This is a genomic window from Streptomyces sp. NPDC052396 (genome assembly GCF_044593195.1).
In the GTDB taxonomy this organism is placed as follows: Bacteria; Actinomycetota; Actinomycetes; order Streptomycetales; family Streptomycetaceae; genus Streptomyces.
Genome location: NZ_JBIUAW010000021.1, coordinates 1 through 55,715 on the forward strand (window position 1 = coordinate 1; position 55,715 = coordinate 55,715).

The following is a 55,715-nucleotide window of genomic DNA, read 5'->3' on the forward strand; positions in this document are numbered from 1 at the left end:
CCGAGCCCGCACCCGCACCAGCCCCCTGGCAGCACTTCGCCCCGTCGCATAACGACGGGGCGAAGCGTCAGGGCCCGGATTTAACCAACAGCGTCGGAAAGGTTCCTGTCCGGGCCCTCGGCGCTTGCCGGAGCCGCGTTACTGCTGCGCGGTCTCGGATTCCTTCTTGGTCCGGGCAACCTGGCCCCGCACCAGGAACCAGCCGCCCACCAGGGCCGCCGCGATCACCGGCAGGCACAGGATGGTGGTGCGGTCGGGACCCGGGTCGGCCGCCATCAGGCCCAGCACGGAGGCCAGGAAGACCATCGTGATGATCTGGGTGTAGGGGGCGAAGGGGAGCCGGTAGCTGGGGCGGGTGACCAGGCCCTGCTTGGAGCGCCGCCAGAAGAGCAGCGAGCAGAGCATGATCATGCCCCAGGTGCCGATGATGCCGATCGCCGCGAAGTTCAGGACGATCTCAAAGGCATTCGCGGGGACCACGAAGTTGAGGCCGACACCCAGCACACAGAAGGCCGCGGTGAGCAGGATGCCACCGAAGGGGACCTGGCCCTTGTTCATCTTGGCGGTGAACTTGGGCGCGGAGCCGGCCATGGCCATCGACCGCAGGATGCGACCGGTGGAGTAGAGACCGGAGTTGAGGCTGGAGAGCGCCGCGGTGAGGACGATCAGGTTCATCACGCCGCCGGCGTAGGGGACGCCGATCTTCGACAGAACGGTGACAAACGGGCTCTCACCGGCGTGGAAGAGCGTGTACGGCAGCAGCAGCGACAGCAGGATCACCGAGCCGACGTAGAAGATGCCCACTCGCCACATGATCGAGTTGATCGCCTTGGGCATGACCTTCTCGGGGTTCTCCGTCTCACCCGCGGCCACACCGCACAGCTCGACCGCGGCGTAGGCGAAGACCACACCCTGGACGACGAACAGCATCGGCATCACACCGGCCGGGAAGATACCGCCGTGGTCGAGGATGTTGCCCAGCCCCGGGGTGTTGCCGCCCACGCCGTGCTGCGTCATCAGCAGGAAGATGCCGATGACCATGAAGATGACCAGCGCGCTGACCTTGATGATCGCGAACCAGAACTCCATCTCGCCGAAGTACTTCACCGAGATCAGGTTCACGGTGAGGACCACCGCGAGGGCGATCAGCGCGAGCACCCATTGCGGGATGCTGCTGAACATGTGCCAGTAGTGGGTGTAGGTGGCGACCGCCGTGATGTCGGCGATACCGGTGGTGGCCCAGTTGAGGAAGTAGAGCCAGCCGGCGGTGTACGCGCCCTTCTCGCCCATGAACTCACGGGCGTAGGAGACGAACGCGCCCGAGGACGGGCGGTGCAGAACCAGCTCGCCCAGCGCCCGAACGACGAAGAAGGCGAAGAGCCCGCACACCGCGTAGGCGATGAACAGGGACGGTCCCGCGTTGTGGAGACGGCCGCCGGCGCCCAGGAAGAGGCCGGTGCCGATCGCTCCACCGATCGCGATCATGTTGACGTGCCGGGACTTGAGGTCCTTGCTGTAGCCGGCGTCTCCAGCGTCGACGTGGGGGGTCTTGGAGGCTGTGCCGGGCTCAGGCGCGGCCGCAGTAAGGGTGCGGTCACTCATGCAAAATTCGCCTTCGTTGGGGAGGGAGCGGAACTGCGCCGCTTCGAAGGTGGGGCGTTGGCTTGCCGGGGCCGCTGGCTGCGGCGATGCCCGGGCAAAGCCTTGCGGTGAATGGTGTGGTGGCCGCCGGATGACGTCAAGGGTTCATAAGTGTTCATCCACCAGGCATCCAGGATGCGATGACCTGCGCAGGTCAGGGGTGGTAGGCCCGCCTGCCACTTACCGGATGGATAAATTCCGCTTGTTGTCTGCCCTGGCCGTGGATTGCGCACAGTGGCGTTGCGTATGCGAACGGTGCTCAAGTGACCTCGATCACCAATGGCCCGGAATGCGCCCCTTCTGTCGGCGAGGGGTGTCCGGCGGTAACCTCTGGGCGGTTCGCCAGGCGTGGTTCGTCTTCCGCAGGGGGTGGGCACATGGATGCGGCCGATGGGTCCGGCCCTGGCGCCGAGCACGCCCGGACGCGTGCCGCGCTGCGCTCCGCCCTGGCGCGGCTGGGGTGCCTGCTGCGCGAGGCCGCCGACCGGGACGCCCCCTCCGGCCTGCCGCGGTGGACGGTGGGCGAGGTCGGGGCCCATCTGTGCGCCGTCCATCTCGCCTTCGCCGCTGCCTTCACCGGTGAGTTCCAGGACTGGGACCGGGTGCTGCCGCCCGGCGGCGGCCCCTTGCGGCAGCGGATCGCCGAGGTCAATGCCAGGGCCCTCGCCCTCTTCCGGGAAGAGCGGCTGGACTTCGCCGGCTTCATCGCCGAGCGGGGCGAGGCATTCCTTGAAGCCACCGAGGGGCTCGCCCCGGACACCCCGGTGCCAACTCCCTGGTATGGAGAAGGAGTTGCGCTGAGCCTGGCCGCCGCCACCGGGCTGCTGCTCAGCGAAATCCTGGTGCACGGCCTGGACATCGCCCGCGGCGCCCGCCTGCCCTGGACCGTCCCGGCGGATGAAGCCCGGCTGGTGATCGGCCAGTCGATGCCCGAGCTGATGCCGCTCGCCCTGGATCCGGTCCGGGCGCAAAGCGCCCATATCACCTTCGATCTAAATATCCAGGGCGGTCCGCGACTGGCGGTCGCGGTGCGGGACGGACGGGCGACGGTCACCCGGCAGGCGCCGCCCGGCGGCTTCGACTGCCGGATATCGGCGGCGCCCACCGCCTTCCTGCTGGTCTGCTTCCGGCGCCTGCCGCAGTGGCGGGCGGTGGCACGCGGCCGGCTGCGGGCCGGCGGGCGCAGACCCTGGCTGGCCACCCGTCTGAGCCGGTTGATCGTCAGTCCATGACCCCGGCGGCCCGGGCCGCCGCCACCTCCTCCGCGCCGACCCGGACCTGTGCGGGGCACCCCCTCGGGGGCGCGGGGCAGCGGCTGTATGCGGCTCCGCCGCGTGGGCGCCACCAGCCACCAGCCACCAACCATCCGCACACAAACCCTGACCCGACTCAGCTCTCGCTGCGCGCACTCCACTTGCCATAGGGAGTGGCAAAGCCGTCACGGTTGCCGGCCGCATACGTATAGAAGGAGCGCAGGAACTTCTCACGCTCGGCCGCCGGCCTGCCGGAGGTGTCGTCCCCGCCCAGCAGGTCCACGCCGCCGATCAGTTGCTGGCGGTGCAGGATGTCGGCGAAGGACACCTGCCGGGCATTACGCAGCATGTCGTACATCGCCATCAGGGTGGTGGTGCGGCCCTTGCCGCCCCGGCAGTGGAAATACAGCCAGGTGCTGGGGCGTAAGCCGCGGACAAAGGTCACAAAGCGGTCCACCTCCTCATTCTGCGGACGGTGGTGGTCGGGCACGGTGAGCCGCAGATAGTCCAGCCCGGCGGCGGTGGCCGCCTCCCGCTCGGTGCGCACCTGCCGGGGATCGCCCACCGGCCCGCCCGGCCGCACCGATTTGCCCGGCAGATAGTCGAAGGTGACCGGCCCGGCCTGGGCGAGCTTCGCCCGGGCCCGCTGCTCGGCGGCCAGCACCTGGTCATGGCCGAGCCCCAGGTTGGCGTCGTCATGGTCGCCGAACCAGCTCACCCCCATCCCATTGACCAGCAGATGGGTCTCCTGGCGCAGGTCCACATCCACCACCCGGCCGGACAGCCGGTGCGCCACCGCCGCCAGCCCTCGCGCGGAGGGGGCGGCGCTGCCGGCCGCGCGCAGGGTGTCCAGGCCCCTGAGGTCCGTCCCCTGGAACATGCCGGGCAGGTCCGCCGAGGTGCGGAACCGTTTGGGCAGCCCGTCGTCGTCGGCGACATCGATCACCAGCCGCGCCGCCCGGGCCGTCGCCCCGGCGGACGGACTGCCGGATGACCCGTCTCCTCCCGAACTCCCGCATGCCGCAAGCCCCATGGCGAGAATCCCGGCGATGGCGCACCCTGCCGGCGGTCGTGGTCTTCGCATGGGGCGGAGTCTGGCAGCGGAGCGGGAGTGACGGAAGAGGGCCTCGGGCCGGCGGTGGACGTCAGCGGTGGACGTCAGCGATGAACGTCCATGCGCGGGCGCTCCAGGGTGAAGGTGTCCACCGGAGTGAGATCACCATGCGGCCCGTCGAAGGTGTAGTAGGTGACCCGCATCCTGGTCCGGCCGCTGTGCCGGTCGCCGGGGTCCACGTCGAACGCGGCGAAGCCATGGTTGTACTTGCGGTCCTGGACGGCGGCCCAGGGCGCGTCCTCCATGACATACACCGGATTCCGGTGCCCGGAGGAGGACTTGTCGTCGCCCAGGGCGGTGATCACCCGGCCTTTGGGGGTGTCGAAGAGGTCGTCCTGGCTGGTGGCGATGTTGCCGCCGGCCCCGATGACCATATGGACCGTGCCCTTGCCGGTGTCGATCAGATCGGTCCGGGTGGAGACCGGAATGGGCGTACGGGCTTCATTGGGCAGGGTGCCGCGCACCGGGTGCGAACGCTCGTAGTGGTGCTCATGCCCGCTGACCACCAGGTCGACGCCATAGGCGTCGAACAGCGGACCCCAGGCGGTGCGTATCCCCAGGTCGCTGCCGCCGTTCTTATGGCTGGAGATCATCGGCTGGTGCATGCACACCACGATCCAGTCGATGTCCCGGCTGCCCCGGGCCGCCTTCAGCTCCCGCTCCAGCCAACGGCGCTGGGCGCCACCGGAGTAGCCGCTGATATAGGTGTCCCCGCCGTCCTGGATGGCCACCTCGTCATTGGCCAGGCTGATGAAGCGGACCGAGCCCACGGTGAAGGCGTACCACATGCCCCGGGTCTCCTCGTCCGAGGCGGCCGAGGAGTGCGGGAGCTCGAAGTACGTCTGGTAACCGGCCGCGCCGATCGGCCCGTTGCCGCTCTCGTTCTCATGGTTGCCGGCGCATGGCATCCAGGGCCGCAGCCGGGTGGAGCGGCTGTTGTTGATGAACCAGTCCGCCCAGGTGGACACCCGGCTGGTGCCCCAGGCGCCGGCGATCGCCGCGTAGCACAGGTCACCGTTGACCAGGTTGAACAGCGGGCCGACCCGCTCGATGGCGGCCACGATGTCCGCCGCCGCGGGCGAGCCCACCTGGCTGCTGGTGTACAGGGGGTAGCGGTTGACGGGGGAGGGCACCCCATCCGGAAGGTGGATCACCCGCCGCAGGTTCGGGGTGGCCTGGTCGCCGAAGCTGGTGAAGGTGAACGGGGTGCGGCCGCGCGGGGCCGTGGTGAACGAACCGGTCTCCGGCGTCGCGCCGTCATGCACGGCCGAGTAGAGGTAGGTGGTCGATGGACGCAGCCCGGTGATCCGGGCGTGATGGACATACACCTCCTCCTTGGACAGCCCGTCCCGGTAGGTCCTGGTCTCGGCGTCGATCACCCGCCCATGCCCGCCGTCCGGCGAACCCAGCCGCACCTGGGGTCTGCGCACCGACTGCGGGGTGATCCAGGAGACGGTCATCCCGGACGAGGGGTCATCGCCGAACTGCAGGTGCACGCCCAGCACGCCGGGCGCGCCCAGCCGGTGCGGCCTGCTCTGCAACAGCGGTGCCCCGGCCGGCCGGGGCGGGTCGGTGGCGGCCGACGCCTGGCCGGCGGAGGCGCCGACGGCCGAGGCGGCCGCCGCGGCCGATGAGCCCTTGAGGATGGATCTGCGGGAGATGGACATGAACGTCCTTTTTTCAGTGGGGGGTTGATAATCCGCGAACTGTAAATGATCACCGCCGAGGCAGTCCATGGCTCAGTTCACGGCATAACAAGAACCCCAACTTCCGTTTCCCGGGGGCGAGTCGGGCAACCGGGCTCAATTCCGCCCGTACGCCCACCCCGGCCGCTCCAGCACACGGCGGATGGCCGCCGCGAACCGGGACGGGGCCTCCACCGGAATGAAGTGCCCGGCGCCGGCCACCGATTCCACGCTGACATCGGCGAAGAAACCGGACAGCCGGTCGGACCAGGACCGGGGGAAGAGCGGATCGTGCTCCGGCCACAACACGGTGGCCGGCACCGCGATCCGGTCCCCGGCGCCGGGCGGCACCTCGCCCAGCGAGGCCGCCACCGCACCGGCGCCCGCCCGGTACCAGGCGATGGACGCGGAGAACGCACCCGGTGGCCCGTACACCGTGACCAGATGCTCCAGGGCGGCCTCGTCCAGGGTGAAGGACGGCCCCGACCAGTGGTTCCAGAAATGCCGCAGATAAGCGCGCAGCGCCACCGGATCGCCGTCCAGCAACTCCTCGGCCAGCGCCAGCTGGTGGAAGGACTGGTACCAGAACTCCCGCTGCGCCCGCGGCTGGAGGATCCGGTCGCCGATGCCGGGCAGCGGCGGCGCCACCACCAGCGCCCGCACCAGCCCGGGATGGTCCCGGGCCACCGCCTGGGCGATCCGGCTGCCGATGTCATAGCCCGCCAGCACCGGCCGGTCCAGGCCCAGTTCTTCGATCAGCCCGGCCACGCCGCGCGCCTGTGCCCGGGCGTCGTACTGCTGCTCGGGGTCGGCCGGGTGCCGGTCGGACGCGCCGAAGCCGCGCAGATCCGGCACCACCACCTCACAGCCGTCGCTCAGCAGGGGAAGGACCCGGCGGTAATCGGTGTGGTCACCGGGCCAGCCGTGCAGCAGCACCACCGGATCCCCGGAGCCCAGACGGTCATAGGCCAGCCGGAACCCGTCCACCGGTGCGCCGCGCTCCATCCGGACCTCCCGAACATGTCATGGGTGGGCATCAGCCTAGTGGCGCCTCGTTCCGCCCGGCCGCGAGGCGGGAGCTGCCGCGCGGGCGGGAACGCCGGTGGTGTGCCGGACCGAGCATGAAGTATGCGGTTCCGGGCCCGCGTTGGCGACACCCCGGAAGGTCATAACCCGACGTTATGACAACCGGTGGTAAAACCAGCCCACTTGAGGCTGGGCGAACCCCCCGGGCACCCTCTACGCTCACCCGCGTCCTGTGGTGGCGGGAGCACCACGCGACTCGGCACTGCCCCGTCATCTCCAGGAGGCAATCGATGCCCAAACGTCATAGACCGCTGCTGGTCGCCCTGGTGGCCGCGGCTCTCCTCACCCCGGGCACCGGGTTCGCCGCGCCCGGCCCCGGCCCGTCATCCGCCCAGCGCCAGCTGGCCGCCCTCGCCCGGCACGTCCGGCACAACACCACCGGCCACGCCAAGCCCGCCCGGGACACCGGCGACCCGGACGACCCGGTCGCCGGATCGCTCCAGTTCGCCGCCGCCCGTACCGCCCCCGCGGCCACCGTCTCCGGCGCCGCGCTCGCCGAAGGGGCCTCGGCCGGTGACCGGCTGCCGGTGCGCGGCGGCAACTGGACTGAGGTGACCAGCGGTTCGACCAACAGCGAGACCCCCGGCTACGCCGACCCCTCCTTCTCCGACTACGGCTCCGGCTGGGGCCTGGTGACCGGCCGGGCCTCCGCCCTGGCCACCGACGGGGCCTGGGTGTACGCCGGGTTCGCCGACGGCGGCGTCTGGACCTCCCACAACGCCGGCAAGAACTGGACGCCCCGGTTCCAGCACCAGTCGACCGCGTCCATCGGCGCGCTCTGGGTGAACCCCGCCGACCACTCCCTATGGGTGGGCACCGGCGAGGCCAACACCAGCGCCGACAACTACACCGGCCAGGGCGTCTACCGGTCCACCGACCACGGCCGGACCTTCCAACGCATCGGCCGGGACGAGCTGTTGAACGCCCAGGTGGCCACCCTGACCGCCAGCGGCGGCTATCTGTTCGCCGCCACCAGCCATGGGCTGTGGCGGCGTCCCCTGCACAGCCGTCCCCGGCAGCCGTGGGAATCGGTGCTCAGCCCGGACCCCAACCCGGACCACGACCCGATACGCACCTCCATCATCTCCAGCGTCACCGTCCGCCCCGGCAGCCATGGTGACACCGTGCTGGCCGCGCTGGGCTTCCGCAGCGGCACCCCCTACGACGGGCTCTACCTCTCCACCCGGGGCGGGGCGCCCGGCACCTTCCGCAAACTCACGCCCACCGGGCTCGACGCCACCGACATCGGCCGCACCAGCCTCGCCTACGCCCCCGACGGACAGTCGCTCTACGCCGTGGTGCAGTCACCGGCCTATGCCGCCGGCAAGCGCCCCGCGCCGCTGGCCTCCACCACGCTCAAGGGCGTCTACAAGTCGGCCAATGGCGACCCGGACGGTCCATGGACCCTGGTCGCGGACGCGGCGGTGCTCGGCAAGTCCGGCTCCGCGCAGGCCTTTCCCAGCGGCTACGAACCCGGCGTGGGCTCCTGGTACAACCAGTACCTCAAGGCCGACCCCAAGGACGCCCGGCACATCTACCTCGGCCTGGAGGAGATCTACGAGACCCGGGACGGCGGAGCGACCTGGCAGACCGTCGCCCCGTTCTGGAACTACACCCTGCCCTGCTACGGCACCGCCGCCGGCTGCCCGCCCACCGTGCACACCGACCAGCACGCCGCCGCCATCGCCGATGACGGCACCTTCTACGCGGGCAGCGACGGCGGCATCTGGTCCCGCCCGGCCACCGCGGCCGGCACCGCCGGCTGGCACGACCTCAACGCCGGGCTGCGCACGCTCCAGTACTTCTACGCCGGCGCGGGCCGCGACCCCAAGGGCGGCACCGCCCTGTGGGGCGGCCTGCAGGACAACGGCGGCACCCTGGTACCGGGCAACTCCCATCAGGTGATCCAGCCCTTCGCCGGGGACGGCGGCGATGTCATCGTGGACCCGGCCAATGCCGACCGCGCCGCGCTGGAATACACCTACGGCGACATCTCGGTGACCACCGTCGGCGGCCGCTCCGACGGCAAGGCGGCCGCCTTCCGGGAGATCAGCCCCAGCTGTCAGATCACCACCCCGGTGACGGTCTGCGACCCCAATATGCAGTTCATCGCGCCGTTCACCGCGGACCGCGGCGACCCCAACCGCTGGGTGATATCCGGCCGTTATGTCTGGGAGACCGCCAAGGGCTTTGACACGGTCTGCGCCAAGGACGCCGGAAGCTGTGACTGGAAGGCGGTCCATGACCTCGGCGCCACGGCCTCCACCACCGCCGTGGAGGCCAACAAGGGCGTGGACTATGTCGGTTGGTGTGGCCCCTGCGTCCCGTCCCAGGAGAACGGCAAGGGATTCAAGAGCGGTATCGCCACCAACTACGGCGGCAACTGGCATTCCGTCACCGCACCCGATCTCCCCAACCGCTACCTCACCCGACTGGTCAGCGACCCGGCCGACCCGGCGCATGTCTACGCCGTGTACGGGGCGTACTCCCGCAAGTGGATCCCCGGCGCCGGCACCGGGCACCTCTTCGAGTCCAGGGACGGCGGCGGCAGCTGGCGGGACATCAGCGGCAACCTCCCCGACCTGCCCGCCAACGCCCTGGTCATCGCCAAGGGCCGGCTGATCCTGGCCACCGACCACCTGGTCTACACCGCGGATATGCGCAGGCCGACGCACTGGGCCCGGCTGGGCTGTGACCTGCCCAGCTCGGTGGTCACCGACCTCACCCTCTACCCCTCCGGCGACACGGTGGTGGCCGCCACCCATGGGCGCGGACTGTGGAAGCTGAGCCTGGGCCGCTGACCCGCCCAGGCCCGGCGGCCGGGACGGCACTCGCCGCCCCGGCCGCCGCCAACCCTCCGTCGGACAGGCTCAGTTCTGGCTGAACCCGCTGAAGTCCGCCTCCCCACTGGTGCCCTCGCTGTGGGAGCTGGTGAAGACCCCCACGTCCTGGGCGCCGGCCGCCCGGGGAACGGTGGCCGAACCCACCTGGGTCCAGGTGCTCCCGTCCGTCGAGTAGTAGCCGGTGAACCGCGCCCCGTCCCGCACCAGTTTGAGCAGGCTCGGATAGGCGGCGGTGCCGGTGCCCTGGTTGGTCGGGGCGCTGTTGGCGTCCAGATGCCCGCTGCCGGTGCTGTCCCACTGCAGGACATAGCCCTTGCCCGGCGCCACGGCCAGGATCACATAGCCCGGCGAGGCATCCGGCCCGGTGATGTCATTGCGCACCATGATCCCGGCCTTGGCCCACTCACTGGTGGCGGCCTGGGCCATCACCTTGACGATCGTGGTGGAGCCGTCATGCTCCGCGCCCGGCCGGTAGACCGCGCTGTACTGGTCGGTGTGGTACCAGAGGTCGGCGCCCGCGCCGTCAACGGCCAGCCGGTCGCCCTGCGCGCCGAACACGGCGGTGGTGTTGGTAAAGGTCTTCCAGGGAGCCCGGACCGGAACGGCCAACTCCACGGAGTTGGGCGCGGTTTCCTTCACCGAACCACCCGGTCCCCGGAAGGAGACCGCGCCGCTCACCGTCACCCGGGTGATGGGGGCGGGCAGCGCGGCGGGGGCGGTCACCCGGAACCTGGCGGTCGCCTGGCGGCCGGCGGGAAGCCGGGGGAAGCGGGTGCCGGTGAGCGGGGCGACGGTCCAGCCGGCGGGGACGTCCACGCCCAGCCGGACATCCGTCGCGGCCTGCCCGCCGTCATTGGTGACGGTTGAGGTCACCGTGGCGGAGCTGCCGGCCGACCAGCCGGGCGCCGTGCTGTCCAGCACCAGATGCGGGGCGTACCGGCCGGGCGTGGCGGTGGGCGTCACCCGGAACAGCACGGTGCCATGGCCCGGGACCAGGGCCCTGATGGTGCCGGCGGTCTCGGTGGTGCGGTGCGCCCACAGGTCCCGCAGGGCATAGCCCCGGGCGGCGGGCAGCCCGGCGGCGGAGGCGGTGGTGGAGATCATCGTGGGGGTGGCGTTCTCATTGAACAGGGCCACCGCGACACTGCCGTCGGCCAGCGGTTTGGCCAGCACATCCCGGCCGCCGGTCATGCTCACCGATCTGCCCTGCTTGCCGAGCCGGTCCTGGTCGACCGCGATGACCTCCTTGTTGCCGTAGATCGCCAGGGTGGCGGGGCTCGCACGGCGCAGATCGGTGCCGGCGATCAGCGGGGCGGCCATCTCGGCCCAGAGCGAGAACTCGGTGCGGTCCTCGACCGGCGTCATGCCATTGCCGATCTCCAGCATGTCCGGGTCGTTCCAGGCGCCCGGGCCGGCCGCGTCGGCGAGCTTGACGTTCTGGTGGAAGATGCCCAGCATCCGCCCATAGGAGGCGTCGATGTCCCCGGTGGTGCGCCAGAGATTGCCCACCGGCCCGGCCCAGCTGGAGACGTTCTCCTCGCCCCAGTTGCAGAGGCTGTAGACGATCGGGCGGTGGGTGGCGGCCAGGGCGTCGCCCATGGCCTGGTAGCGCTGCCGGGCCGGCAGGCCCTGGTTGTAACAGTTGTCGTACTTGAGGTAGTCGACTCCCCAGGAGGCGAAGGACTGGGCGTCCTGCCGCTCATGGTGGAGGCTGCCGGGGTAGCCGGCACAGGTCATGGTGCCGGCGCTCTCATAGATGCCCAGTTGCAGTCCTCTGGAGTGGACATAGTCGGCCAGGCCCTTGATACCGTGCGGGAACTTCACCGGGTCCGGCACGAGTTCGCCCTTGGCGTTCCGGGACTTGGCCATCCAGCAGTCGTCGATGTTGACATGCCGGTACCCGGCGTCCCGCAGTCCGCTGGAGATCAGCTTGTCGGCGGTCTGCCGGACCAGTTGGTCACTGACCTCACAGCCGAAGGTGTTCCAGTCGTTCCAGCCCATGGGCGGGGTACGGGCCAGGTGGTTGTCGAGGGCGGCGGCGGGGGTGGCGGTGCGGGGGAGCGCGGTGAGGGGTGCCGCTGCCAGTACGGCCGTGATGAGCACGGCCCACGTCTTGCGCATCGGTTCTCCTGAGTCCGTTGTCCGTTGTCCGTGCGAGCGATGGCGAGCGATGGCGAACGGTGGGGCGGATGCGATGCCTTGCGCAGAGCGTGGAGAGCGAACCAAATCCAACAGACTTAGTCAATAGGGAACATGGTAGGTGGGGGCATCCCGACAGATTCGCACATGGTGTGGCCCGTTGGGACGGTCAGGACGGTCCGCGCCCCCGGAAGACGGCCCGGTACGAGTGGGGCGAAGTGCCGGTGTGGCGGGTGAAGTGCGCACGCAGCGCGGCGGACGAGCCAAAGCCCGCACGGTCCGCGATCCGCTCCACCGGCAACTCGGTGCTCTCCAGCAGCTGCTGGGCCCGGTGGATACGGGCACGCAGCAGCCACTGGAGGGGAGTGGTACCGGTCTGGGCACGGAAGTGACGATTGAGGCTGCGCACGCTGAGCCCGGCCTGGTCCGCGATGTCCGCCAGGCGGAGCGGGCGGTGGAGGTTCCGCTCCAGCCACTCCAACACCGCCTGCAGGGCCGCGGGATGGGCCGGCGGCCGGGGATGCTCGATGAACTGCGCCTGGCCCCCGTCCCGTTGCAGGGGCATCACCGTGCGCCGGGCGGTGGCGGCCGCCAGATCCGCGCCCAGGTCCTGGCGCACCAGATGGAGACAGAGATCGAGCCCGGCCGCCACCCCCGCCGAAGTGATCAGACTGCCATGGTCGATGAACAGCACGGCGGGATCGACCTCGATCCGCGGGTGCCGGCGGGCGAGTTCACCGGCGTACTGCCAGTGGGTGGTGGCCAGGCGGCCGTCCAGCAGACCCGTGGCGGCCAGGGTGAACGCACCGACGCACACCGAGGCCAGACGGGCCCCACGCGCCGCCGCCCGCCGCAAGGCCCCGAGCACCGCCCGGGACGGCGGGTCGAGGAAACCGGCGTGCCCCGGGATGACCACCGTGTCGGCCCGCTCCAGCGCGCCCAGACCGTGCGGCGCGCGCATCCGGAACGCCCCGTACTCGGCGGAGGTGGTGACCGAACGGCCCGGAGCGCACACCAGGACCTCGTAACACGGCGACCCTTGCGACCCTTGCGTCCCATTGGCACCGGCGGCCTGATTCGCGGTGCCGAAGACCTGGCCGGGGATGGACAGGTCAAAGGGAACGACGCCGTCCAGCGCCAGTACCGCCACCACAATCATGGCCAGAATCTAGCGCAGCCAGGCATTAGTGCCACTGTCCGGGGGTGGGACGAATGCGGAGGATCGACTCCATGACCGACTCCATGAAGACCGACTCCATGACCGGCAACCCGTCTGCCGATGACTTCGTCCTGCCGGACACGGACCTGGCCCGCCAGGCCCTGAGCTACGCCCGGCAACTGGAACCCGGCTTCATCTTCCGGCACAGCGTGCGCAGTTACCTCTTCGCTCGCTCACTCGCCGAACACCGCGGCCTGAAGCCCGGCACGGACTACGACGACGAACTGGTCTTCCTGGGCTGCGTCCTGCACGACCTGGGCCTGTCCGAACAGGGCAATGGCGACCAGCGGTTCGAGGTGGACGGCGCTGACCTGGCCGCCCGCTTCCTGCGCGACCACGGGGTGGGGGAGGGGAAGGTGGCGGTGGTGTGGGACGCGATCGTCCTGCACACCTCCGAGGGCATCACCGCCCGCAAGGGGCCGGAGATCGCGCTCACCCAGGCGGGCATTTCCGTCGATGTCCTGGGCGTGGACAAGGAGTTGCTGCCCGAGGGGTTCGCCGAGCGCGTCCATACCGCCTTCCCCCGGGAGAACCTCGCCTTCGCGATGACCGATCTGATCGCGCGGCAGGCCCTGGCCAACCCCGCCAAGGCCGGCCCGCTCGGCTTCCCCGGGCAGGTCCTGCGGCGCCATCTGCCGCATGGTGCGCTGCCCGACTGGTACGACCTGATCGCGGGGGCGGGGTGGGGTGACCGGCCTGCCGGTGTCTCCCCGGCCACCGCGGCCACCCCGGCCGCCCATGAACCCGGTCAACTGCCCGTGCTGCTGGAGCGGTTCCGGCGCGCCAGGGACGCGGCCGCCGTCAGCTCTCTCTACGAACCCGGGGCCGTGCTCGTCCCCGCCCCGGGCGGGAACGGGACCCTTGGCTCCTGCCGGATCCTTATCGCCGGCGATATCGCTCTGCTGGCCTCCGCCGACACCACCCAGGTGGCCCGGCGCCAGCCGGACGGCCGTTGGCTCTACACCATCGATCAGGGCCCGACCGCGGTGAACGCCGCATAGGCCGCCTCGTCGAAGAGAACGAAGCGGATCTCCCGCACCGCCGTAGGCGTCGCCCGCACCGTCTCCACGGCGATGCGGGCACCGTCGTCCATCGGCCAGCCGTAGATGCCGGTGGAGATGGCCGGGAAGGCGACGGTCTCGGCGCCCAACTCATCGGCCACCCGCAGTGATTCGCGGTAGCAGGAGGCCAGCAGGGCCGAGTGGTCCTCGTCATGGGTGAATCGGGGCCCGACGGTGTGGATCACCCACTGGGCGGGCAGCCGGCCCGCGGTGGTGGCCACCGCCTGCCCGGTGGGCAGGCCCTTGCCGTAGTGCCCGGCGCGCAACTCGCGGCAGGCGGCGAGGATCTCCGGACCGCCCTTGCGGTGAATGGCTCCGTCAACTCCGCCGCCGCCCAGGAGGGATGAGTTGGCGGCATTGACGATCGCATCCACATGCTGCTGGGTGATGTCGCCCCGGGCGAAGGTGATGGTGGCCATGGGCGCCATTATCGATTCCGGGCGCCGGATGGCGGCGGCAGCGTGACCGGTAGGGATGGCTGGTTTCCGCGCCCCCGCGCTCACTGCCCCACACGGGGCGCGGGGAGCTGCGCGGCCGGCCCAGGGCAGCACGCACCCGAAAGGTGTCAAACCGCCCGCACCGCCCGGTAGTCCGGCTGCCACATCGCGGCCCGGATCCGGTCGTCGATGTCCTCGCCAACGGGGGCCCCGGCCACCCGGTCCCGCACCGCCGCGCGGGCGACGGCCGCGCCCACGGCGGCGGAGGTCTCCCGCAGCCGGTGCATCGGCGGCAGGATCGCCGCACCCGGCTCGGTCGGATCGACCTGACCGGCAACCGCGTCGGCCGCGGCGGTGAGCATGCCATCGGTGATACGGGTGGCCCGGGCGACGATGGTGCCGAGGCCGAGTCCCGGGAACACCAGCGCGTTGTTGGCCTGCCCGATCCGATGGGTGACCTGTCCACGCGTCACCGGCGGGAACGGGCTGCCGGTGGCCACCAGGGCCCGGCCCTCGGTCCAGGCCAGCAGGTCGGCGGGGACGGCCTCGGCGAGCGGGGTGGGGTTGGACATCGGCAGGATGATCGGCCGGTGGACGGCCGCGGCCATCTCCCTGACAACGGACTCGGTGAAGGACCCGCCCTGGCCAGAGGTGCCGATCAGAATGGTCGGCCTGACCTGGTGCACCACCTCCGCCAAGGCGATGCCGCCGAGACCCGGATCGCGTCGCCACTCCGCCACCTCCCCGGCGGGACGGGCGTAGGAGACCTGGAAGTCTCGCAGGCCGGTCATGTCGTCGGTGAGCAGACCGGGCCGGTCCACACACCAGATCCGCCGGGTGGCCTCCGCCGCGGCCAGGCCGTCACGGACCAGCGCGTCACGCAGCTGGTCGGCGACCCCCACACCGGCGGTGCCCGCACCGAACACCACCACCCGGTGCTCCCGCAGCGGGGTGCCGCTCGCCCGTACCCCGGACAGCACCGCCGCCAGGTTCACCGCTCCGGTGCCCTGGATGTCGTCGTTGAAGGTCAGCACCCGGTCGCGGAACCGCGCCAGGACGCGGCGCGCGTTGCTCGGGCCGAAGTCCTCCCAGTGCAGCAGGGCGTCCGGGAAGAGGCGGTTGGCGGTCTCCACATATGCCTCAAGGAACGCGTCATAGCTGTCCCGGTCCACCCGTGGATGGCGGTTGCCCAGGTAGAGCGGATCGTCCTGCAACTCCTTGCGGCCGGTGCCCACATCGAGCATCACGGCGATGGTGCGGGCCGGGTCGATGCCGCCCGCGGCGGTGTACACCGCGAGCTTGCCCACCGAGATATTGATCCCGCCGACGCCCCAGTCGCCGATGCCCAGGATCGCCTCGCCGTCGGTGGCCACCAGCAGGTCCACCTCGTCCGGCCCCAGACCGGTGGCCAGCAGCGAGCGTTCGATGTCCGCCGGGGCGTCCACGCTCAGATAGACGCCGCGCGGGCGGCGGTACTCATAGCTGTAGCGCTCGATCGCGGTACCGACGGTCGGGGTGTAGACGATCGGCAGCATCTCCTCCAGGTGCTCGCTGATCAGCCGGTAGAAGAGCACCTCGTTTCGGTCGTGCAGGGCGGTGAGATGGACATGCTTGGCCAGGTCACTGGGCTGGACCCGGTACTGGGCGTAGACCCGCGCGGTCTGCTGCTCCAAGGTGAGCACCCGGGGCGGCAGCAGACCGATGAGACCGAGGGCCTGCCGCTCCTCGGTGGTGAAGGCGGTGCCCTTGTTGATCCGGGGATCGGTGAGCACGGCCCGGCCCCGGGCCGTGGTCTCCCAGTGCTGGTCCTGCGGGTTCCATCTGGTCGGTCCGGGGTTCATGGGGGTCTCCTCGGGCAGCGGCAGTGGCCTTGGGCAGAGCAGCACCATGACATTGATCGGTGCGGCGGGCGGGCGTGCCGCGCGGCGACGCCACCGGCCTTCCGCTCAGGCGGCGGGGTCGAGGGCGATGCCCGGCTGAGCATCGTCGAGCCGCCCGCGCTCCCGTACGGCCGTCTGGAACGGCGATGCCCCGGGCTGTGCGCCGCGGTGCGGTCACATACTGTTCCGACGGTACGCGAGCCCTCGCCAACTGGCTTGTCGGTCACATCCGTTGGCCGTCTCAGGTCTGGGCATCGCCGGCGGTCCCCGGTACGCCATGGGGAAGCGGAGTGGCGCCGAGTCACACATACCGTTCGCCCGGATGGCAGCGACGGCGGCGGGCGAGCTCGTCCGGCCGCAGCCACTCCACGCCGGTCCGTACCGAGTCCTCGGTGGTGCCGCCGAGCGCCACGGGCTCGTTGACGACGGTGGCCGCCGGGATGGTTGTCCTGGATGAACTCCCGCGGAACCAGCAGGCGTTCGGCCCGCACGCGCACACCGGTCTCCTTGAAGACCTCGCGCTCCGCTCCTGGCCGCCGCCTGGCGCACCTGGTTGGTCGCCATGGCCAGGGCCCGTGGGTCCTCGCGCCGGGCCACCCGGGGCCGGTGAAGAGCGCTCTGCGCGGAACCGCAGCGCCGCAGGACACGCACCCTAGGCGCCCGGAGCGGCCCGGCGCACCGGGTCTGCGGACTGCGCGGCGCGGGTGACCGCGAGCAGGGCCAGGTCGTCCGTGATGCCGCCACCCGTGTGCCGGACCACATCGCTCAGCAGGGCCTCCAGCAGCGCGTCCGGCTCGGCGAACTCCCACCCGGCCAGCCTGGCGACCGGGTCGTAGAAGGCCCCGGAACCGTCCCGCGCCTCGGTGAGGCCATCGGTGTACAGCAGCAGCGTCGCCCCCGCCGGGAACGGCACCCGGTCCACCCGGTCCATATCCGGACCCAGGTCCGCCAGCGCCAGGGGAAGCGCCGGCCCGGAGGGTTCCACGGCACGTACCTCACCCCGGCACAGCAGCAGCGGCGCCGGATGGCCGCGGTTGACCAGCCGCAGTTCGGCGACCGAGTGCGGGATCTCGGCGAGTACGGCGGTGACGAACCCCTCGACCCGCTCCACTCCGGTCCGCCGCTGCGACTCCCGACTCAGTGCCCGCTCCAGCCGGGCGGCGATCCGTACCAGGTCGGGTTCCTCCTCGGCCGCCTCCCGGAACACCCCCAGCGCCACATCGACCGTCTTCACCGCCTCCATCCCCTTGCCCCGGACGTCACCGATCAGGCAGCGCACACCGTGGGGGGTGTCCTGCACGGCGTACAGATCACCGCCGATCTGCGCGTCCGCCACGGCCGACTGGTAGCGCACCGCGATCCGCAGCGGCCCGATCACCGCGGGCGGCTGTGGCAGCACCGCACGCTGCACGGTGAGGGCGACCCGGCGCACGGACTGCAGCTGTACATCGCGGTAATGGATGAGGCGGTTGACCACCACCGCGAACGCCGACACCGTGGCCACCGCGGCCAGTTCGCTCAGCCCGCCGGAATCCGCGATGAACCCGAAGTGGGCGAGCAACGCCAGGTCGGCGGCGCAGGCACCGATACCGGCCAGCACGGTCGCCCGCAGTGACAGCAGCGCGGCGGCCGTCATCGGTGCCGCGGTGTAGAAGGCCTCGGCGCTGAAGTGCGGCGGAGTGTTGTAGTCGAGCAGGGCGCCGGCCACGAGCAACAACACCGGCAGCAGCTGGAGATGGCGCAGGAACCAGCCCGCAACGCCGGTGCGCCGCGCGCTCGGTCTCCTCACGTACCCGCTCCCGCTCTCCATGCCGCTTGGGCGGTGCTCCGGTGCTCACACCACGAGGCATGGGTAGCCGACATCCTCACCCGGGGACGCCGGGGCACGCGGACGGCTCGCCGTACCGCTCGCCTGTCCGGGCGCACGGCGGCTCGACCGAGCTCTCATGGGACGGGCCACTCCTCTCGCGGGCGCCACGCGTGAATTCGCCGCCGGCTGAGCCGGGTCCGCCGTCAGAGATTGGTGAGCTTCTCCTCCTTGAGGTCCTGGAGGATGTGGTCCGCACATACCGCGACGATCAGCAACAGGATTTCGTCCGGCTGGTGCAGGACATCCACGGTGTAGGTGTCACGGATGCTGAACCAGCGCCGGGAGATGTGCGCCAGGGTGGTCCCCTGGTGCTGGATGTCGAATTCGCGGTCCCAGAGATTGCCGATGATGGCGAGCCGCCGTCCGTCACTCAGCCGGACCGTGAACCGGTCCCGGAAGAGGGTGAAGGCCCGCTTGCTGACCCGCGCGACCACGGCGCCGTTCTGCTTGATGAGCAGGGTGTGATGGAAGGTCAGTGCCTTTTTGACGATCCCGGCGATGGGGCGGCCCTCGACGTCCACCACGGCGAAAGTGTTGCGCAGCCGGAACAGTTTCCGGTCCACGCGGTAGACCTTCTGCCGGTGCTCGGTCTCGATCCATGCCTCCTCATGAAAGGCGAGCATGCGGTCGCGCACCAGATAGCGCATAGGAGTTCCCCCGTTCTGCCAGGCCGTCGGCGCGGCCTCATGGCAGAGCGTAACGGCGCCGCCGTTGTGAGCCGAATAAGGGTCCGCCGTCGACTCCGGGGGGCGGCCCCGTCGCCAGGGGCGCGGGGCGCCGCACTTGGCGACCCGTCAGCGCCGCGCGCCGCCGGCCCGGCCCGCCGGGGCCGGGTCCGCTATCCTCCCGCCGTTTCCCCCACCACCCCCCGTCCACCCGCCCCAGTCAGGGAAGGAACAGACCTTGAACGACCGTTGTGCATCCGGCGCAGGACTCTCACGCCGGGCGATACTGCTCGGCGGAGCGGCGGCCGCGCTGCTCGGCGTACCCGCTTACGCCTCCGAAGCCGCAGCGGCGAACGAAGCCAAGCGCGACCGCTACATTCCGGTGCAACTGCTGAGCATCACGGACCTGCACGGCAATCTGCGCCCGCCGGGCAACGCCGATGGCCTGCTGCCGGACGACAAGGGAAGGCGTACGGTCCGCGTCGGAGGCGCCGCCTATATCGCCGCCCATGCCAGGCGACTGCGGTCCCGGACCAACTCCGTCTTCTTCTCGATCGGCGACAACATCAGCGGTGGCGAGCCGATGGACAACAAGATGCTCTCCGATGAGGGGCCGGCCGAGGTGATGAACAACCTCGGCCTGAGATTCTCCACGCTGGGGAACCATGAACTCGACTATGGCGCCGACTACTTCCTCAACCATATGGTCAGGGGAAAGCCGGTGGGAACCATCGGGCGTGACTCCACCTTCACCGACTCGACCGGGCGTCCGTACGCCGGTCTCACCATGCCCTACTACTCGGCCAATATCGTGCGCAGGGACACCGGCCGGACCATTCTCCCGCCCTACAACATCGAGCATGTGAAGGGCCCCGACGGCCGGTCCTACCCCATTGGCTTTATCCACCTCACCCTGCCCCACACACCGACCGGATCCAGCTCCTACAATCCCGAACTCCAGGGACTGGACGCGGTGGAGACGGCCAACCGCTATGCCAAGGACCTCAAGGCCCGGGGTGTCAGAGCCCTGGTGCTCTGTGTTCATGACGGCGCCACCCAGCACAACGGCGAGACGGCCCCCATCAATGGCTCGAAGGGGCTGGGCGGGCCCGCGCTCGACCTGGCGAAGGGGGCCGACCCGGATATCTGCGCCATCATCACCGGCCACTGGCACGCCTGGTTCAACGCCATGCTGCCGGATGCCCAGGGAGTTCCCCGGCCGTTTGTGGAAGCGGGCCATGCCGGACAGATCATCAACGAGATCAACCTGAAGATCGACCCCGCCACCGGAAAGGTGGTGCGTGAGCTGACCACCTCCACCAACCACCCGGTGACCCACGACATTTCGCCGGATCCGCATATCGAGCGCATTGTGGACTACTGGACCAAGCAGGGAAAGAAGCGGTCGGCGACGGTCGCCGGCCACCTCACCGGTGACTTCACCCGGGACCGCAATGCCCATGGCGAATCGACGCTGGGAGACCTGGGCGCCGACTTCCTGCTGTGGTCGGCGAACCGTCACCGCGGCGGGGCGGCGGACTTCGGCCTGTGCACCGCCTGGCCGCGCACCGGCTCCAATGCCTTTGACGGTGCCCTGCGTTACCGGAAGGGCAGTGGCCAAGGCGATGCCGACGGTGTGATCCTCTATGGCGAGGCATACGCCAACGTCGGATACGAAAACCCCGTTCTGACCGTCTCCCTCACCGGGGAACAGATTCGCCAGGCACTTGAACAGCAGTGGCAGGAGAACGCGGACGACATGGCCCCGCTGTCCTTCTCGGCGAATGTCAAGGCCACCTTTGACACGACCAGGCCCCTGGGCCAACGCGTCAGCCCCGAAAGCTTCCTGGTCAACGGCAGGCCGCTGGAGGCGAGTCGGACCTACCGGGTGGCGGGACTCGCCTACACCCTGATCGGAGTGGACGGATACAGCGCGCTGGCCGGCTTCACCGAACCGTTCCGCAATGGCCGGGACCACGAGGAGTTCATCGCCTATCTGCGCGCCAAGTCCCCGATCCGCCCGGCAAGTCGGAACCGGGTCACGCTGATAGCCCGCCCCGCCCACTCCTGACCGTTATGCGGCGCGCCCCTGCACTGCGGCACCCTTGGGGCGCGCCGCATGCCGGTGCCGGGCCCGGACCGCATGGGCTAGGTTGATCAACGAAACCGGCGTCCGGTCATGGGGGGCATTCATGGACGAGCAGATACCCGGGCCTGACGCCCAGACGATGGCAGTCGCGGAGCGGGAGCGGCTGGGCAGCTGGCGGCTGACGGCGGCGAATAGGAAGGGCCGCTTCCGGAAGACCTGGGGGGATGCCCGGCTCCATCTGTACGAGGAGGGGCTGATCGTCACCGACCCCGAGAGCGGTGAATGGGTGTACCGCTGGGAGTCGGTCAGCGTCCTGCAGAACCTGAGCACGCTCAACGGCGCGGTCAGGGACGCCGCGTACACCCTGATCGGCCCGGGCGGCGCCGCGCTGACGGTCGGGCGCGGCATCCATGGGGTGTTCGACAGCAAGCTCAAGGCCGCGGGCGTGACCTCGCATACGCGCGGCCCCTGGATCCTGCTGGAGAGTTCCTGGGGCCCGGAGATCCAGAAGGGTGTGCTGCGCACCCAGGGGGCGCCGGCGCTCGAACGGCTGGAAAGGGGCGAGACGCTGGCGTTCGGCCGGGTCTCCGTCGACCGGAACAGTGTGTCCTTCAAGGGCAAGACCGCACGGTGGGCGGAGATCGGTGAAGTCAGCGTCTCCAACGCCCTGGTGCGGTTCCGCGACACCCGGGGGCGCAGCCTCCTGGGTGGTGTCGACGTCCCCGAAGTTCCCAATCTCTACCTGCTGTTGGCCCTGGCGGACCGGCTGCGGGGCTGACGCCCTGGACCGGGCAAGCGGATGCATTCTCATGCGAAGCGTCCTATTTTTCCGAACCGCCGGTCATGCGCATAGAATGGTGATACCTCGCCTTATTGAGGGGGTCGTCCCATGTCCACAGGGACACTTCTAGCGATCATCATCCCCATAGTGGCGGTGGTGGCCCTGGCCCTGGTGGCGGCCGCGCTGGTGACCCGGCGCCGTCGTCTGCGTGAGCGCTTCGGCCCGGAGTACGAGCGGACCGTTGACGAGGCCGGTGGCCGGCGGGCCGGCGAGCGTGAGCTCAGGGCTCGCGAGAAGCGCCATGACTCGCTGGACATCAAACCGCTGCCCAGCAGCTCCCGGGACCGGTACGCCCGGGAGTGGACCGGTGTGCAGGAAGAGTTCGTGGACCAGCCGGAGGTAGCCGTCCACGATGCGGATCGTCTGGTGACCTCGCTGATGCATGAGCGCGGATATCCCACCGAGGGGTTCGAGCAGCAGCTCAAGGATCTGTCCGTCGAGCACGGCCGCACCCTTGAGCACTATCGCGCCGCTCATGAGGTGGAAACGCTCAGTACCGGACGCAAGGCCACCACCGAGCAGCTGCGGGGCGCCATGGTCCACTACCGCGCCCTCTTCGACGAGCTGCTGTCCAATGGCGGGCGGGCCAAGCACGCCCACGCCTGAATCATCCGCTGAACCCCGGCCGGAGCCCGTGGGGCGGCCGGGGCGGAGGAAGCCATGCGAAGCGACAACGACCTACCGGACCGCCAGGAGAGCGGCCTTTCCACCGATGACCTCGCCCAGGCTGCCGAGGAGCGGTCGGCAGGGGCCGGGGAAGAGGCGGAGGCGCAGCCCCCGGCCTACCCCGGCGAGGCCACCGAAGGGTTCGAAGGATTCGAGGAGCGGGGCGAGACCCGGGAACGCGAAACCGGCACTACGGAAGAGGAGGAGATGCCGAGCCTGCTGTCCCCGGAGGATGAGGAGGGATTCCACAAGCGCTGGCAGGAGATCCAGAGCACCTTTGTGGACGACCCGCGTAACGCCGTGCACGCCGCCGACTCACTGGTCGCCGACGTCATACAGACCCTGGCATCGACCTTTGCGCAGCACAAACACGACCTGGAAGGCCAGTGGAGCCAGGGCGAGCAGGTGGACACCGAGGAACTGCGCAAGGCCCTGCGGCGCTATCGGTCGTTCTTCAACCGCCTGCTGAGTACGTGACGGTGGGCCTGGGAGGGCCTGGGTTCATACAGTCGGCGCCTGGTGTCCGCCAGGCGCCGTTTCCCTGCGCGCCGGGCGCGGCAAGAGTGAGGTGGTGTCGCGTCAACTTCCCGTGTCCGCCGGGCCATTGGCGGTGGTGTCCGGGTCCCCGTGCCGGCCGATGAGCGTGGCGAAGGCATCGAGGGCGCGTTGCAGGCCGAAGGCGTAGGCGTGTTGGGGGTGGTAGGCGCTGCCGTGTGCGGCACCCGCCGCCGCGCCGACCCGGACGGCGGTGGGGTAGGTGTTCTCGTCCAGCACCCTGGCGAGAAGCGGGGCGTTCGCCGCCCACCACTGCTCGTCATTGACGGCGCTGTCGTGCTGGGCGGCGCGGGCCTCGGCGGCGGCGCGGGCACAGGTCTGCACAAAGGTGAGCAGATAAGTCAGGCAGTCGTCCATCTCAACATCGCTGAGGCCGAGGCCGTCGAGCGTGGACAGTTCGTGCTCGTACTTCGCCATCTGCCCCGGCCCCAGCGGAGGCCGGGCGGTGGAGACGGCCGCCGCCCAGGGGTGGCGTTCGAAGAGATCCCGGTTCTCCCCGGCGATGGCGGTGACGCGTTGCCGCCAGGGCTGCCCGGCGGTGTCCGTGCGGGGCATCCGGGCGTAGGCGGCGTCGAGCATGAGGTCCAGCAGCTCGGCCTTGCCGGGGACATAGGTGTACAGCGTCATCGGCACCACGCCGAGTTCCTGCGCGACCCGGCGCATGGTCACCGCGTCCAGGCCCTCGGAGTCGGCGATGGCGGTGGCCGCCTCGACGACCGCGTCGATGCTCAGCCCGCGTCGCGGTCCCCGGCGGCGGTCGGGAGTGGAGTCACGCCACAGCAGTTGCAGGGTGCGGGCCGGGTCGCCCGCGCTGGTTCGTTCGGTTGGCACGGGATCATCCTCTCGCATTTAATCTCCGTACTGTGTACAATGTACGGCGTACAGAGAAAATGATGGTCTGCTCCAACGTGCTCCCGGAGGAACTCCCATGAAGGTCACCTCTAGTGCTGTCTCGCTCAATGTCGACGATGTCCCCGCCTCCAGCGCCTTCCTCAGGGAGCACTTCGGGTTCCGCGAGGAGATGGCGGCCGATGGCTTTGCGTCCCTGACCCGCGATGACATCGGCCTCAATGTCGTCTTCCTGCGAAGGGGGCTGACGGTTCTGCCGGCCGACCAGCGGGAGGTGCACGCGGCCGGCCTGATCCTGGCCTTTGTCGTCGACGACCTCGAAGGCGAGCTGGCCCGGCTGCGCGCCGAGGGCGTCACGATCACCATGCCGCTGACGGCCGATGAGTGGGGCGAGCGCTCCTTCCAGGTCCGTGACCCCAACGGGGTCATCGTCCAGCTGGTCGACTGGAACGGACCGGCCGGCCACTGAGCGGGCCCGGGTCGGACCCGGGTTCAACCACCTCTCGTTGACCGCCAGTTGATCAACTATGTTCGCCAGGCTGTTGTCCGCGACTGCTCCTGGAGGCCGAACGATCGTGACGGATCAGCGGGTTGTCATTGTCACCGGTGGCGGCACCGGCATCGGCGCCGCCACCGCCCGGCTGTTGCGGTAGGCCGGCCACCATGTGGTCGTCTCCGGACGGCGGCCCGAGCCGCTGCACCGAATCGCCGAGGAGGCCGGGGCTCTCGCACACCCCGCCGACACCGGTGACCCCGGCGAGGTCGAGGCCCTGGCCGAGGCGGCACTGCTCCAGCTATGCCGCTCCCTCGCCGTTGACTACGGCGCGCAGGAGCTGCGCGCCAACACCGTCTGCCCCAGCTGGGTGCGCGATGGACGCCTACCGCGAGGGTGACGAGTACGTGGTGGCCTTCGACCTGCCGGGCGTCAGTCCGGAGGCGATCGACATCGACGTCGAGCGCCAACTCCCCACCGGCTAAGCGTTGTTGTTCGGCCGCGCCGAACTCACCCAGGCGGCCTGAAGGCGCGCCTCGAAGCCTTGATGCCGGTCGGCTTCCCTCGCCGGCGGCCGGCGTTGCCCGCCTGCCGACCGGCGTTGTGATCAGGCCGTGGTCTTCGGCTGTGACTCGCCGCTCTGGGCGCGCAGATGCTCGTTGATACGCCGGGCTTCTTCGAGCTGGTCTTCGAGGATGACGATGCGGCAGGCGGCCTCGACGGGAGTGCCCTGGTCGACGAGTTCGCGGGCACGGGCGGCGATGCGCAACTGGTAGCGGGAATAGCGGCGGTGCCCGCCTTCGGAGCGCAGCGGGGTGATCAGGCGGTGTTCGCCCAGGGTGCGGAGGAAGGCGGGGGTGGTGCCGAGCATCTCGGCGGCCCGGCCCATCGTGTAGGCGGGGTAGTCGTCGTCATCGAGATTGTCGACGGGACGGGAACTGCCAGGGGGCATAGACCTCTTCTTCCAGGGGGCGCGTCGGGGGGCCCGGGCGCCAGTACTGGCGCCCGGGCCCCGAGCTTTCAACACCATCTACCGGCAACCCGTGCCGGCCTTCTTTGTCCGCAGGTTCCGCCTGGGAGGGCGGGGCTGCGGGGATCGCGATGCGTGACCGGGGACCACCTTCCAATCCGGGGCCTGCGGTACCCGGGCGGACTTCTTCCGCGCCCGGGCGATCCTGATGGCGCTCTGCTCCTTACCTTCGGTTACTCGGTTGTACTGCTGGATACCGCGGGTACTGCCCGCGACCCCTGAGGGCCGCGTCCTGCTTGACCTGTACGCACGGCAGTTCGTGTCTGCCGTACCTCAACGACTTCCGAGATACAGCGAAACAGTAACCCCGTGACGGGTCATTGTCTACTGTCGCCACGATAGATTTTCTTGCAAGTCCACGCGTGGAGTTCTGCCCCCAATACACCCGGAAGAGTGCTGTCCCGGGTTGAACCCCCGCCAGTCGGGCACACGCTGAGCCTGGAGGCACAACCGCAGGGCGAGGTGACAGCACATGACCGACACCGAGACGACACACCCGCACGCCCCCAGGGTCCCTGTGGTCGTGGAAGGCGACAGCCCCGCCGGTATCGCTCACGCCCGTGACGTCGCCCGCGCCTTCGTCGAGGGGCTGGACCCGGCAGCAGCGGCCGGGACAGCAGAAACCCTCGCTCTCGTGGTCTCCGAACTCACCACCAACGCCCTGCGCCACGGCGGCGGCCGATACACCCTCGAGCTCACCTTCACCGCCGAGGCGGTGAACGCCGCCGTCAGCGACCTCAATCCCGCACCCCCGCGGGAACGTGCCCCCGACCTCAACGGTGGCGCCGGCGGGTTCGGCTGGCCCATGGTCCGCCGCCTCACCAGCAAGGTGACCATCGCCCCCGGCCCTGGTCGGGGCAAGACCATCCACGTCCGCCTCCCACGGCGACCCAGGCGCCAGGAAACTCCCGCCCCGCAGAACTCCTCCGGCTATGGGCCCCTCACCTGCGCGGTCACTATTCAAGGATGACGGCAGGCTGACGACGACGGCCTCTGTCGCCGGGTGGGGATCAAAGCGCCGTCACCACACGAGTTGCGGCGCGGCCGGAGGGTGCGCGTGTCGCATTCTCCAACGCGCCTGGCCGACCGAAGCTCACGCCGGGCGTTCAGTGCACGCCGCGGCAGATCGGGTCGGCGCAGCCGCCCAGTTCAAAGGAACCGGCGGCGCGCCCTGCCGCTTCGCCCGGCCGAGCCTGCTTGGCGTCGCCTCCCAAGGAAGGCATCCCCTGCCGGCCAGTCCCCGGCCGGCCAAACGACCACCGCCGCGACCGGGATGTGAGCGGCACAAGCGGACGCACAAGAGCCGTCCAGAGGGCCTACGGCACCCAGCCGCGCTCATCACTCATCGAGCAAGGTCATCCATGGCCCCTTTGGGCTCGCCGGTTTCACATCCCCTGGCTTCAGATGTGCACCGCCCCGCGACTGCTGGCGACGCCCCACCTCGGCTATGTCGCCCGCAGCAACTACGAGACGTACTACGGCCAGGCCATCGAGAACATCCAGGCATTCCTGGCGGGCTCACCCATCCGCCGCCTCGGCTGAAACCGCACCACCCGGCAGGGCGCCGCCGACTCCGTCGGGCCTGGCGGGACCGGCGCCCGGCCGGACCGGTCCGGAGTGGTGTCACTGCCTCGCGGGGGCCGGAGGTCGTGGTTATCGTTGCCGGTGTTGTGCCATCGCTCGGTGGCATGGGCGAAGCCCGCCGCCATGGGCATGGCGACGGGCTTCCTGTGAGGAACAGCCTTGCTGTGTTGTCCCCGCCGGCTATCACCCGGCGGGGGTCACAGCGTGTGCCTCATCTCCAGCCACCACTTGGCGACTGCTCCGGCGACCGCCGCGGCGACGGCGGTGGTCAGCCGGAGGAGCCAGTCGAGGCCGGCCCTGGTGAGGAGGGCACGACTGCTCTTCTCCTGTGCGTGACGGCCCATGATCGTGCCGTTCTTCCGGGTGGGCGGGTGCCCACGTGGCCGGGCTTCCGGTCGGAGAGCCCGGCCACGGGTGCGGCTGGTCCTGGCGTGCCAGGTTTCGCGCCCCAGTCGGGTTCGCCGAGGAGGAGGCCGGCTGCGGTGAGCGCCCCGGATGGATACGTCCATGGGGTCACTAATCGGACTTTACCGACGATTGGGTGTCAGTTGTCGGAGGTGCGCTGGGGATTGAGGGCCTTGTGCCGGAATGCAGCAGTGCCGGGGGCCGCGGTGCGGCTGTTTTATGCGGCTCTGCCGCACGGCCTGGAGCGGCGGCGGAGACCGGCCGAATCGCGCGGGTGCATGCGCCCGGCCGCTGCCATGATCGACGGCATGAAGGTGCTTGGCGTCGGGGCGACGGGAACGATCGGCAGCGCCGTCGCCGGGGCGCTGGAGGCGCGGCACGAGGTGGTGGACGACGAGATATCCGCCGGTCTGCGGGGCAAGTTGCCGGGGCAGGTCGCACTGGCCCGGCGGGCCGTGCACCACCTGCGGGACGGGGGCTCCATCGCCTTGACCGGAGCACCTTCTCCGCACCCATGAGAGGCGGGTCCCCGGGGGCGCTGATCAATGCCGGACTGGAAGGCTTCGTCCGCAATGCGGCCGGTGAACTGCCGCGAGGACTGCGCATCAATGTCATCGGTCCCGGCTGGATCAAGGAGACCCTGGAGGGCATGGGTGCCGACGCGGTGGACGGCACGCCCGTGACCGAGGTGGCCGGGGCGTATATGGCGGCGGTGGAAGGCGCGATGCAGGGCCGGTCGATATGCCCCTGATGTCACCGTGATCCTTCATCGACCTGGTTCCGGTGGCCCCCGCCGCAATGCGGTACGCGGGGGCCCCGGGATTGGATTTGGGCAAGGGCGGGCTGATCGGGTAATCTTTTGCCTGTCGCCGGGAAATCGGCACAAAACACTTGGGGCTATAGCTCAGTTGGTAGAGCGCCTGCATGGCATGCAGGAGGTCAGGAGTTCAATTCTCCTTAGCTCCACTGGACAATGAGGGCCGTTTCTTGGTGAAACGGCCCTCATTTTTCATTCCCCCGATGAATGCGGGGAGTTGGCCGACGACAGAGTTTCTCGCCGTAGCGGCTGGGCTCAGCCCAGCTCGGCGAGTTGGGCGACGGCCGGCGCCATGCCGTCGATCCAGGCGGCCGGGGAGCCGGTGGTCGGGGTGACGATGGCGGTGTGCACACCGAGCTCGGCGTAGCCGGCCATCCGCCGCACAAACTCATCGCGCGTTTCCGGCCCCGGCCGTGGATCGCCGACGGTGATTGTCTTGCGGATCTCGTCGTAGTTCCGGCCGGCATCGTCGCAATGCCGTCGCAGGACATCGAGCTTATGACTGACCTCTTCGGGCGAGGAGGCGAACAGATTGCACGCGTCGCCGTACCGTGCCACCAGCCGCAGCGTCTTGCGCTCCCCGCCGCCGCCGATGAGGATTTTGGGCCGGCTGATTGGCTGTGGTGAGCAGAGCGTCTCGGCCAGTTGATAGTGCTTGCCCTGGAACGGACCGTTGTTGTCCGGGTCCCACATCTGCCCACAGATGCGCAGGGATTCTTCCAGCAGTTCGAACCGTTCGGCGAGCGGCGGGAAGGGCACGCCGAGTCCCTGGTGCTCGCGTTCGTACCACGCGGCGCCGATGCCCAGCACCGCCCGGCCGCCGGACAGTACGTCGAGGGTGGTGACGATCTTGGCGAGCAGGCCCGGGTGCCGGTAGGTCACGCCGGTGACCAGGAGACCGAGGTCGATCCTGGAGGTGTGGGCGGCCAGATAGCCGAGCGTGGTGTAGCCCTCCAGCATGGCGGCCTCCGCCGGAAGGCCGATCGGCTCGATCTGGAAGTAGTGGTCCATAAAGGACAGCCAGCTCGCCCCGGCCTCCTCGGCGGCGGTACCCACCCGGGCCAGCTCACCGGCGATGGCGGTGGTCCCGCCGTCGATATCGAAGATGGGGATGTGAAGACCCAGTTCCATGGCGCGATGTCCTCTCACGATGGGGCGGAGGGGCGGAAACGTCATGCTGACTATGCCCCGTGTGGCGCCGTACCGGTCGTCCGTGTGGTGAGTGGTCCGGCAGGGGCCCACCGCGTTCAGCCGGACGCCGGCCGGCGCGAAGGTGTGGGAGTGGGCCGGTTGACGCCTCGCCGGTCCCGCTGCCGGACTGGGGGCCGGACTGGCCGTCCAGTCAAGTGGCGAGCCGGCGGTGGCGGTCGCCGTCCGGTCCGTCTGCTGCCGCACCCGGCATCATCGGGTGGGAAGTTGGCGTGGCCGCCCGCCGGCTCATCGCTCCGCGGCAGGGAGGCGGCGGCGCACGACGCACCAGCGCCTGCGCGCGTCAACTCGCCTGCCGGCCCGGCCCGCACGAACCAGTGCCGGAACGGACTTGGGCATGCGGCCCGGACCGGTCGCCGTTTGCGGCCCCGGCCGCCTCCTCGCCCGGTCCGAGGCGGCGGACACCCGGCACCGCCGCGGTGCCCGCGCAGGCGAGTGCCACCAGGGCAGCCGTGGCCAGGAGCGGCGCGCCGCTGCCCCAGGCATGGGCAGCCAGCGGCGCCAGCGTGTAGCCGAGCGGGGCGGCCGCCAGTGAGAGCAGCCAGTCGTAGGAGGTGACCCGCGCCAACACCTGGGCGGGAAAGCGCTGTTGCACCACCGTCTGCCACACCGGGCTGAGGAAGCCGAGCCCGGTCATCGCGAGGGCGTACGCGGTGACGGTCACCGGCGCCGGTGCCGCGGTGGCGAGGGCGAGCAGGGGCAGCGCGTAGAGGGCGAGGCCCAGGTTGGCCAGCAGCACCGGGCGGTTGGGCCGCACCCGGCCGGCGATCAGTGAACCGGCCAGCACCCCGGCGGCTCCGGCCTGGGTCATCGCGATCCACACGCCGTCCCCGCCCAGCCGCCGGCTGGCGATCAGCGGGCCGAGGGTGAGCAGGACGGCATGGGCGCCGTTCCAGACCGCATGGCCGATCAGGCTGGTCCAGTACCAGTCCTGGGAGCGCACCTCGCCCCAGCCCTCGGTCAAGTCGGCGAGCAGCGGGCGGCGTTGGGCCGGGGTGTGCCGGACGGTGAGCCGGGTCAGCAGTGCGGCGCTGATCATAAAGGAGGCGCCGTCCAGGATGAATGCCCATCCCGCCCCCGCCGTGTAGACCAGCACCCCGGCCAGGGCGGGGCCGCCCAGCCGGGCCGCGTTGCCGGCGGAGGCCAGCAGTGCGTTCGCCCGCATCCGGTGCGGCCCCTCGACGGTGGCCGCCACCAGTGGGGTGGCGGTCGGCATGGCGAAGGCGGAGGCGATGCCGCCGACCGCCTCGGCCACGGCGATATGCGCCAGCCGTGGCTGCCCGCCGATCAGTTCGACGCCGACAAGGAGCTGTGCGACGGCCCGGACCAGATCGGTGACCAAGGCCACCACCCGGGGGTTGAAGCGGTCCCCGACCACGCCACCGAGCGGCAGCAGGAGCAGCCGGGGCACCATCGCGCAGCCCAGCACCAGGGCGAGTGCCCCGGATGAGCCGGTGGCCCGGGTGATCGCGATGGCGAGCGCGGCGGGAACCACCGCGTCGCCGAGGGTGGAGACGGTACGGCCGACGATGAGCAGCCGGAAGTCCGGGAGCTTCAAAGGGTGTTGGGTCACTCGCAGCACTGTATTTCGGCGCCGAAATTTCGGCAACGAAATATTCGATGCCGACCGACCCGGCTTTAGACTCCTGATATGAAGCACCCCGAACCCCGGCCGGACGAGCCACACGACTCGATCGACGACCACGTCAAGCGCTGGCTGCCGGTCCTGCCCCACCTCGACCCGGACATCGAGGGCGCCGTCACCCGCATGAGCAAGCTCAGCCGCCATCTGGTCCGGGTGCGTGAGCAGGGCGTCGCCGACTACGGCCTGCAGAAGCACGAGTTCGACACCCTGCATGTGCTGGCCGGCCGAGGCGGCCGCGCCACGCCCACCGAATTGCGCGAAGACCTCGGCCTGGCACCCGCCTCGGTCACCGGCCGTCTGGAGGCCCTGGAACAGCGGGAGTTCGTGGTCCGTACCCCCTCCACCGAGGACCGCCGCCGGGTGGACGTCGAGCTTACCGAAGCCGGCCGGGCGGCCTGGCGCTCGGCGCTGGACGTGGTCGGCCGCGAGGAACACCGGCTGCTCGGCGTCCTGACACCCGATGAGCGCCGGCAGCTCTCCGATCTGCTGCGCCGGGTGCTCCTCGCCCAGGAGGCTCAGGCGCGGCCGGCTTCCCCGGGCGAAACGGCCGGCCGGTAACGGGAAGAAGAGGGGTTCAGGCGGCCGGTGAGCGCCAGGAAGGCGACGAACGCGCCCATGGCGATCCAGCCGGGCCAACCCGCCAGCCCCATGTGCAGGGGGTCCAGCGTGGCGTCCGGATCGGCGAACTCCTTGACCATCCGCACACTCACCGAGCTCACAAAGGCATGGCCCAGAACGGCGGGCACAACGGAGCCGGAGCGCAGCCGCAGCCAGGTGAAGACCGGCAGAATCAGCGTGCAGCTCAACAGCATGGCCGGCACCGAGACATACCAGGGGCGCCCGGGATACTGCCCGCCCATCAGCAGCGTGGGCAGGTGCCACAGCGCGAAGGCCGCTCCCGTGAGCAGATACGCCCGTACCGTACCGGTCCGTCCGCCTTCCCGTAGCAGACGTGGGAACAGATAGCCCTGCCAGCCCAGTTCCTCGCCGAAGAACAGCGGCACCGACACCAGCATGTTCAGCAGCGCCCCGGCCGCCCACCCGCCCAGTCCGCTCACCCGCATCCCGTCGTAGGGATACCGGCCGGCCAGGGCGGCGATGACAAGAGCGGCGCCGGTGAGACCGGCGGGCACCGCCACCGCAGGCAGGCATACCCGCAAGGCGCGCCACCAGGGCCTGGGCAACCGCAGGGCGAGGGCGTCCCGCAGCCGGCCGCCCCGTTCGACGTACCGGATGGCGCACATCGCGGCGAGCGCCGGAGCGAACATCGCGGCCGCGATGCACGCCTGCTCCAGCGGGCCGGCTCCCTCCCGGGCGCTGCCGCGTTGATAGCCGCCGGCCAGGAGTGGTGACATGGCCAGCCACATACCGGCATTGGCCAGGGCCAGATAGACCAGCAGGCTACGACGGCGGGATAAGGGTGTCAGGGGTCGCAGGGGGCTCAGAGACCCCGTGGAGAGTGCCATGCGGGGAGAGTACGGACGGGGGCGAGTGGTGGGGAATGCGGCCAACACCCCTTGGCGAACTGGGGATTTCCCTACCAGGTTCAGGAATGCTTCGGGGGGTCGGCCAGGTCTGGGCGGTGGGCTCGGCGGGTGCGTCGCAATGGGAGGGCGGTTCGGGGCGTGGTGCCGGCCCGGCAGGTGTCGGAGGCCCGAGCGGCCGCCGGAGCCGCGGCGGACCGCGCTGCTGACGGAGCCGGTGGTGCGCCGGCTGGAGGCGCAGGCGGTCGACGACGCCTTGGACCTGTTCGCGGTGCTGAGGCGTTGGGGGAGGCCGTGCCGCGTACGTCGGTCTCCTCGGCGGTCGCGACGGTGGAGGCCCTGGAGCCCGACGACGACGGGTCCGCCGAAGCCGCGATGCGGGAGAAGCTCGCCCTGCGCTACAACACCGTGCGCCCGTTCCTGTCACTGCTGGGCGAGTCGGACGCGCTGGATGCCGCCCCGGCCGGGCGGCGCATGGTGAAGGCGGTGCGCCGCCTGCCCGCGCTCTCTCGACGCAGGGTCAAGGACCGGCCGCTGCTGCCCCGCGAGGTCGACGCCGAGCTGGTCACGGTGATGTGGAAGCGCGCGGTTTTCTCCAACACCAACCTGCCGCAGGGCTCGGTCGACCGGGACGCGTACGTGGTGTGCGTCCTGGAGCAGCTGCACCGCGCCCTGAACCGGCGTGATGTGTTCGCCGCCCCGTCCAACCGGTGGGCCGACCCGCGCGCGAGGCTTCTGGACGGGCCGCGGTGGGAAGCGATGCGTGGGGACGTGCTCGCGGGCCTGTCCCTGGCCGAGGACGCCGACGGGGGAACGGGTATCCAGCTGCTTGTTGCCGGGAAGCTCCAGCCGGTGACGGCTTCGACGGCCGCGTTCTGCCTGCGTGCCTGGGCCAGTGCCCACCTCAGAGCCTTGCGCGCGGATTCGGAGCCGTCGGCTCCCACCACGATTCTCGCGGTCGGCCCGTCCTTTTCGGCCATGGTCCGTGTCCTGGACGCCGTGCTCACCCGGGGCTCGGCCGTAGTGCCTGCTGGTGATTCCCGGCTCCTCACGGCCGCTCCGCCAACCGACGGCCCGGCCGGTGGCAGGTGCTGCGGCCAGGAGTGGCTGGGGGCTCCCGATGTCGCGATGATGGGCACAACGGCCGACGCTTGGCCGTGGCGGCAACGCCGTCCCCCACACAACGCGACCACCTGTGGGATCGCGCTGGTGCGAGGAGTCTGTGCGTCCCTCACTGCCGCAGCCGAGGAGGCGCTGTGAAGGAGTACCCCCCGATCGCGGACCACGGTATCGTCGGCGACCTGCAGACGGCGGCGCTGATCGCCGCCGACGGCACCGTGGACTGGTGGTGCACACCCCGGTTCGATGCCCCCAGCGTGTTCGCCTCGCTGCTCGACAGCGACCGCGGAGGCCATTGCCGTCTCGCGGCCGATGTCGGAGACGACGCGACCGTCCGCCAGCTCTACCTACCCGACACCGCGATCCTCATCACCCGTTTCATGGCATCGAGCGGTGTCGGGGAGGTCGTCGACTTCATGCCTCCCGATCCGTCGACGACACCGTCGACACGACACCGGCTGATCCGGGCCGTGCGGGTGGTGCGCGGCAGCATGCCCTTCGAGCTGATCTGCCAGCCACGTTTCGACTACGGCCGCGCATCGCACGACCTCACCCGCCTGGACGACGGATCGATGCTGTTCCGCGGTCCCGGCACGGACCTGCACCTGCAGGTCACCGCGCCGATCACCTTGCATCCGGACGGCACCGACGTCTCCGCCCGTTTCACCCTGCAGGCGGGGGAACGGGCCGCGGTCGTCCTCACCAGCGAAACCGGTACAGCGGAGGCGCTCAGTGGGCGTCCCGGCGGTGTCACACCCTCCGTCGAGGCGGTCCGGGACGCTTTCGAGGAGTGCAGTGCGTTCTGGCTGAACTGGCTGCGGGGCTCCCGCTACCGCGGCCGCTGGCACGAGAGGGTCGCCCGTTCCGCCATCACGCTCAAGCTCCTTACCTACGCCCCCACGGGCGCCCTGATCGCCGCAGCGACCATGGGGCTGCCCGAGCAGATCGGCGGGGAACGAAACTGGGACTACCGCTACACCTGGGTCCGCGACGCCTCCCTGTCGGTCCGGTCCCTGGTCGACCTCGGCTTCACCGCGGAGGCGAACGCCTTCCGCCGTTGGCTGCGCGAGCGCCTCGACGCAGGCGGCACCGCCTCCGGCGAACCGCTGCAGATCATGTACCGCGTCGACGGCGAACCACACCTGACCGAGGAGGTGCTCGACCACCTGGAGGGCTACTGCCGCTCCGCCCCGGTACGGGCCGGAAACGCGGCCGCCGACCAGATCCAGCTCGACATCTATGGTGAGGCCGCCTACGCCTTCGCCCAGGCCGAGGACATCGGCGGCCTGGGCGGCTGGCGCGCCTTCGCACGCGTCATCGACTGGCTCGCAGAGAACTGGGACCGGCCCGACGAGGGCATCTGGGAGACCCGCGGAGGACGCCAGAACTTCACCTACAGCCGCCTGATGACCTGGGTCGCCTTCGACCGCGCCGCCAAACTGGCCACCGCCCACTCCCGCCCCGGCGACCTCACCCGCTGGCTCGGCGCACGCGACGCCGTCCTGCAGCAGATCGTCGAACACGGCTGGAACGAAGAACGCCGGGCGTTCGTCCAGCACTACGACACCGACGTCCTCGACGCCTCCCTGCTCCTGATGCCCAAGGTCGGCTTCCTCACTCCCACCGACCCCGACTGGCTGACCACCCTCGACGCCATGGACGAAGAACTGGTCAGCGACAGCCTCGTCTACCGCTACGACCCCGCTGCCTCCCCCGACGGCCTGCGCGGCTCCGAGGGCACCTTCAACCTGTGCAGCTTCCTGTATGTGGAGGCACTCGCCCGGGCGGGACGCCTCACCCAGGCCCGCTATGCCTTCTCCAAGATGCTCACCTACGCCAACCACGTCGGCCTGTTTGCTGAAGAAATCGGCCCTTCCGGTGAGCAGCTGGGCAACTTCCCTCAAGCCTTCACCCATTTGGCCCTGATCGATGCTGCCCTCGCCCTGGACGAAGGGCTCGACCGCGCCGAGGGCATGGCCGGCTGACGGTGCACACGGCGCGGGTTACTGCCGTGGCGCCGTCCTGGCTTCGGCGGCGGGCGGTCGGCCGGCGCGCGGCAGCAGAGCCGCGGCGGTCAACCCGCCTACGCCGACGACCGCGAGCGCCGCCAGCGCCGTCGCGTACGCGCCCTTGCTGAGTCCTGCCACCAGGATCGTGCCCGCCACGGCCGTGCCGAGCGAGGAGCCGAGATTGGAGATGCTGCGCGACAGGCCGGAGATCTCGCCCTGCTGCGTTTCGGGGAAGCACGACTGGACCACGTTCACCGACGGGGTGAGCATCACCCCCAGGCCCAGGCCGATCAGCAACAGGCCGGGGGCGAACGCCCAGGCGCCGGGCTTCCAGGCGACCAGCGCCAACAACACGGCGATGCCGGCGATCGTCACGACGAAGCCCGCCATGATGAGGGTTCGCTGGGCACGGCGCCGGGCCAGTTTCTCGGCGGCCAGCGAGGAAGCGAGGATGCCCAGGGTCGCGGCGGTGAAGATGACGCCGGTTTCGATCGCGTCGTAGCCGCGGACGACCTGCAGGTAGGCGGCGACGGTGAACGAGACGCCCATCAGCATCAGCCACTGTGTGTTCTGGGTGACCAGGCCGAGATTGGAGGTGCGGTTGCGGAACAGATCCGTCGACAGCAGCGCCTCCCGGCCGGCGCGCTCGCGGCCGCGCACCCAGGCGAAGAAGCCGGCCAGCACCAGCGCACCGGCCAGCAGCAGGCCCAGCGCCAGCCAGCCGTTGTTGTCGACGGCCAGGATGCCGGTCACCAGCAGCACCAGGCCCGCCGCCGACAGCAGCGCCCCGACCGTGTCGAAGGGCCGGGCGGGGTCGGGCGGCAGCGGATCGGTGATTTTGCGGCTGAGCACCACGATCACCACGATCACCAGCGCCTGGAACACGAACGCGGCCCGCCAGCTGATCGCGCTCGTGATCAGCCCGCCGATCAGCGGACCGGCGGCCGCCCCGACCCCGCCCATCGCCATGATCGCGCCGAACGCGCGCGCCCGGGACGCCGTGTCGGTGAACATCAGGGTGGTCAGGATGTAGACCGGCGGGATCAGCAGGGCCGTACCCACACCCTCCAGAATCGAGTTCCCGAGGATCAGCATGCCCAGCCCTGGCGCGGCCGCACTGAGCACCGCCCCGACCCCGTAGACCACGAGCCCCGCCAGCAGGCAGCGCTTGCGTCCCCATTTGTCGGTCAGCTTGCCGCCCGGGATCATCAGCGAGGCCATCACCAGCAGGAAGATCGTGATCGTGATCTGTACACCCTGCACAGTGGTGTCCAGGTCCTCGCTGATGTCGTTGATCATCACGTTCATGTTCGAGCCGGCGAAGCTGCAGATGAACTGTGCCAATGCCAGCGGAGCAAGTACCCGCCGTGCCCCCGCCTCCGCCGCCTCTGCCATGCCGCTACCTGCCCATCCACCACGTCCGGTGTACCGAGAATGCTGTCCACAACAGCCCGGCGCTGACGAAATGCAACCGCAGCGACGACCGTCGCATGGCCAACCTCCCTCGGCCTGAAGGCGCGCAGCAGTACTCGGGGAACCGGCCGACGGGCCGGACCTCCTCGTCGCCGAACCGCTCGTCCGCACCGAAATCAAGATCGGATACGCCCGTGTCTCCACCGGCGGCCAGAAGCTCGAACGGCAGATCGGCACACTCACCGCCGCCGGGTGCCGGAAGATCTTCGCGGACAAGAAATCCGGCAAGAACGCCCTCCGCCCCGAGCTGAAGGCGTGCCACGCCTTCCTCGACACCGGCGACACCCTCGTAGTCCCCTCGCTCGACCGCTACGGCCGCAGCCTCCAGGACCTCATCAACATGGTCGCCGAACTCCGCGACCGCGGCATCGGCTTCACCTCGCTCCACGAGAACCTGGACACCACCACCCCCGGCGGCCGGCTCGTCTTCCACGTCTTCGCCGCCCTCGCGGAGTTCATTCGCGAACTCATCGTCATCGGCACCAACGAGGGCCTGGCCGCCGCCCGCGCCCGCGGCCGCATCGGCGGACGCCCCACCGTCGCCACCGAGGAAGTCATCAAGGCCGCCCGCGACCTGCTGCCCGGCCTCGGCCGCTCCATCACCTCGATCGCCAAGCTGCTCGGCGTCTCCCCCGGCACCCTCTACAACTCCGATGTCTCGTTCTGATCGTTCCGCCGGCGCCCGACTCCGAGCCGTACGGGCATGGTTGGCGCAGGGCAGCGGCCAACCACCCGTACAACAAGGAGACTTGGCCCGGAGCGAGGCGTCCGAAGCCGGCTACCGCTGGGCGGGCTCCTCGGTGCGGAAGTAGTGGCCCTCCTCGACATCGGCGATGAGCCCCTGCTGGGCCGGCTGCCACCCCATCAGTTCACGGGTCCGCGCGCTGGAGGTGGGAACGTCGGCGGAGAGCAGGGTCCCCAGCCAGCCGAAGTGGTCAACCGCGTCCTCGGCGGACACGGAGACCGCCGGCAGGCCGAGTTGCCGTCCGATCGCCTCGGCCAGGGTCCGGACTGGTATGCCCTCCTCGGCCATGCCATGCAGGATGGATCCGGCGGGAGCCTTCTCCAGAGCCAGCCGGTACAACCGCGCGGCATCGAGCCGGTGCACGCTGCACCAGCGGTTGGTTCCCTCGCCGATGTAGCCGGAGACGCCCTTGTCGCGGGCGATGCCGATCAGGGCTGGGACGAACGCGCGGTCCCCTTCGCCGTGCACCGACGGGGGCAGCCGCAGCACGGACGAGCGGACGCCGCGCTCGGCCAGCGCGATCGTGGCCTGGGCGCTGGGGGCTCGAAGCGAGGTGATCGAGTCGGGGTCGGGTGTGTCCAGTTCGGTCGCCACACCTCCACCGGCGATCGCAATCGTTCCACTGGTGACGACCAGGGGCTTGCCGGAGCCCTCGAGCGCGGCACCGAGCGTCTCGATGGCGCGCATATCGGTGCGTGCCGCGTTCTCGTACTGGGTGAAGTCATGGATGAACGCGAGGTGGATGACCCCGTCCGCCGCGGCGGCGCCGGCCCGCAGGCTGTCGAGGTCCTCGAGGGAGCCGCGATGTACCTCGGCTCCGGCGGCGGCCAGGGCGTCGGCCGAGGCATCCGAACGCGCCAGACCGACGACTTGGTGGCCGGCGCCGATGAGTTCGGGGACGACGGCGGAACCGATAAAGCCGGAGGCGCCGGTGACGAAAACACGCATAAGAGCACTCCTGTGGTCAAGGGGCGGCCACCGCTGTCGCAGGGCCTGCCGAGGAGGTCGATGTCAGTGACTGACGTCAAGCTAGCACTGATGTCATGCGCTGTCATCAAGTAGGATTCCGGCATGGGGCGATGGGAGCCGAACGCACGCGGCAGACTCGAGCAGGCGGCACTGGAGCTCTATGCCGAGCGGGGGTACGAACAGACCACCGTCGCGGAGATCGCCAAGCGCGCGGGGCTGACGGAGCGGACCTACTTCCGGCACTTCGCCGACAAGCGCGAGGTGCTGTTCGCGGGCGCGGCCGCGTTGCGGGAGCTCCTGGTGACCACCGTCGCGGACGCACCGGCCGACGCGACGCCGATCGACGCGGTGGCGGCGGCACTTGACGCCGTCGCCGGGATGATCGGGGGACGGCGCGAGGGCGCCCGTCAGCGTCAGTCGGTCATCGTCGCCAACGCGGAACTCCGGGAACGCGAGCTGATCAAGCTTGCCGCACTGTCGGCAGGGCTCGCCGAGGCCCTGCGAGGGCGCGGGGTCGGCGAGCCGGCCGCGAGTCTGGCCGCGGAGGCGGGAATCGCCGTGTTCAAGGTCTCGTTCGAGCAGTGGATCGGCGAAGCCCGGGACAGGGAACTACCCGAAATCATCCGGCAGTTGCTGGATGAGCTCAAAGCGGTGACCGCCGGGCGGTGAGTGTTCCGGCCGGGACCGCGGCGGAACGGCCAACCCCCGCGGCAGGTCTCAGCGCGGCGGAATGTGCGCCCGGAACTTCTTGGCCAGGTCCGCGCCCCGGATGACGCCGCCCGTGTGGTAGGTCAGGCCCCAGGCGTCGATGGCCGAGCCATCGGCGAAGACACACATGTCATGCAGATGATCGCGGTCGACCGGGTCGCCCTGCCTGATCCACCCGCCGACGTCGCTCTTACGGTTGCCGAACTGAGTGGTCCCGCCGATGAAAGCGCAGTACGCGGCGGACGGATTGCCCTGCGGATGCTGCGGCAGCGGAGGCTTGCGGACGTAGGCGAGAGCGGCGAGCGTCGGCAGATCGGCGGCGAGCGTATCCGTGGGAAGCACCAGCCGGCTGTGGTCCTTGGCCTGGAACCGGCAGAGTTCCCGCACACCGCCGAGCGGAGTGAGCCCGCGGCCGGAGTCGTAGTAGGCCCGGTAGACCGCCGCCTGGCCGCCATGGCCGGTACACCAGGCGGCCGCGGTGCGCGGATGTGACGTGCCGGGGCTGGCGCTGGCCTGAGCGGTCACCAGGGCGGCCGTGGCGACGGTGACCAGGGATAAGGCGATGGCGCGCTTGCGCATAAGGATGCCTCCCGTGAAAGTCGGGAGACACAGTCTCGATGCGCGTATGTGTAGGCGTCAACGGCGCCCGGCCAACGCTCCGTGTGGCCTTCGTCCCTGTCGGTCACCCTCCGGGCCGCTGCGCCCAGGGCGCGTCCGGAGAGCCACTTCCCGCTGCCCAGCAAGGGATTCCGCGCCGCTGCTGCGGGTGCGGCACGGCCGCCACCCGCCCTAGCATGGAGATCCGAGGGCAGGAAGCGACAGCAGATTTCCGGAAGGAAGAGCCATGTCCTCCAACCGCCCACCCGACTTCGAGCACGCCATCCACACGGCGAACATCTGGCTGAAGTCGGTAGCCGAAGCCATGGGAACCGCAGACCGCAGCGCGGCTCATCGGGCGCTGCGGGCCTGGCTGCACACGGTGCGCGACCGGCTCACCGTCGATGTGGCCGCCCATCTCGCCGCCCAGCTCCCCGAGTTGCTCCGGGGCCTCTACTACGACGGCTGGGACCCGAGCATTGTGCCGGTCAAATACGACCGTGACGCCTATGTGATCCGCTTCGCCCAGGAGGCGAAGGTCACCGCCGAGGAGGTGCCAGAGGTGACCGGCGCGGTCACCGCCGCGCTGGCCCGCCAGATGTCCCCGGGCCAAATGGACTCGGTGCTCCAGGAGTTGCCGCAGGACATCCGCGCCTTCTTCCTGCAGCCGGTCGCCTGAGGGCGCCGGCGGCCCGGGTACCGCACGGGCAGGAATGGGCCATGCCGGACCCGGAATCAGCCAGGGCCGGCCGGGCCGGGCGCGCCGGTGCGGTGGACGGTGCCAGGCTGAGGTGTCGTTCACCGCGCAGGTGAGCCGAACACCCGACAGCAGTGCGATCCGGCGGCCACCGGGCCCCTCACCTGGAGACAACGACGCAGTGACGGACAGGACGGCGGCGCAGCCGGACGGCGTGTGCCCGCCCTCACCACGCCATAGGGGCGCCGAGCTCACCCTGCGCCACCACTGGATGCTCGATCCCGGCCGAGTGCATCTGAACCATGGCTCCTTCGGGGCGGTGCCGCGCGAAACACTCGCCCATCAGCAGGAGTTGCGCGAGGAGATGGAACGGGATCCCGTCGAATGGTTCCAGCGGCTGCCCGGACGGGTCGCGGCGGCCCGGCGCCAGGTGGCCCGGCTGCTGGGCGCCCCCGAAGCGGCCACTGCCTTTGTGGCCAATGCCAGCGCGGGCGTGACCGTTGTCCTCCAAGCCCTTGAACTGCCGCTGGGCAGCCGCATCGTGATCACCGACCATCTCTATGGGGCGGTCACCATGGCGGTGCACCGCGCCGCCGCACGCCGCGGTGCCGATGTCGAAACCGTGCACCTCCCACTCCACTGGCCCTTGCGGGACATCGCGGAGCGCATGGTGGCCGCCCTGGACGCGCGTACCCGCCTTGTGGTCGTCGACCAGATCTCGTCGGCCACGGCCCGGCTGTTCCCGGTGGCCGAAATCGCCGAGGCCTGCCGGGCGCGCGGCATCCCGCTCCTGGTGGACGGAGCCCATGCACCCGGCATGCTGGCACACCCCCTGGCCGGGCTGCACGGCACCTACTGGGTGGGCAACCTGCACAAATGGACCTGCGCACCGCGCGGCAGCGCGGTCCTGGTCGCCGACCCGGCCGACCCGGACGAACGCCGGCGACTCCACCCGCCGATCGACTCCTGGGGAACCCCGGACGCCTATCCGGAGCGCTTCGACCAGCAGGGCACCCAGGACCTCACCGCCTGGCTCGCCGCCCCGCACGCCCCGTCCCTGATCGAGCAGCTCCATGGCTGGACCGCCGCCCGCCGCTTTATGGCCGGCCTCGCCGAGCACGGCCAGCGCATCATCGCCGAGCGCTGGGGAGCGGACCTCGGCGAGGTGCGGACGGCACCCGCCCCTGCCATGCGGCTGGTCCCGCTGCCCCCGGGCCATGCCACCGACCAGGACTCCGCCCATGCCCTCCAGCAGGTGATCTCCAGCCGGTACGGCTGTGCCACCGCCATCACCACCTGGCACGGCCGGGGCTTCCTGCGCCTGTCCGCGCACCTCTACAACGCCCCTGCGGACTATGAGCATTTGGCCGAGCGCTGTGCGGAACTCTTCGGCTGAGGCGATCGACCTCGGCGGTGACACCGACACCGTGGCAGCGGTCACCGGCGGTCCTGCCGGGGCCTATTACGGACCGGACGCCATTCCGGCTCGCTGGACCGGGCCACTTCATGTCCCCCTGCCGGGATTCAACGGCCGGGTGCTGCGGCTGCCGGAACTCCTCGGCCTCGCTGACCGGCTGACGGACCGGGCCATGCACACCCGTTAGCATACGGCGTGGAAGACAAGCCGGTGAGCCGGCCGACATTCGGGGCAACTTCGCTGCCCGGGGGAGGATTTGGCGCTATGCCGTCCATGGCGTCCGATGAACGCTGGGTGATCGCCGGTCTCGGAAACCCGGGACCGTGGTTCCGGAAGACACGGCACAACGCCGGATTTCTGGTCGTCGACCGCCTTGCCGAGCGTTATGGAGTGGCGTTCAAGTGGTACGGGACCCAATGCCGTCTGGCCGAGATCGAGGTCGACGGCCGGCGGGTGATCCTGGCCAAGCCGCAGCGTTTTATGAATCTTTCGGGAAATCCCGTGGCCGCCGTCATGCGTGCCCATGACGTTCCGGCGGAGCGCCTCCTCGTGGTGCACGATGAACTGGCCTTCGCGTTCGGTGCCGTCCGGATGAAGCGTGGCGGTGGCGCGGGTGGGCACAATGGGCTGCGCTCGGTGAGCGAGGCCCTGGGAAATCAGCACTACGCCCGGATTCGCTTCGGCATCGGACGCCCGCCAAAGGGGCAGACCATCGGGAAGTTTGTCATGCGGAGATTCTCGGAGTCCGAGCAGTCGGGAATGCCGGCGCTGCTGGACCGTTGTGCGGATATCGCCGAGGCATGTGTGGTGCATGGTCTGGACAAGGCGCAGACCGAACTCCACACCGCGTAGGCGCGCAGAGCGTCCTGCCGTCCAGCGCGATCCGCCGGTTACCCTCGCGGGATGACGATGCACAAGACCGCCCAGGTGAGCATTGACGCGATGATCGACGACCTCAGGGCACTCGTCGAAACGGAGTCGCCATCGCACCATCCCGGCGCCTTGAGGGCATCGGCCCATGCGGTGGCCGCTGTTGTCGAGCGCCGGCTCGGCGGGCGGGCCGTGCTGGTGGAGAGCGAGGCCGGGCCGCATGTCCACTGGGCGGCTGGTGGCGATCCCAAAGTGCTGATCCTGGGTCACCATGACACGGTGTTTCCGCTCGGCACCCTGGCACGCCGTCCGTTCAAGGCCGAAGACGGACGGGCGACCGGGCCCGGCGTCTTCGACATGCTGGGCGGTCTGGTGCAGGCCGTTCATGGTCTGGCGACGCTCGATGACCGGTCGGGCGTCGAGATCCTGGTGACCGCCGATGAAGAAGTCGGTTCGCATTCCTCCCGAACTCTCATTGAGGAACGGGCGCTTGCGTGCGGTGCCGTGCTGGTGGTCGAGGGTGCCGCTGACGGCGGCGCCCTGAAGACCGGCCGCAAGGGCTGTGGCACATTCCAGGTCTCCATCAAGGGCCGCGCCTCGCACGCGGGTCTGGAACCCGAGGCCGGCGTCAACGCCCTGATCGAAGCGGCGCACCAGGTAGTGGACATCGCGTCACTCGGCCGGCCCGGTATCGGCACGACCGTCACCCCGACCGTTGCGTCCGCGGGCACGCAGAGCAATGTCGTTCCCGCGGAAGCGACCGTTGTCGTCGATGTCCGGGTGGAATCGGCCGGCGAGAAGGAACGGATCGAGTCCGCGTTCGCGGCGCTGGCTCCGCATCTGGAGGGGGCGGAGATCACGGTTGACGGTAGCATCCATCGTCCCCCGATGCCGGAGTCGGCTTCGGCCGAACTCATGGCTGTCGCCGAGCAGTTGATGCCGGGACTCGAAGGCACGGCGGTAGGCGGCGGAAGTGACGGCAATTTCACGGCCGCACTGGGAGTGCCGACACTCGATGGTCTGGGAGCGGTCGGCGGCGGCGCCCACGCCGACCATGAGTATGTGCTGATCGACGCCATGGCGGAGCGGGCCCGTCTTGTCGCGGGGCTGGTGAACGCGATTCAAACCGCATAAGGAATGAACACGGGTGCACCGGCCCGCCGCCGAGCGTATCCGCCCGGCGGCGGGCCGGGCGGGTGCCCGGCGGACTTCCCGTTACTTGTACCAGTAGCGGACGCCGTGGTGGCGGGAGCAAGTCCCGCTGAACCGGGCGCTGTAGGAGTAGGTCTTGTCCTTGCACTGCGCGGTGGCGCCGCGTGGGTGCGGGCTTCCGGCCTTGCAGACTCCGGTGGTGTGGTGGGCGCAATGCGGCCTGGCCGCCTGGGCGTTGACCGCCGTGGCGGTGGTCGCTATCAGCATTCCGGCGGTGATCAGACCCACTGCGGTGCTGCGGACCGCGGTCAGCATGGGAATCCCCTTCCTGTTGTGATCAGTGAGAGGGATGCTGGCGTTGGCGCAGGGCCGGCCGCAGTGGTTTTCCGGGGTGGTTACCGAGTCGGGACAATGGGGAGCCGGCCGCGCCCAAGGACCCCGTGCCGGCAGGGCCGGTCAGGATGCGATGGACAGGACGATCTTTCCGGTGGTGCGGCCCCGCTCGCCCAGCCGGTGGGCCCCGGCGGCGTCCTCCAGGGGGAACACATTCTCCGCGATCACCCGCAGGCGTCCGTCCTCGACCAGCTCGGTGATCTCGCGCAGGCCCTGCTGATCCGGCTCGACGAGCATAAACACCGCCCGGACACCGGCCGCCTCGGCCTCGGCACGGGGGAAGGTCCCGTCCAGCGGCAGGATCGAGACCAAGGTGCCGCCCGGACGAAGGGTGCGCAGGGAGCGGGACCAGTTGGCGCCGCCGATGGGGTCCACCACAACGTCCATGTCACGGACCGTCTCGGCGACGTCCTGGCTGCGGTAGTCGACGACCTCGTCCGCGCCGAGCGAGCGCAACAGATCGTGCTTGGCGGCGCTGGCCGTGCCAACCACCCACGCCCCACGGTCCTTGGCGATCTGCACGGCCAGATGACCGACCCCGCCGGCGGCGGCGTGGATCAGCACGCGCTGCCCGGGCCGCACATCGGCGGTGTCCACCAGGGCCTGCCACGCGGTGAGCGCCGCCAGCGGCAGGGCGGCCGACTCGATATGGGTCAGCCCCTGGGGACGGCGCGCGAAGTGGCGGGTGGGCGCGGCGACATACTCGGCGTAGGCGCCTGCCGGATGCGGGAAGCGCGGCATCCCGTACACCTCGTCGCCGGGCTGAAAGAGGGTCACGCCGTCACCGACGGCCGCCACCACGCCGGAAACGTCATAACCGAGGGTAAAGGGAGGCTTGACGCCGGTGGCGAACTCACCGCGGGAACGGGTCTTCCAGTCAGCCGGGTTGACCCCGGCCGCATGCACCCGGACCAGCACCTCGCCCCTGGCCGGCTCCGGACGCCGCGTCTCGGTCAGCTTGAGGACTTCGGGGGCTCCGGCGGCGTCCTGGGAAATGGCGCGCATGGTGGTGGGGAGGTGGGTGGTGGCCTGGGACATGCTGAGGTTCTCTTTCCGAGGGCGTGTTGTGGTCAGGGGTGTTGGGGTGGGGTCCGGCCGGCTGTCCGGCATGTCCTCAGATTGCCGTGGGGGACAGGCCCCCAGTGGTGGCGCTCCGGCCAGATGGTGAAAGGATCTGGCCATGCACCATGTTGGCGTCCTGGCCCTGGACGGCGTCTTCCCCTTTGAACTCGGCATCCCGGCCCGGATCTTCGGTGCCGCCCGCGATCAAGAGGGCCGTCCCCTCTACACCGTGACCACCTGCAGCCTGGACGGCGGCCCCGTCCGCTCCGAGGCCGACTACGACCTTGCCGTCTCCCATGACGCCACCCTGCTGGGCACCGTCGACACCGTGGTCATCCCGCCCTCCCGTGCCCTCGGCCCGATCCGGGAGGAAGGCCGCCTGCCGGACGCCCTGCGCGAGGCCCTGGCCGCCATCCGGCCCGGCACACGCATCGTCGGCATCTGCACCGCGACCTATGTCCTGGCCGCGGCCGGACTCCTCGACCATCGGCCCGCCACCACGCACTGGCGCGAGGCCGACCGCCTCCAGCGGATGTTCACCACGACCCGTATCGACCCCGATGTCCTGTTCGTCGACGACGGCGACATCCTCACCTCCGCCGGGGTGGCCGCCGGTATCGATCTCTGCCTGCACCTGGTACGCCGTGACCACGGCAGCCGGATCGCCAATGATGTGGCCCGCTCCTGCATCGTCCCGCCCTGGCGCGACGGCGGCCAGGCCCAGTACATCCAGCGCCCGGTCCCCGGCCCGACCGCCTCCGGCACCGCCGCCGCCCAGGCATGGGCCATGGAACGCCTCGCCGAACCGCTTACGCTCGCCGACCTCGCCGCGCACGCCCATATGAGCGTCCGCACCTTCTCCCGCCGCTTCCGCGAGGAAACCGGCACCACGCCCAGCCAGTGGCTCGTCCGCCAGCGCGTCGACCTGGCCCGCAACTACCTGGAGACCACCGACTGGCCGGTCGACCTGGTCGCCGCCCGCTCCGGCCTCGGCACCGGCGCCTCCCTGCGGCAGCATCTGCACGCCGCCATCGGCGTCAGCCCCCAGCACTACCGCCGGACTTTCCGTCCCACGGCGGGAGCAGCCGCTGGGTGATCACCCGACGGCCGTCCGACGCCCGCGCCGCACGGTGCGCGTGGCGCCGGACCGAGGTCAGCCACCTGCCGGCCTCAACCGCCGCCGCGCGTCCGCGGCATGCCGGCCGCGCAACCCTGCCCCGCCGCCTTCGCCAAGGCGGCGTCCAGGTAGTCGAGCACCATGCCGGCGCTGGACCGGGTCCGGGCGTCTTCGCTGACACACAGGGGTTTGATCAGATGCCTGGCGGCCTCTATGACCCCGACGGGGACGGAGACTTCCCGGAACGGGGCCAGGGCGAGGGACGCCTGCTCGCCGGGCTCGGCCGTCCCGGCCGGCACCGCCGGGGGAATGACGGCGCGGACGCCATTGCCGACCAGGGGGCGGCTGGGGGGTGAGGTGGTCACCGGTGAAGTGTCCCGCACGGCGTCGAACGGGTCGCCTGCGGGCCGGACTTCGTCCTCCTGCCCCGACGAACGGGGCCCGGTGACGCCTGATCTCCGGCCCCTGCGCGTTTCATCCGGAGGCCGCACCCGGGCCGCCGCACAGGAAGGCCGTTCAACGCGGCGTGGAGAACAGACCGTTGAGCTCCGCGGAGGGAATGCCATCGGCGAGTGAGTGATAGCCGCCGGTACCGTACAGCTCCTGTGCCGCACGGCGGGCGGCGGCGAAGGCGGCCCGTGCCACGCCCGCTCCCAGACTGACCCTCGCCACACCGAGGGCGCCCAGCCCGGCGACGTCCGGTGCGCCGGGGCCCGCCATGATGTTCAACGGCACGGAGATGTCCGCCGCCAGAGCGGTGATGGTGGCGGAGTCGGTGACACCGGGGACGAAGATGCCGTCCGCGCCGGCGTCCACATAGACGCGTGCCCGCTCCAGGGTCTCCTTGAACCGGGTGGCCGGGTCGCCGAGGCCCAATCGGTAGGTGTCCGTACGGGCGTTGAGGAAGAGCCGCACGCCCGCCCGCTCCGCCACGCCCCGGGCCGCCGTCAACCGGGCCGCCAGTTCGGCGGGCGGCCGGTTGCCGTCCTCGATGTTGACGCCCACCGCGCCCGCCTCGAGCACCCCGGCCACGGTCTCGGCGACACCGGCCGCGTCCTGCCCGTACCCGCCCTCGATATCGGCGGTGACCGGCACGGAAACGGCTGTGGTGATCCGGGAGATGAGATTCAGCGCCTGGTCGCGCGCCAGGGTGTCCCCATCCGGCGAGCCCAGCGACCAGGCCACGCCGGCGCTGGTGGTGGCTATCGCGGGTGCGCCCGCGGCCTCGATCACCAGGGCGCTCGCCACATCCCAGGCGTTGGCCAGGGCGAGGGGGTGGGTGGGGGTGTGAAGGGAATGGAACAGGCGGGCCCGGTCGGTCTGTGTGGAAGTCATGCGGTGAGTCAACCAGCGGCGGGGGCGGTTGTCCGGCAGGAATTCGACAATCCGGCATGAATGCCGGCCGGGGGAGCCCGGGTTGAGCACGGTCACCGGGACGAGCCGCCGTGTGGCTCAGCCCTGCACCCCGGGAGCGGTCAGCTGCGCCACCGTGGCGGTCGTCAGCTCGGTGGCGAGGACACTGCGCTCCAACGGCAGCAGGCGGTGGGCCTTGCAGTGCTGGGTCGGCAGCATCGCGTACTCCTCCCCGAGCATCCGGGTCCAGGACGAGTCGAACCGCACCCGGGCGATGAGATCCCGTGCCCGGTCGGAGATGATCGATGACCCGAGGAGCCAGAGACCTGGGCCGCGCCCCGTCCCCGGAGGGTCGAAGGCCAGGTGCAGCAGTCCCGCCGAATGTCCCCGGGGACCACGCAGCCGGTGCCAGCCGATCCGTCCGTACCGGTCGATCCGGCCGAACGTACCCGTCCCCGCCTGGGCCGTGCCGAGCAGCACCACCCAGATGCCGCCGGGCCCGCTGATCAGCCCGACGGGTGTCCTGCCATGGTCCACCGGAATCGGGATCTGTGCCGTACGCCCGCTCCTTGGATCGATGCGCAGCACCGAACTCGCGCTGTCCTGGCTGACATAGAAGTCCCCGCTGACCGGGTGCCGGGCGGCGAAGATGGGCTGCGGCCTCGCCCCGAAGAGCCGGTAGCGCGCCGGACGCGTATGGTCCAGGGCCAGGACCTGATCGCTTCCCTTCAATGTCACCCACAGCACATCGCCGTGCTCACTGATGTAGTGCGGCCCACGGCCGCCGCCGGGAATGCGGATCTCCCGCTCCACCCGTGGTGCGGCGTCGAGCGCGTCCGCCCGTGGATCCACCAGGAGCAGCCGGTCACCGCCCTCGTGGGTGGCCCAGATCCTTCCGGGGTGACGTGAGGAGACCGCCAGGCCGTGCAGCATCGCGTCCGGCGGCCCGAGGGGAAACGCCTTGGCGGCCCATATCCGCTCGGTGCGCGGGTCCAGACGCAGCTTCACCAGATGGCTGTTGGACATCTGGGACACCAACGCCATGGGTCGGCCGGGCAGTTTGACGATCTCATGTGTCTCGGCGGCGAACGGCAGCCGGTACTCCACCACCGGCCGCCGGCTGGGCATCCGTTCACGGTCCGGACTGGCCGCCGCTCGCTCCGGCGTCCCGGACAGCGCCCCGGTCAGGGTGAGGCTGCCCAGCGCGAGCAGTCGGCTCTGGAAGGTGCGGCGGTCCATGCGGCTCCCCCTAGCGCGCGCAGGGTCACGTCGACACATCCATGGAAGCGGTAGGGCCCGATGACAAGATGGCGGATTCGGCGGATTCATTCCTGTGGGCGATGAGAGTGACCCGGGAACCGTCGGCCGCCCGGATGCGTTGAGGCAGTGACGCAGCAGAAGCGCGCAAGAAGCGCAACAGTTCAGGAGGACATCGATGGGCGTGGCCCTAACCAAGGGCGGCAATGTGTCGCTGTCCAAGCAGGCGCATGGTCTGACCGCCGTGACGGTCGGGCTCGGCTGGCAGGTCGGGGCCGGGGCCGGCGGCGGCTTTGACCTCGACGCCAGCGCACTGCTGTGTGGTGCGAGCGGCAAGGTGCTCTCCGACCAGCACTTCGTCTTCTTCAACAACCTCCGCAGCCCGGACGGTTCGGTGGTCCATACCGGCAGTGGTGGCGCCGGCGGCACCGGCGGGGACAATGAGCAGATCCAGGTCGAGCTCGCCCGGGTGCCCGCCGAGGTGACCCGGATCGTCTTTCCGGTCTCCATCTACGAGGCCGCCCAGCGCGGGCAGAGCTTCGGGCAACTCGCCGGTGCCCATATCCGCGTGATGGACCAGCACGGCGGCACCGAGCTGGCCCGCTACGACCTCAAGGGCGAAGCCGCCGCCGAGACCGCGATGGTCTTCGGGGAGCTGTACCGCCACGGCGCCGAGTGGAAGTTCCGTGCGATAGGCCAGGGGTATGCCTCGGGACTCGCCGGGATCGCCACCGACTACGGCGTGGACGTCCTACGGGAGAGCACGCCGCCGCCGGCAGTGGTACCCCCGGCCATCGCGCCCATGGCCGCGTCCGCCGCGCCGGTTCCTCCCGTGCCCGTACCGCCGGCACCCACGCTGGTGTCCGCTCCCACGATGGCCGCCGCTCCGGCGCCGTACCCGGCGCAGCAGAGCCCGGTGGGCGGCCCTCCGCCGTGCTTCTTCGATCCCGCCCACGGCCCGGGTGCGGAGTCGGCGGTCTGGTCGCCGCAGTGGGGCCTGTCCCGCCCGATCGAGGCCTGCCCCAGCTGTGCGCAGCGGGTCCGGACCACCACGCCGCCGTTCTACTCCCCTCCCCAGGCGGGCCACCCGCAGCCGGTGCAGCAGGGCTACCAGCCCGCGCCGCAGGGTTACCCGCAGCAGCCGGCCCCCGGGCAGCCCCAGCAGGGCCGCCGCTTCGGCACGGGCGCACTTCTCGGCGCCGGTGCGGCCGGCCTGGTGGGTGGCGCGTTGCTGGATGAGGCGCTGAGCGACGACTAGCGCCTATGTGATGTCGTGATCAACCTTGCCGATCCGGATCCGTCCGGAAGGCGGATCCGGTAGGCAGGCGATCGTGACACGCAGGCAACTCACCGAAGAACAGTGGCAGTTGATCGAGCCGTTCTCGCCGATGTGCGAGTACGGTCCGTGCTCCAGGGGCACTGCCTGCGCCGCTGCCGCAGCGAGGGCGGCCGAACCCGGCATGCGCGGTATCGCCCTCCGTCCGGCAACTAGGACAGCTGCTGACCGCCATGGCCTCTAGCGTTGTTCTCGACCGACCGAGAAGACGAAACAACAACGGAGGGCGGAGCCATGACCGTCGACAAGCCGACCACCCAGGATGCGACCCAGGCGCCGGCTGCCACCGGTGAGCGCGCCGACCTGTTGGAAATGCTGGGCAAGCAACGGCACTTCCTGCGCTTCACCACCCGCGACCTCACCGACGAGCAGGCGGGGCGGCGGACCACGGCCAGCGAACTGTGCCTGGGCGGCCTGATCAAGCACGTTACCGAGGTCGAGCGGCGGTGGACGGCCTTCCTGCTGGAAGGCCCGTCGGCCATGGGGGACTTCACCGCCATGACCGAGGCGGACCTGGCCCGGTGGGCGGACGGGTTCCGGATGCTGCCCGGCGAGACGCTGGCCGGAGTGCTGGCCGAGTACGAGGAAGTGGCCCGGCACACCGATGAGCTGGTCGCCGCACTGCCCGACCTGGGCGCCACCCAGCCGCTGCCGAAGGCGCCGTGGTTCGAGGCCGGCGCGCAGTGGTCGGCCCGCCGGGTGCTGATGCACATCGTCGCCGAGACCGCCCAGCACGCCGGGCACGCCGACATCATCCGGGAGTCCTTGGACGGCGCCAAAAGCATGGGCTGACCAGCGGCAGCCCCGGCGGCGGAAAACCCTTGGCGATGGTGGCACCCGCTCTCCTAGAGTGATCGGCGTCCAGGTGCGAAGGCAGGACCTACTTCGACTCATAATCGGGAGGCCGCGGGTTCGAATCCCGCCGCCGGCACTCAGGCCGGTGTAGCTCAGGGGATAGAGCACCTTGTCGGTTCCGCCGCCTCGACCTCTGGACGGTAGTGATACGCACCTCCCGGTGCGCGGACCACGGCTACTTCGTTGCGATCGAATCCCATGCCGTGGTCGCTCTGAACTCGGGAGGCGCGGCATCGGGGCGTCCGGTGCGCAGCTGACGGTTACTTCGGGGAACGGCAGGCCGCGGGTTCAAATCCCGTCCCAGCCATGGCTGGTGTAGCTCAGCCCGGTAGAGCGGCTGTTGTGTATGTACCGTCATCGATCTTGGTCTCGGACGCCCCGCGCCGTGCTTCCCCTGCGAATTGGGGGAATTACTGTGGCACGCTTCAACGCCCGCGCGCCCAAGGCGGCCCGTCCCGCCTCGCCCGTGACCACCACCGGGCGCACCCGTACCCACCTCGGTGGCCAGGGGCACCGACGGGACGACCGTTCCGAGCTGTTCCTGCTCGCCGTCGCCAACTTCGTTTCCCAGCAGACCCATCACGAGAGCGCGGCCGCTCGTGACGACCGGTTCGCCGCGCTTGTCCGCGAGCTGGCGGTCCAGGACGCCGCCTGGACCGCCGGCCTGCTGGGATGGCTGCGCGGCGACGGCGGGATGCGCACCGCCTCCCTGGTCGGTGCCGCCGAGTACGTCAAGGCCCGGCTGGACGCCGGTGCCACGGACGGCCCGTCCAACCGCCAGGTCATCGACTCCGTGCTGCGCCGCGCCGACGAGCCCGGTGAGATGCTGGCGTACTGGACCTCCGCCTACGGCCGGAACGTCCCCAAGCCGGTGAAGCGGGGCATCGCCGATGCCGTACGGCGCCTGTACACCGGACGCAACCTGCTCAAGTACGACACCGCTTCCAAGGGCTACCGCTTCGGTGACGTCCTCAACCTGGTCCACCCCACGCCCGACCCGGACAAGCCGTGGCAGGGCGAGCTGTTCCGGTACGCCCTGGACCGCCGCCATCGCCCGGACACCGCCCAGCCGCCGGCCTCCGACCGCATCCTCACCGCACACCGTGCGCTGATGGCGGTGCCCGTCGGGGAACGCCGAGCCCTGGTCACCGGGCCGGGTGGCGCCGAGCGGCTGGCCGAGGCGGGCATGACCTGGGAGGCGCTGGCGGGCTGGCTGCAGGGCCCGATGGACGCGGCGGCCTGGGAGGCCGTCATCCCCGCCATGGGCACCATGGCCCTGGTCCGCAATCTGCGGAACTTCGACGAGTCCGGCGTCGGTGACCAGACCGCCCGGCAGGTGGCCGCCCGGATAGCCGACCCGGCGGAGGTCGCCCGGTCCCGGCAGTTCCCCTTCCGGTACCTGGCCGCCTATCAGCACGCCCCGTCGCTGCGCTGGGCCTATCCGCTGGAACAGGCCCTCGGCCACTCGCTGGGCAATGTGCCCGCGCTGCCCGGCCGGACCCTGATCCTGGTCGACCGCTCCGGCTCCATGTGGTCGCCGCTGTCCGACCGGTCCCAGCTCAACCGCGCCGACGCCGCCGCCGTCTTCGGTACCGCCGTGGCGATGCGCGCGGCCCAGGCGGACCTCGTCGAGTTCGGCACCTCCAGCGCGCCCGTGAGCTACCGCAGGGGCGAGTCCGTGCTCAAGGTGCTGGAGCGCTTCGGGAACCTCGGCGGCACCGACACCACCGAGGCCGTACGCCGCCACTACCGCGGCCACGACCGGGTCCTGATCGTCACCGACGAACAGGCCGCCCACCACTACGCGGGCGACCCGACCGAGCAGGTCCCGGCCGATATCCCGGTCTACACCTGGAACCTGGCCGGCTACCGGCCCGGCCACGGCCCGTCGGGATCCGCCAACCGGCACACCTTCGGCGGGCTCGGCGACGCGGCGTTCCGGATGGTGCCGCTGCTGGAAAGCGGCCGGGACGCCCGCTGGCCCTGGGAGGAGTGAGCGAGATCAGGAGTGCACCGCCGGATCGATGGATGGACTGTCAGACCCCCTCTCTAGCATGGCGGGCATGAGGGGATCGCAAGACAGTTCGGCCACCCAAGCGGTGCGCACCATCCTCGCCTCGTCCCGGACGGGGGAGGGAGAAGAAGCCCGGGGCGCGGGAAGTGCCGCGCTCCGGGCGCTGGAGGAGGCCCGCCCGGCGCGCACGGTCGCGGCGCGCATCGCCACGGCGGGCGGAGCCGACGGGGAAGTGGCCCGCCGGCTCCAGGAGTTGGTGGAGCAGCGGCTCGGTGACCACGCCGGGCGGTGGCTCGGCGTGCATGACGCGCTGGCCGGCTACCGGGGCACCCTGCCCGCACTGCTCGCCGACGCACCGCAGCCGGCGGCGCCGGCCGCTTCGGGTGAGGTCCGCTCGCCCGTACCCCGGAGCGTGCATGACACCTTCGCCCTCCTGCTGGAACACGCCCGGCCCCGGCAGGCGGCCCGCGCCCTGACCGTGCTGCCGGACCGTACGGTGCAGGGGCTGCTCGCCGGCGGAGCGCTGCCCGGGCCGGCCCTGGTCACCGCCGTCACCGAGCACGGCGACTCCCGCACCCGCACCGCCCTGGCCCGTCACCCACGTCTGGACACAAGGGTGCTGGCCCGGCTGCTGGAGGTGGGGGACGCCCGGGTCGGGGCCGCCGTCTACCGCAACCCGCGCGCCACCCAGTCCCTGCGCCGCACCCTTGCGCACCGGCTCGACTCGGCGCCGATGGATCAGGCCCTGCGCGCCGAACTCACCGACCCCGGCGGCGACTTGCCGCGCACCTGGCTCGCGCCGCTGCTCGGCTCGGGCGATCCCACGCTGGTGGCCAGGGCGCTGAGCCTGGGCGTCCGGGGCGTCGCCCAGCAGTATGCGCTGGTCCGGGTGTGGGAGCGCGGGGGAGCCGAGGCACTGCGCGGCCTGCTCGGCGACCCGGCCGTCACCCGGCACCTGAGCCCGCGCGTCCGCACCGAGGTCACCGATGCCCTGGCCGAGGACGGCGGTTCCGGCGATGCGCTGCGCCGGCTGCGCGAGCGGTGCGAGCCCTATGCGGACCCCGCGCGGCTGCCGAGCCTGCTGGCCGTCACCCGGGGCACCAGCAGCCTGCGCGACCTGCTGTCCGAGCCCTATGTCCACGATCTGCGCGCGCTCTGCGAGGCGCATGTCAAGAGCCCGTTTATGCCTGTGGCGAGCGAGGAACTGGCCCGCCATGAGGAAGCGAGTGACGCCCAGCGGCTGGCGTTCAGGCTGAGCGTCCTCAACGAGCCCTGGCGTCCGGACGGTCGGCGGGCCGGGAATGTCACTCAGCCTGAACGGCGCCTGGCCGAGGAGGAGCTGGACGAGTACGCCGGATGGTGGGCGGAGGGCATGGTCCGGGCCGGGCTGCTCGACCCGGTCGAGCTGATCCGTACCGCTCGGCCGTCCGGCCCGGCGCTGAGCGCGCTCGCCCTGCTCGCCGAGCGGGGCCTGCTCACCGCCACCGCCGTGGCGGAGCTGCGCTCGCTGACCGACACCCACCTCGGCGAACGCCCCGAGAGCTGGGCCGCGTTGGAGCGACTGCTGCCCGCCCACCGGGGAAATCTGCGGGAGTTGATCAGCCAGGCGGGCCAGGCGGCCCAAGCGAGTCAGGCGGGCCCGGCCGGGGCCGAACCGGCCGGGGACCAGGAGGGCGCCGCGCGCACCGGTGCGGAGCAGCAGGAACGGGCCGAGCCGCCGCAGGCCCCGCGCAACTCCCTTGAGCGGGCTGCCCTCGCCGCCCTTGACCTCCTCCGCTCCCTCGCGCCCGCCGACGCCCCGCTCCCCACCGACCACGGAGTCCTGGCCTTCCTCGCCCGGCACAGCTGGGACAAGGCCCCCGGCCTGACCACCCCGCCATGGCTGGTCCAGGCGTGTGCGGACCAGGGCGTGGAGCCCGCGGACGCCCGCCCCTGGCACACCGCCCCCACCCTCGCGGAGGTATGGGCGAAGCCCCCGCAGAGCTGCGGCTCCAGCGCCACGCTCACCGAAC

The 55,715-nt window shown here is 70.6% G+C and carries 49 protein-coding genes, 1 tRNA gene and 6 pseudogenes (1 of these 56 running past the window's edge); 30 read left to right on the forward strand and 26 right to left on the reverse strand.

What is annotated here, in order from left to right; translation table 11 throughout:
* Positions 1-138: 138 nt before the first annotated feature.
* Positions 139-1,602 carry an amino acid permease gene (locus ACIHFE_RS32190; protein WP_400112286.1) on the reverse strand — a complete coding sequence of 488 codons (1,464 nt, stop codon included), beginning with the start codon at positions 1,600-1,602 and terminating at the stop codon, positions 139-141.
* 416 nt (positions 1,603-2,018) lie between these two features.
* On the opposite strand from ACIHFE_RS32190, the gene ACIHFE_RS32195 reads away from it, so the two are divergent.
* A complete protein-coding gene (locus ACIHFE_RS32195) occupies positions 2,019-2,873 on the forward strand; it encodes a maleylpyruvate isomerase family mycothiol-dependent enzyme (RefSeq protein ID WP_400112288.1) in 855 nt (284 codons plus the stop codon).
* A 157-nt stretch (positions 2,874-3,030) separates the two neighbouring features.
* On the opposite strand, the gene ACIHFE_RS32200 is transcribed toward ACIHFE_RS32195, so the two are convergent.
* The 3 genes from ACIHFE_RS32200 to ACIHFE_RS32210 form a co-directional block, all read right to left on the reverse strand.
* A complete protein-coding gene (locus ACIHFE_RS32200; protein ID WP_400112290.1) occupies positions 3,031-3,927 on the reverse strand; it encodes a hypothetical protein in 897 nt (298 codons plus the stop codon).
* Between the two features lie 125 nt (positions 3,928-4,052).
* Entirely contained in the window at positions 4,053-5,675 is a 1,623-nt protein-coding gene (locus ACIHFE_RS32205; RefSeq protein WP_400112292.1) for a purple acid phosphatase family protein, read from the reverse strand.
* A gap of 135 nt (positions 5,676-5,810) precedes the next feature.
* Positions 5,811-6,698 (reverse strand): alpha/beta fold hydrolase, encoded by an 888-nt coding sequence (locus tag ACIHFE_RS32210; RefSeq protein ID WP_400112293.1) that lies wholly within the window; start codon positions 6,696-6,698, stop codon positions 5,811-5,813.
* 311 nt (positions 6,699-7,009) lie between these two features.
* Here ACIHFE_RS32210 and ACIHFE_RS32215 point away from each other — a divergent pair, with 311 nt between their 5' ends.
* On the forward strand, positions 7,010-9,580 hold the full coding sequence (locus ACIHFE_RS32215) for a hypothetical protein (protein WP_400112294.1): 2,571 nt from the start codon (positions 7,010-7,012) through the stop codon (positions 9,578-9,580).
* Positions 9,581-9,649: 69 nt separating this feature from the next.
* On the opposite strand, the gene ACIHFE_RS32220 is transcribed toward ACIHFE_RS32215, so the two are convergent.
* Positions 9,650-11,743 carry an NEW3 domain-containing protein gene (locus ACIHFE_RS32220; protein ID WP_400112295.1) on the reverse strand — a complete coding sequence of 698 codons (2,094 nt, stop codon included), beginning with the start codon at positions 11,741-11,743 and terminating at the stop codon, positions 9,650-9,652.
* A 187-nt stretch (positions 11,744-11,930) separates the two neighbouring features.
* Positions 11,931-12,920: a GlxA family transcriptional regulator gene (locus ACIHFE_RS32225; RefSeq protein WP_400112297.1), complete on the reverse strand. Its 990-nt coding sequence runs from the start codon at positions 12,918-12,920 to the stop codon at positions 11,931-11,933.
* Between the two features lie 71 nt (positions 12,921-12,991).
* On the opposite strand from ACIHFE_RS32225, the gene ACIHFE_RS32230 reads away from it, so the two are divergent.
* Complete coding sequence (locus tag ACIHFE_RS32230; RefSeq protein ID WP_400112298.1) at positions 12,992-13,981, forward strand: HD domain-containing protein; 990 nt, start codon at positions 12,992-12,994, stop codon at positions 13,979-13,981.
* On the opposite strand, the gene ACIHFE_RS32235 is transcribed toward ACIHFE_RS32230, so the two are convergent.
* The 5 genes from ACIHFE_RS32235 to ACIHFE_RS32255 form a co-directional block, all read right to left on the reverse strand.
* The gene (locus ACIHFE_RS32235; RefSeq protein ID WP_400112300.1) at positions 13,951-14,460 is read right to left on the reverse strand and encodes an O-acetyl-ADP-ribose deacetylase; all 510 of its coding nucleotides are present in this window, start codon (positions 14,458-14,460) and stop codon (positions 13,951-13,953) included. The two genes, ACIHFE_RS32230 and ACIHFE_RS32235, sit on opposite strands and share 31 nt — an antisense overlap.
* Before the next feature lie 146 nt (positions 14,461-14,606).
* Positions 14,607-16,319: an NAD-dependent malic enzyme gene (locus ACIHFE_RS32240; RefSeq protein WP_400112302.1), complete on the reverse strand. Its 1,713-nt coding sequence runs from the start codon at positions 16,317-16,319 to the stop codon at positions 14,607-14,609.
* Positions 16,320-16,659: 340 nt separating this feature from the next.
* Complete coding sequence (locus tag ACIHFE_RS32245; RefSeq protein WP_400112304.1) at positions 16,660-16,857, reverse strand: hypothetical protein; 198 nt, start codon at positions 16,855-16,857, stop codon at positions 16,660-16,662.
* Between the two features lie 153 nt (positions 16,858-17,010).
* Positions 17,011-18,147: a PP2C family protein-serine/threonine phosphatase gene (locus ACIHFE_RS32250; RefSeq protein WP_400112306.1), complete on the reverse strand. Its 1,137-nt coding sequence runs from the start codon at positions 18,145-18,147 to the stop codon at positions 17,011-17,013.
* Positions 18,148-18,371: 224 nt separating this feature from the next.
* A complete protein-coding gene (locus ACIHFE_RS32255; RefSeq protein ID WP_400112308.1) occupies positions 18,372-18,875 on the reverse strand; it encodes an LURP-one-related/scramblase family protein in 504 nt (167 codons plus the stop codon).
* Positions 18,876-19,131: 256 nt separating this feature from the next.
* Between ACIHFE_RS32255 and ACIHFE_RS32260 the strand changes: the two genes are divergently transcribed.
* The 4 genes from ACIHFE_RS32260 (at position 19,132) to ACIHFE_RS32275 (ending at position 22,966) form a co-directional block, all read left to right on the forward strand.
* Positions 19,132-20,964 (forward strand): bifunctional metallophosphatase/5'-nucleotidase, encoded by a 1,833-nt coding sequence (locus ACIHFE_RS32260; RefSeq protein ID WP_400112310.1) that lies wholly within the window; start codon positions 19,132-19,134, stop codon positions 20,962-20,964.
* A gap of 121 nt (positions 20,965-21,085) precedes the next feature.
* Positions 21,086-21,760, forward strand: coding sequence for a DUF6585 family protein (locus ACIHFE_RS32265; RefSeq protein ID WP_400112312.1), 675 nt, complete (start codon positions 21,086-21,088; stop codon positions 21,758-21,760).
* Between the two features lie 111 nt (positions 21,761-21,871).
* Positions 21,872-22,429, forward strand: coding sequence for a hypothetical protein (locus ACIHFE_RS32270; protein WP_400112314.1), 558 nt, complete (start codon positions 21,872-21,874; stop codon positions 22,427-22,429).
* Positions 22,430-22,483: 54 nt separating this feature from the next.
* The gene (locus ACIHFE_RS32275; RefSeq protein ID WP_400112316.1) at positions 22,484-22,966 is read left to right on the forward strand and encodes a hypothetical protein; all 483 of its coding nucleotides are present in this window, start codon (positions 22,484-22,486) and stop codon (positions 22,964-22,966) included.
* Positions 22,967-23,068: 102 nt separating this feature from the next.
* Here ACIHFE_RS32275 and ACIHFE_RS32280 read toward each other — a convergent pair whose 3' ends face one another.
* Positions 23,069-23,875 (reverse strand): TetR/AcrR family transcriptional regulator, encoded by an 807-nt coding sequence (locus ACIHFE_RS32280; RefSeq protein ID WP_400112318.1) that lies wholly within the window; start codon positions 23,873-23,875, stop codon positions 23,069-23,071.
* A gap of 97 nt (positions 23,876-23,972) precedes the next feature.
* On the opposite strand from ACIHFE_RS32280, the gene ACIHFE_RS32285 reads away from it, so the two are divergent.
* The 3 genes and pseudogenes from ACIHFE_RS32285 to ACIHFE_RS32295 form a co-directional block, all read left to right on the forward strand.
* Positions 23,973-24,362, forward strand: coding sequence for a VOC family protein (locus tag ACIHFE_RS32285; RefSeq protein ID WP_400112320.1), 390 nt, complete (start codon positions 23,973-23,975; stop codon positions 24,360-24,362).
* Between the two features lie 106 nt (positions 24,363-24,468).
* Positions 24,469-24,762, forward strand: a pseudogene (locus ACIHFE_RS32290) (SDR family NAD(P)-dependent oxidoreductase); the annotation flags it as partial.
* Positions 24,707-24,865 (forward strand): annotated as a pseudogene (locus tag ACIHFE_RS32295) (Hsp20/alpha crystallin family protein); the annotation flags it as partial. The pseudogenes ACIHFE_RS32290 and ACIHFE_RS32295, both read left to right, overlap by 56 nt.
* Before the next feature lie 128 nt (positions 24,866-24,993).
* On the opposite strand, the gene ACIHFE_RS32300 reads toward ACIHFE_RS32295, so the two are convergent.
* A complete protein-coding gene (locus tag ACIHFE_RS32300) occupies positions 24,994-25,338 on the reverse strand; it encodes a MerR family transcriptional regulator (RefSeq protein WP_400112322.1) in 345 nt (114 codons plus the stop codon).
* A gap of 550 nt (positions 25,339-25,888) precedes the next feature.
* Here ACIHFE_RS32300 and ACIHFE_RS32305 point away from each other — a divergent pair.
* A complete protein-coding gene (locus ACIHFE_RS32305; protein WP_400112324.1) occupies positions 25,889-26,386 on the forward strand; it encodes an ATP-binding protein in 498 nt (165 codons plus the stop codon).
* Between the two features lie 434 nt (positions 26,387-26,820).
* Positions 26,821-26,958 (forward strand): annotated as a pseudogene (locus tag ACIHFE_RS32310) (D-2-hydroxyacid dehydrogenase family protein); the annotation flags it as partial.
* Positions 26,959-27,197: 239 nt separating this feature from the next.
* Here the strand turns inward: ACIHFE_RS32310 and ACIHFE_RS32315 are convergent.
* A complete protein-coding gene (locus ACIHFE_RS32315) occupies positions 27,198-27,344 on the reverse strand; it encodes a hypothetical protein (protein ID WP_400112326.1) in 147 nt (48 codons plus the stop codon).
* Positions 27,345-27,713: 369 nt separating this feature from the next.
* Between ACIHFE_RS32315 and ACIHFE_RS32320 the strand changes: the two genes are divergently transcribed.
* From ACIHFE_RS32320 to ACIHFE_RS32330, 3 genes are all read left to right on the forward strand, one after another.
* Positions 27,714-27,923 (forward strand): hypothetical protein, encoded by a 210-nt coding sequence (locus ACIHFE_RS32320; protein WP_400112328.1) that lies wholly within the window; start codon positions 27,714-27,716, stop codon positions 27,921-27,923.
* On the forward strand, positions 27,920-28,156 hold the full coding sequence (locus ACIHFE_RS32325; protein WP_400112330.1) for a hypothetical protein: 237 nt from the start codon (positions 27,920-27,922) through the stop codon (positions 28,154-28,156). Before ACIHFE_RS32320 ends, ACIHFE_RS32325 begins: the two co-directional genes overlap by 4 nt.
* 142 nt (positions 28,157-28,298) lie before the next feature.
* Positions 28,299-28,371, forward strand: a tRNA-Ala gene (locus ACIHFE_RS32330).
* 106 nt (positions 28,372-28,477) lie between these two features.
* On the opposite strand, the gene ACIHFE_RS32335 is transcribed toward ACIHFE_RS32330, so the two are convergent.
* Both ACIHFE_RS32335 and ACIHFE_RS32340 read right to left on the reverse strand, forming a co-directional pair.
* The gene (locus ACIHFE_RS32335) at positions 28,478-29,353 is read right to left on the reverse strand and encodes an LLM class F420-dependent oxidoreductase (RefSeq protein ID WP_400112332.1); all 876 of its coding nucleotides are present in this window, start codon (positions 29,351-29,353) and stop codon (positions 28,478-28,480) included.
* A gap of 361 nt (positions 29,354-29,714) precedes the next feature.
* On the reverse strand, positions 29,715-31,004 hold the full coding sequence (locus ACIHFE_RS32340; protein WP_400112334.1) for an MFS transporter: 1,290 nt from the start codon (positions 31,002-31,004) through the stop codon (positions 29,715-29,717).
* Positions 31,005-31,082: 78 nt separating this feature from the next.
* On the opposite strand from ACIHFE_RS32340, the gene ACIHFE_RS32345 reads away from it, so the two are divergent.
* Complete coding sequence (locus tag ACIHFE_RS32345; protein WP_400112336.1) at positions 31,083-31,634, forward strand: MarR family winged helix-turn-helix transcriptional regulator; 552 nt, start codon at positions 31,083-31,085, stop codon at positions 31,632-31,634.
* Here ACIHFE_RS32345 and ACIHFE_RS32350 read toward each other — a convergent pair.
* Entirely contained in the window at positions 31,592-32,542 is a 951-nt protein-coding gene (locus tag ACIHFE_RS32350) for a CPBP family intramembrane glutamic endopeptidase (protein ID WP_400112338.1), read from the reverse strand. The genes ACIHFE_RS32345 and ACIHFE_RS32350 overlap by 43 nt on opposite strands.
* 190 nt (positions 32,543-32,732) lie before the next feature.
* Here ACIHFE_RS32350 and ACIHFE_RS32355 point away from each other — a divergent pair.
* Positions 32,733-33,352, forward strand: a pseudogene (locus ACIHFE_RS32355) (Tn3 family transposase); the annotation flags it as partial.
* 65 nt (positions 33,353-33,417) lie between these two features.
* Here ACIHFE_RS32355 and ACIHFE_RS32360 read toward each other — a convergent pair.
* Positions 33,418-33,540, reverse strand: a pseudogene (locus ACIHFE_RS32360) (universal stress protein); the annotation flags it as partial.
* Positions 33,541-33,816: 276 nt separating this feature from the next.
* On the opposite strand from ACIHFE_RS32360, the gene ACIHFE_RS32365 reads away from it, so the two are divergent.
* The gene (locus tag ACIHFE_RS32365; RefSeq protein ID WP_400112340.1) at positions 33,817-35,664 is read left to right on the forward strand and encodes a glycoside hydrolase family 15 protein; all 1,848 of its coding nucleotides are present in this window, start codon (positions 33,817-33,819) and stop codon (positions 35,662-35,664) included.
* Positions 35,665-35,682: 18 nt separating this feature from the next.
* Here the strand turns inward: ACIHFE_RS32365 and ACIHFE_RS32370 are convergent, their stop codons facing one another.
* Positions 35,683-37,083: an MFS transporter gene (locus tag ACIHFE_RS32370; protein WP_400112342.1), complete on the reverse strand. Its 1,401-nt coding sequence runs from the start codon at positions 37,081-37,083 to the stop codon at positions 35,683-35,685.
* Between the two features lie 199 nt (positions 37,084-37,282).
* Here ACIHFE_RS32370 and ACIHFE_RS32375 point away from each other — a divergent pair, with 199 nt between their 5' ends.
* The gene (locus ACIHFE_RS32375) at positions 37,283-37,828 is read left to right on the forward strand and encodes a recombinase family protein (RefSeq protein ID WP_400112388.1); all 546 of its coding nucleotides are present in this window, start codon (positions 37,283-37,285) and stop codon (positions 37,826-37,828) included.
* A gap of 111 nt (positions 37,829-37,939) precedes the next feature.
* On the opposite strand, the gene ACIHFE_RS32380 is transcribed toward ACIHFE_RS32375, so the two are convergent.
* On the reverse strand, positions 37,940-38,854 hold the full coding sequence (locus ACIHFE_RS32380; protein WP_400112344.1) for an SDR family oxidoreductase: 915 nt from the start codon (positions 38,852-38,854) through the stop codon (positions 37,940-37,942).
* A 123-nt stretch (positions 38,855-38,977) separates the two neighbouring features.
* Here ACIHFE_RS32380 and ACIHFE_RS32385 point away from each other — a divergent pair, with 123 nt between their 5' ends.
* Entirely contained in the window at positions 38,978-39,544 is a 567-nt protein-coding gene (locus ACIHFE_RS32385) for a TetR/AcrR family transcriptional regulator (protein ID WP_400112346.1), read from the forward strand.
* 48 nt (positions 39,545-39,592) lie between these two features.
* Here ACIHFE_RS32385 and ACIHFE_RS32390 read toward each other — a convergent pair whose 3' ends face one another.
* Positions 39,593-40,162 carry a hypothetical protein gene (locus ACIHFE_RS32390; protein WP_400112348.1) on the reverse strand — a complete coding sequence of 190 codons (570 nt, stop codon included), beginning with the start codon at positions 40,160-40,162 and terminating at the stop codon, positions 39,593-39,595.
* Between the two features lie 265 nt (positions 40,163-40,427).
* Here ACIHFE_RS32390 and ACIHFE_RS32395 point away from each other — a divergent pair, with 265 nt between their 5' ends.
* The 5 genes and pseudogenes from ACIHFE_RS32395 to ACIHFE_RS32415 all read left to right on the forward strand — a co-directional run bounded on the left by ACIHFE_RS32395 (position 40,428) and on the right by ACIHFE_RS32415 (position 44,298).
* Positions 40,428-40,859, forward strand: a complete 432-nt coding sequence (locus tag ACIHFE_RS32395) for a DUF2267 domain-containing protein (RefSeq protein ID WP_400112350.1) — start codon at positions 40,428-40,430, stop codon at positions 40,857-40,859.
* Between the two features lie 199 nt (positions 40,860-41,058).
* Complete coding sequence (locus ACIHFE_RS32400; RefSeq protein WP_400112352.1) at positions 41,059-42,273, forward strand: aminotransferase class V-fold PLP-dependent enzyme; 1,215 nt, start codon at positions 41,059-41,061, stop codon at positions 42,271-42,273.
* Positions 42,185-42,481: pseudogene (locus ACIHFE_RS32405) on the forward strand (ADP-ribosylglycohydrolase family protein); the annotation flags it as partial. The gene ACIHFE_RS32400 and the pseudogene ACIHFE_RS32405, both read left to right, overlap by 89 nt.
* Before the next feature lie 8 nt (positions 42,482-42,489).
* On the forward strand, positions 42,490-43,146 hold the full coding sequence (gene pth / locus ACIHFE_RS32410) for an aminoacyl-tRNA hydrolase (RefSeq protein WP_400112354.1): 657 nt from the start codon (positions 42,490-42,492) through the stop codon (positions 43,144-43,146).
* A gap of 51 nt (positions 43,147-43,197) precedes the next feature.
* Positions 43,198-44,298 (forward strand): M20 family metallopeptidase, encoded by a 1,101-nt coding sequence (locus ACIHFE_RS32415; RefSeq protein WP_400112355.1) that lies wholly within the window; start codon positions 43,198-43,200, stop codon positions 44,296-44,298.
* An 81-nt stretch (positions 44,299-44,379) separates the two neighbouring features.
* Here ACIHFE_RS32415 and ACIHFE_RS32420 read toward each other — a convergent pair whose 3' ends face one another.
* Positions 44,380-44,631, reverse strand: coding sequence for a DUF3761 domain-containing protein (locus ACIHFE_RS32420; protein WP_400112356.1), 252 nt, complete (start codon positions 44,629-44,631; stop codon positions 44,380-44,382).
* 141 nt (positions 44,632-44,772) lie between these two features.
* The gene (locus tag ACIHFE_RS32425; RefSeq protein WP_400112358.1) at positions 44,773-45,747 is read right to left on the reverse strand and encodes an NADP-dependent oxidoreductase; all 975 of its coding nucleotides are present in this window, start codon (positions 45,745-45,747) and stop codon (positions 44,773-44,775) included.
* A gap of 142 nt (positions 45,748-45,889) precedes the next feature.
* Between ACIHFE_RS32425 and ACIHFE_RS32430 the strand changes: the two genes are divergently transcribed.
* Entirely contained in the window at positions 45,890-46,867 is a 978-nt protein-coding gene (locus tag ACIHFE_RS32430; protein ID WP_400112360.1) for a GlxA family transcriptional regulator, read from the forward strand.
* Between the two features lie 74 nt (positions 46,868-46,941).
* Here the strand turns inward: ACIHFE_RS32430 and ACIHFE_RS32435 are convergent, their stop codons facing one another.
* The 3 genes from ACIHFE_RS32435 to ACIHFE_RS32445 form a co-directional block, all read right to left on the reverse strand.
* A complete protein-coding gene (locus ACIHFE_RS32435; protein ID WP_400112362.1) occupies positions 46,942-47,253 on the reverse strand; it encodes a hypothetical protein in 312 nt (103 codons plus the stop codon).
* A gap of 151 nt (positions 47,254-47,404) precedes the next feature.
* Entirely contained in the window at positions 47,405-48,223 is an 819-nt protein-coding gene (locus ACIHFE_RS32440; RefSeq protein WP_400112364.1) for an isocitrate lyase/phosphoenolpyruvate mutase family protein, read from the reverse strand.
* 117 nt (positions 48,224-48,340) lie between these two features.
* Complete coding sequence (locus ACIHFE_RS32445; RefSeq protein WP_400112366.1) at positions 48,341-49,480, reverse strand: hypothetical protein; 1,140 nt, start codon at positions 49,478-49,480, stop codon at positions 48,341-48,343.
* A gap of 196 nt (positions 49,481-49,676) precedes the next feature.
* Here ACIHFE_RS32445 and ACIHFE_RS32450 point away from each other — a divergent pair, with 196 nt between their 5' ends.
* From ACIHFE_RS32450 to ACIHFE_RS32465, 4 genes are all read left to right on the forward strand, one after another.
* Positions 49,677-50,756, forward strand: a complete 1,080-nt coding sequence (locus ACIHFE_RS32450) for a TerD family protein (RefSeq protein ID WP_400112368.1) — start codon at positions 49,677-49,679, stop codon at positions 50,754-50,756.
* A 312-nt stretch (positions 50,757-51,068) separates the two neighbouring features.
* A complete protein-coding gene (locus ACIHFE_RS32455; RefSeq protein ID WP_400112369.1) occupies positions 51,069-51,626 on the forward strand; it encodes a DinB family protein in 558 nt (185 codons plus the stop codon).
* Between the two features lie 478 nt (positions 51,627-52,104).
* Positions 52,105-53,685 carry a TROVE domain-containing protein gene (locus ACIHFE_RS32460; RefSeq protein WP_400112370.1) on the forward strand — a complete coding sequence of 527 codons (1,581 nt, stop codon included), beginning with the start codon at positions 52,105-52,107 and terminating at the stop codon, positions 53,683-53,685.
* A gap of 67 nt (positions 53,686-53,752) precedes the next feature.
* Positions 53,753-55,715, forward strand: partial view of a hypothetical protein gene (locus ACIHFE_RS32465; RefSeq protein WP_400112372.1) — the 5' portion only. The gene runs 1,625 nt beyond the window's last position; only the first 1,963 of its 3,588 coding nucleotides appear in the window; the start codon lies at positions 53,753-53,755; the stop codon falls past the right edge of the window.

Excerpts from the sequence above, each read along its gene's own strand:
- ACIHFE_RS32205 (WP_400112292.1), bottom strand. The coding sequence starts at position 5,675 with ATGTCCATCTCCCGCAGATCCATCCTCAAGGGCTCATCGGCCGCGGCG.
- ACIHFE_RS32225 (WP_400112297.1), bottom strand. The coding sequence starts at position 12,920 with ATGATTGTGGTGGCGGTACTGGCGCTGGACGGCGTCGTTCCCTTTGAC.
- ACIHFE_RS32385 (WP_400112346.1), top strand. The coding sequence starts at position 38,978 with ATGGGGCGATGGGAGCCGAACGCACGCGGCAGACTCGAGCAGGCGGCA.
- ACIHFE_RS32255 (WP_400112308.1), bottom strand. The coding sequence starts at position 18,875 with ATGCGCTATCTGGTGCGCGACCGCATGCTCGCCTTTCATGAGGAGGCA.
- ACIHFE_RS32370 (WP_400112342.1), bottom strand. The coding sequence starts at position 37,083 with ATGGCAGAGGCGGCGGAGGCGGGGGCACGGCGGGTACTTGCTCCGCTG.
- ACIHFE_RS32415 (WP_400112355.1), top strand. The coding sequence starts at position 43,198 with ATGACGATGCACAAGACCGCCCAGGTGAGCATTGACGCGATGATCGAC.
- ACIHFE_RS32195 (WP_400112288.1), top strand. The coding sequence starts at position 2,019 with ATGGATGCGGCCGATGGGTCCGGCCCTGGCGCCGAGCACGCCCGGACG.
- ACIHFE_RS32445 (WP_400112366.1), bottom strand. The coding sequence starts at position 49,480 with ATGGACCGCCGCACCTTCCAGAGCCGACTGCTCGCGCTGGGCAGCCTC.
- ACIHFE_RS32440 (WP_400112364.1), bottom strand. The coding sequence starts at position 48,223 with ATGACTTCCACACAGACCGACCGGGCCCGCCTGTTCCATTCCCTTCAC.
- ACIHFE_RS32325 (WP_400112330.1), top strand. The coding sequence starts at position 27,920 with ATGAGAGGCGGGTCCCCGGGGGCGCTGATCAATGCCGGACTGGAAGGC.
- ACIHFE_RS32220 (WP_400112295.1), bottom strand. The coding sequence starts at position 11,743 with ATGCGCAAGACGTGGGCCGTGCTCATCACGGCCGTACTGGCAGCGGCA.
- ACIHFE_RS32420 (WP_400112356.1), bottom strand. The coding sequence starts at position 44,631 with ATGCTGACCGCGGTCCGCAGCACCGCAGTGGGTCTGATCACCGCCGGA.
- ACIHFE_RS32315 (WP_400112326.1), bottom strand. The coding sequence starts at position 27,344 with ATGGGCCGTCACGCACAGGAGAAGAGCAGTCGTGCCCTCCTCACCAGG.
- ACIHFE_RS32190 (WP_400112286.1), bottom strand. The coding sequence starts at position 1,602 with ATGAGTGACCGCACCCTTACTGCGGCCGCGCCTGAGCCCGGCACAGCC.
- ACIHFE_RS32430 (WP_400112360.1), top strand. The coding sequence starts at position 45,890 with ATGCACCATGTTGGCGTCCTGGCCCTGGACGGCGTCTTCCCCTTTGAA.
- ACIHFE_RS32345 (WP_400112336.1), top strand. The coding sequence starts at position 31,083 with ATGAAGCACCCCGAACCCCGGCCGGACGAGCCACACGACTCGATCGAC.
- ACIHFE_RS32390 (WP_400112348.1), bottom strand. The coding sequence starts at position 40,162 with ATGCGCAAGCGCGCCATCGCCTTATCCCTGGTCACCGTCGCCACGGCC.
- ACIHFE_RS32455 (WP_400112369.1), top strand. The coding sequence starts at position 51,069 with ATGACCGTCGACAAGCCGACCACCCAGGATGCGACCCAGGCGCCGGCT.
- ACIHFE_RS32305 (WP_400112324.1), top strand. The coding sequence starts at position 25,889 with ATGACCGACACCGAGACGACACACCCGCACGCCCCCAGGGTCCCTGTG.
- ACIHFE_RS32215 (WP_400112294.1), top strand. The coding sequence starts at position 7,010 with ATGCCCAAACGTCATAGACCGCTGCTGGTCGCCCTGGTGGCCGCGGCT.
- ACIHFE_RS32380 (WP_400112344.1), bottom strand. The coding sequence starts at position 38,854 with ATGCGTGTTTTCGTCACCGGCGCCTCCGGCTTTATCGGTTCCGCCGTC.
- ACIHFE_RS32200 (WP_400112290.1), bottom strand. The coding sequence starts at position 3,927 with ATGGGGCTTGCGGCATGCGGGAGTTCGGGAGGAGACGGGTCATCCGGC.
- ACIHFE_RS32230 (WP_400112298.1), top strand. The coding sequence starts at position 12,992 with ATGACCGACTCCATGAAGACCGACTCCATGACCGGCAACCCGTCTGCC.
- ACIHFE_RS32450 (WP_400112368.1), top strand. The coding sequence starts at position 49,677 with ATGGGCGTGGCCCTAACCAAGGGCGGCAATGTGTCGCTGTCCAAGCAG.
- ACIHFE_RS32275 (WP_400112316.1), top strand. The coding sequence starts at position 22,484 with ATGCGAAGCGACAACGACCTACCGGACCGCCAGGAGAGCGGCCTTTCC.
- ACIHFE_RS32335 (WP_400112332.1), bottom strand. The coding sequence starts at position 29,353 with ATGGAACTGGGTCTTCACATCCCCATCTTCGATATCGACGGCGGGACC.
- ACIHFE_RS32285 (WP_400112320.1), top strand. The coding sequence starts at position 23,973 with ATGAAGGTCACCTCTAGTGCTGTCTCGCTCAATGTCGACGATGTCCCC.
- ACIHFE_RS32270 (WP_400112314.1), top strand. The coding sequence starts at position 21,872 with ATGTCCACAGGGACACTTCTAGCGATCATCATCCCCATAGTGGCGGTG.
- ACIHFE_RS32300 (WP_400112322.1), bottom strand. The coding sequence starts at position 25,338 with ATGCCCCCTGGCAGTTCCCGTCCCGTCGACAATCTCGATGACGACGAC.
- ACIHFE_RS32240 (WP_400112302.1), bottom strand. The coding sequence starts at position 16,319 with ATGAACCCCGGACCGACCAGATGGAACCCGCAGGACCAGCACTGGGAG.
- ACIHFE_RS32350 (WP_400112338.1), bottom strand. The coding sequence starts at position 32,542 with ATGGCACTCTCCACGGGGTCTCTGAGCCCCCTGCGACCCCTGACACCC.
- ACIHFE_RS32235 (WP_400112300.1), bottom strand. The coding sequence starts at position 14,460 with ATGGCCACCATCACCTTCGCCCGGGGCGACATCACCCAGCAGCATGTG.
- ACIHFE_RS32395 (WP_400112350.1), top strand. The coding sequence starts at position 40,428 with ATGTCCTCCAACCGCCCACCCGACTTCGAGCACGCCATCCACACGGCG.
- ACIHFE_RS32425 (WP_400112358.1), bottom strand. The coding sequence starts at position 45,747 with ATGTCCCAGGCCACCACCCACCTCCCCACCACCATGCGCGCCATTTCC.
- ACIHFE_RS32265 (WP_400112312.1), top strand. The coding sequence starts at position 21,086 with ATGGACGAGCAGATACCCGGGCCTGACGCCCAGACGATGGCAGTCGCG.
- ACIHFE_RS32320 (WP_400112328.1), top strand. The coding sequence starts at position 27,714 with ATGAAGGTGCTTGGCGTCGGGGCGACGGGAACGATCGGCAGCGCCGTC.
- ACIHFE_RS32210 (WP_400112293.1), bottom strand. The coding sequence starts at position 6,698 with ATGGAGCGCGGCGCACCGGTGGACGGGTTCCGGCTGGCCTATGACCGT.